The 55,668-nt window shown below is 60.2% G+C and carries 58 protein-coding genes and 1 tRNA gene (1 of these 59 only partly in view); 38 read left to right on the top strand and 21 right to left on the bottom strand.

Annotated elements, in window-relative coordinates:
• From WH299_RS00300 to WH299_RS00265, 8 genes are all read left to right on the top strand, one after another.
• Positions 1-128, top strand: partial view of a TetR/AcrR family transcriptional regulator gene (locus tag WH299_RS00300; protein WP_016979740.1) — the 3' end only. 526 nt of this gene lie to the left of the window's left edge; the window shows 128 of its 654 coding nt (coding positions 527-654); its start codon lies beyond the left edge, outside the window; its stop codon occupies positions 126-128.
• 115 nt (positions 129-243) lie between these two features.
• Complete coding sequence (locus WH299_RS00295) at positions 244-1,212, top strand: GTP 3',8-cyclase MoaA (RefSeq protein ID WP_122726459.1); 969 nt, start codon at positions 244-246, stop codon at positions 1,210-1,212.
• A 95-nt stretch (positions 1,213-1,307) separates the two neighbouring features.
• Entirely contained in the window at positions 1,308-1,913 is a 606-nt protein-coding gene (locus WH299_RS00290) for a DUF4823 domain-containing protein (protein ID WP_016979738.1), read from the top strand.
• A gap of 16 nt (positions 1,914-1,929) precedes the next feature.
• Complete coding sequence (locus WH299_RS00285; RefSeq protein ID WP_122726461.1) at positions 1,930-2,490, top strand: DUF1285 domain-containing protein; 561 nt, start codon at positions 1,930-1,932, stop codon at positions 2,488-2,490.
• A 70-nt stretch (positions 2,491-2,560) separates the two neighbouring features.
• Entirely contained in the window at positions 2,561-3,274 is a 714-nt protein-coding gene (locus tag WH299_RS00280) for a GntR family transcriptional regulator (RefSeq protein ID WP_126570516.1), read from the top strand.
• The gene (locus WH299_RS00275) at positions 3,271-4,272 is read left to right on the top strand and encodes an ADP-ribosylglycohydrolase family protein (RefSeq protein ID WP_339496359.1); all 1,002 of its coding nucleotides are present in this window, start codon (positions 3,271-3,273) and stop codon (positions 4,270-4,272) included. The genes WH299_RS00280 and WH299_RS00275 overlap by 4 nt, the downstream gene beginning before the upstream one ends.
• 78 nt (positions 4,273-4,350) lie before the next feature.
• On the top strand, positions 4,351-5,817 hold the full coding sequence (locus WH299_RS00270) for a purine-cytosine permease family protein (RefSeq protein WP_126570518.1): 1,467 nt from the start codon (positions 4,351-4,353) through the stop codon (positions 5,815-5,817).
• Positions 5,810-6,727, top strand: a complete 918-nt coding sequence (locus WH299_RS00265; protein ID WP_339549360.1) for a PfkB family carbohydrate kinase — start codon at positions 5,810-5,812, stop codon at positions 6,725-6,727. The genes WH299_RS00270 and WH299_RS00265 overlap by 8 nt, the downstream gene beginning before the upstream one ends.
• A 127-nt stretch (positions 6,728-6,854) precedes the next feature.
• Here WH299_RS00265 and WH299_RS00260 read toward each other — a convergent pair whose 3' ends face one another.
• The 3 genes from WH299_RS00260 to WH299_RS00250 all read right to left on the bottom strand — a co-directional run bounded on the left by WH299_RS00260 (position 6,855) and on the right by WH299_RS00250 (position 8,781).
• On the bottom strand, positions 6,855-7,121 hold the full coding sequence (locus WH299_RS00260; RefSeq protein ID WP_122726465.1) for a hypothetical protein: 267 nt from the start codon (positions 7,119-7,121) through the stop codon (positions 6,855-6,857).
• Positions 7,122-7,172: 51 nt separating this feature from the next.
• Positions 7,173-7,505, bottom strand: a complete 333-nt coding sequence (locus WH299_RS00255; RefSeq protein ID WP_323624148.1) for a hypothetical protein — start codon at positions 7,503-7,505, stop codon at positions 7,173-7,175.
• Positions 7,506-7,590: 85 nt separating this feature from the next.
• Positions 7,591-8,781 carry an MFS transporter gene (locus WH299_RS00250; RefSeq protein WP_339549359.1) on the bottom strand — a complete coding sequence of 397 codons (1,191 nt, stop codon included), beginning with the start codon at positions 8,779-8,781 and terminating at the stop codon, positions 7,591-7,593.
• A gap of 184 nt (positions 8,782-8,965) precedes the next feature.
• On the opposite strand from WH299_RS00250, the gene WH299_RS00245 reads away from it, so the two are divergent.
• The 6 genes from WH299_RS00245 to WH299_RS00220 all read left to right on the top strand — a co-directional run bounded on the left by WH299_RS00245 (position 8,966) and on the right by WH299_RS00220 (position 14,964).
• Positions 8,966-9,445 carry a GNAT family N-acetyltransferase gene (locus WH299_RS00245; RefSeq protein WP_010208407.1) on the top strand — a complete coding sequence of 160 codons (480 nt, stop codon included), beginning with the start codon at positions 8,966-8,968 and terminating at the stop codon, positions 9,443-9,445.
• 172 nt (positions 9,446-9,617) lie between these two features.
• Complete coding sequence (locus WH299_RS00240) at positions 9,618-10,439, top strand: SDR family oxidoreductase (protein ID WP_122726469.1); 822 nt, start codon at positions 9,618-9,620, stop codon at positions 10,437-10,439.
• A gap of 32 nt (positions 10,440-10,471) precedes the next feature.
• Positions 10,472-11,452 carry a substrate-binding domain-containing protein gene (locus WH299_RS00235; RefSeq protein ID WP_339549358.1) on the top strand — a complete coding sequence of 327 codons (981 nt, stop codon included), beginning with the start codon at positions 10,472-10,474 and terminating at the stop codon, positions 11,450-11,452.
• Complete coding sequence (gene araG, locus WH299_RS00230; RefSeq protein WP_339549357.1) at positions 11,449-12,948, top strand: L-arabinose ABC transporter ATP-binding protein AraG; 1,500 nt, start codon at positions 11,449-11,451, stop codon at positions 12,946-12,948. Before WH299_RS00235 ends, araG begins: the two co-directional genes overlap by 4 nt.
• A 17-nt stretch (positions 12,949-12,965) precedes the next feature.
• A complete protein-coding gene (gene araH / locus WH299_RS00225) occupies positions 12,966-13,931 on the top strand; it encodes an L-arabinose ABC transporter permease AraH (protein WP_028617559.1) in 966 nt (321 codons plus the stop codon).
• Between the two features lie 229 nt (positions 13,932-14,160).
• Positions 14,161-14,964 (top strand): IclR family transcriptional regulator, encoded by an 804-nt coding sequence (locus WH299_RS00220; protein WP_122726475.1) that lies wholly within the window; start codon positions 14,161-14,163, stop codon positions 14,962-14,964.
• On the opposite strand, the gene WH299_RS00215 is transcribed toward WH299_RS00220, so the two are convergent.
• Positions 14,965-16,017: an NAD(P)-dependent alcohol dehydrogenase gene (locus tag WH299_RS00215; RefSeq protein WP_339549355.1), complete on the bottom strand. Its 1,053-nt coding sequence runs from the start codon at positions 16,015-16,017 to the stop codon at positions 14,965-14,967.
• Positions 16,018-16,198: 181 nt separating this feature from the next.
• On the opposite strand from WH299_RS00215, the gene WH299_RS00210 reads away from it, so the two are divergent.
• Positions 16,199-17,092 carry an AraC family transcriptional regulator gene (locus WH299_RS00210; protein WP_123474561.1) on the top strand — a complete coding sequence of 298 codons (894 nt, stop codon included), beginning with the start codon at positions 16,199-16,201 and terminating at the stop codon, positions 17,090-17,092.
• Between the two features lie 180 nt (positions 17,093-17,272).
• Here WH299_RS00210 and WH299_RS00205 read toward each other — a convergent pair whose 3' ends face one another.
• Entirely contained in the window at positions 17,273-18,937 is a 1,665-nt protein-coding gene (locus WH299_RS00205) for an electron transfer flavoprotein-ubiquinone oxidoreductase (RefSeq protein ID WP_010208416.1), read from the bottom strand.
• Between the two features lie 506 nt (positions 18,938-19,443).
• Here WH299_RS00205 and WH299_RS00200 point away from each other — a divergent pair.
• The 14 genes from WH299_RS00200 to WH299_RS00135 all read left to right on the top strand — a co-directional run bounded on the left by WH299_RS00200 (position 19,444) and on the right by WH299_RS00135 (position 30,999).
• Positions 19,444-20,193, top strand: a complete 750-nt coding sequence (locus WH299_RS00200; protein ID WP_028617555.1) for an electron transfer flavoprotein subunit beta/FixA family protein — start codon at positions 19,444-19,446, stop codon at positions 20,191-20,193.
• 2 nt (positions 20,194-20,195) lie between these two features.
• On the top strand, positions 20,196-21,125 hold the full coding sequence (locus WH299_RS00195) for an electron transfer flavoprotein subunit alpha/FixB family protein (protein ID WP_028617554.1): 930 nt from the start codon (positions 20,196-20,198) through the stop codon (positions 21,123-21,125).
• 70 nt (positions 21,126-21,195) lie between these two features.
• Positions 21,196-22,011: a substrate-binding periplasmic protein gene (locus WH299_RS00190; RefSeq protein WP_122726480.1), complete on the top strand. Its 816-nt coding sequence runs from the start codon at positions 21,196-21,198 to the stop codon at positions 22,009-22,011.
• 9 nt (positions 22,012-22,020) lie between these two features.
• On the top strand, positions 22,021-22,383 hold the full coding sequence (locus WH299_RS00185; protein ID WP_122726482.1) for a DUF4398 domain-containing protein: 363 nt from the start codon (positions 22,021-22,023) through the stop codon (positions 22,381-22,383).
• Positions 22,380-23,195 carry an OmpA family protein gene (locus WH299_RS00180; protein ID WP_339549354.1) on the top strand — a complete coding sequence of 272 codons (816 nt, stop codon included), beginning with the start codon at positions 22,380-22,382 and terminating at the stop codon, positions 23,193-23,195. Before WH299_RS00185 ends, WH299_RS00180 begins: the two co-directional genes overlap by 4 nt.
• Before the next feature lie 251 nt (positions 23,196-23,446).
• Positions 23,447-24,886 carry an aminotransferase-like domain-containing protein gene (locus tag WH299_RS00175; RefSeq protein WP_015885400.1) on the top strand — a complete coding sequence of 480 codons (1,440 nt, stop codon included), beginning with the start codon at positions 23,447-23,449 and terminating at the stop codon, positions 24,884-24,886.
• Between the two features lie 104 nt (positions 24,887-24,990).
• The gene (locus WH299_RS00170; protein WP_126570526.1) at positions 24,991-25,476 is read left to right on the top strand and encodes a translation initiation factor 2; all 486 of its coding nucleotides are present in this window, start codon (positions 24,991-24,993) and stop codon (positions 25,474-25,476) included.
• Between the two features lie 162 nt (positions 25,477-25,638).
• A complete protein-coding gene (locus tag WH299_RS00165) occupies positions 25,639-25,893 on the top strand; it encodes a YkgJ family cysteine cluster protein (protein WP_016979374.1) in 255 nt (84 codons plus the stop codon).
• A 41-nt stretch (positions 25,894-25,934) separates the two neighbouring features.
• Positions 25,935-26,540, top strand: coding sequence for an START domain-containing protein (locus WH299_RS00160; RefSeq protein WP_028617550.1), 606 nt, complete (start codon positions 25,935-25,937; stop codon positions 26,538-26,540).
• Between the two features lie 103 nt (positions 26,541-26,643).
• On the top strand, positions 26,644-26,880 hold the full coding sequence (locus tag WH299_RS00155) for a hypothetical protein (RefSeq protein WP_015885396.1): 237 nt from the start codon (positions 26,644-26,646) through the stop codon (positions 26,878-26,880).
• Positions 26,881-27,092: 212 nt separating this feature from the next.
• The gene (locus WH299_RS00150; protein ID WP_010208429.1) at positions 27,093-27,434 is read left to right on the top strand and encodes a ribonuclease E inhibitor RraB; all 342 of its coding nucleotides are present in this window, start codon (positions 27,093-27,095) and stop codon (positions 27,432-27,434) included.
• Between the two features lie 400 nt (positions 27,435-27,834).
• Positions 27,835-29,244 (top strand): circularly permuted type 2 ATP-grasp protein, encoded by a 1,410-nt coding sequence (locus tag WH299_RS00145; RefSeq protein WP_028617549.1) that lies wholly within the window; start codon positions 27,835-27,837, stop codon positions 29,242-29,244.
• Between the two features lie 4 nt (positions 29,245-29,248).
• Positions 29,249-30,199: an alpha-E domain-containing protein gene (locus WH299_RS00140; protein WP_339549352.1), complete on the top strand. Its 951-nt coding sequence runs from the start codon at positions 29,249-29,251 to the stop codon at positions 30,197-30,199.
• On the top strand, positions 30,196-30,999 hold the full coding sequence (locus tag WH299_RS00135; RefSeq protein ID WP_338575924.1) for a transglutaminase family protein: 804 nt from the start codon (positions 30,196-30,198) through the stop codon (positions 30,997-30,999). The genes WH299_RS00140 and WH299_RS00135 overlap by 4 nt, the downstream gene beginning before the upstream one ends.
• A 167-nt stretch (positions 31,000-31,166) precedes the next feature.
• Here the strand turns inward: WH299_RS00135 and WH299_RS00130 are convergent, their stop codons facing one another.
• Positions 31,167-31,973 (bottom strand): c-type cytochrome, encoded by an 807-nt coding sequence (locus WH299_RS00130; RefSeq protein WP_126570528.1) that lies wholly within the window; start codon positions 31,971-31,973, stop codon positions 31,167-31,169.
• Positions 31,974-32,620: 647 nt separating this feature from the next.
• Between WH299_RS00130 and WH299_RS00125 the strand changes: the two genes are divergently transcribed.
• The 3 genes from WH299_RS00125 to WH299_RS00115 all read left to right on the top strand — a co-directional run bounded on the left by WH299_RS00125 (position 32,621) and on the right by WH299_RS00115 (position 36,800).
• The gene (locus WH299_RS00125) at positions 32,621-33,826 is read left to right on the top strand and encodes an acetyl-CoA C-acetyltransferase (RefSeq protein ID WP_323624129.1); all 1,206 of its coding nucleotides are present in this window, start codon (positions 32,621-32,623) and stop codon (positions 33,824-33,826) included.
• Between the two features lie 16 nt (positions 33,827-33,842).
• Complete coding sequence (locus WH299_RS00120) at positions 33,843-35,990, top strand: 3-hydroxyacyl-CoA dehydrogenase NAD-binding domain-containing protein (RefSeq protein WP_339549351.1); 2,148 nt, start codon at positions 33,843-33,845, stop codon at positions 35,988-35,990.
• 84 nt (positions 35,991-36,074) lie between these two features.
• Positions 36,075-36,800 carry an amidotransferase gene (locus WH299_RS00115; RefSeq protein WP_122726497.1) on the top strand — a complete coding sequence of 242 codons (726 nt, stop codon included), beginning with the start codon at positions 36,075-36,077 and terminating at the stop codon, positions 36,798-36,800.
• Here WH299_RS00115 and WH299_RS00110 read toward each other — a convergent pair.
• The 3 genes from WH299_RS00110 to WH299_RS00100 form a co-directional block, all read right to left on the bottom strand.
• On the bottom strand, positions 36,797-37,768 hold the full coding sequence (locus WH299_RS00110; protein WP_016979227.1) for a magnesium and cobalt transport protein CorA: 972 nt from the start codon (positions 37,766-37,768) through the stop codon (positions 36,797-36,799). The genes WH299_RS00115 and WH299_RS00110 overlap by 4 nt on opposite strands.
• Positions 37,769-37,898: 130 nt before the next feature.
• A complete protein-coding gene (locus tag WH299_RS00105) occupies positions 37,899-38,621 on the bottom strand; it encodes a 1-acylglycerol-3-phosphate O-acyltransferase (protein WP_122726499.1) in 723 nt (240 codons plus the stop codon).
• A 212-nt stretch (positions 38,622-38,833) separates the two neighbouring features.
• Positions 38,834-39,526, bottom strand: coding sequence for a crotonase/enoyl-CoA hydratase family protein (locus WH299_RS00100; protein ID WP_123474551.1), 693 nt, complete (start codon positions 39,524-39,526; stop codon positions 38,834-38,836).
• A gap of 320 nt (positions 39,527-39,846) precedes the next feature.
• Between WH299_RS00100 and WH299_RS00095 the strand changes: the two genes are divergently transcribed.
• A tRNA-Ser gene (locus WH299_RS00095) sits at positions 39,847-39,936 on the top strand.
• A 177-nt stretch (positions 39,937-40,113) separates the two neighbouring features.
• Here WH299_RS00095 and WH299_RS00090 read toward each other — a convergent pair.
• Together WH299_RS00090 and WH299_RS00085 are read right to left on the bottom strand one after the other, a co-directional pair.
• On the bottom strand, positions 40,114-40,692 hold the full coding sequence (locus WH299_RS00090) for a DUF4337 family protein (protein ID WP_122726503.1): 579 nt from the start codon (positions 40,690-40,692) through the stop codon (positions 40,114-40,116).
• Positions 40,693-40,746: 54 nt separating this feature from the next.
• Positions 40,747-41,112 (bottom strand): DUF2784 domain-containing protein, encoded by a 366-nt coding sequence (locus WH299_RS00085; RefSeq protein ID WP_123474549.1) that lies wholly within the window; start codon positions 41,110-41,112, stop codon positions 40,747-40,749.
• A 109-nt stretch (positions 41,113-41,221) separates the two neighbouring features.
• On the opposite strand from WH299_RS00085, the gene WH299_RS00080 reads away from it, so the two are divergent.
• The gene (locus tag WH299_RS00080) at positions 41,222-41,908 is read left to right on the top strand and encodes an HAD-IA family hydrolase (RefSeq protein WP_339549349.1); all 687 of its coding nucleotides are present in this window, start codon (positions 41,222-41,224) and stop codon (positions 41,906-41,908) included.
• A 69-nt stretch (positions 41,909-41,977) separates the two neighbouring features.
• On the opposite strand, the gene WH299_RS00075 is transcribed toward WH299_RS00080, so the two are convergent.
• Positions 41,978-42,724 carry a 3-oxoacyl-ACP reductase family protein gene (locus WH299_RS00075; protein WP_033901224.1) on the bottom strand — a complete coding sequence of 249 codons (747 nt, stop codon included), beginning with the start codon at positions 42,722-42,724 and terminating at the stop codon, positions 41,978-41,980.
• Between the two features lie 126 nt (positions 42,725-42,850).
• Between WH299_RS00075 and WH299_RS00070 the strand changes: the two genes are divergently transcribed.
• Positions 42,851-43,774 carry a LysR family transcriptional regulator gene (locus WH299_RS00070; protein WP_339549348.1) on the top strand — a complete coding sequence of 308 codons (924 nt, stop codon included), beginning with the start codon at positions 42,851-42,853 and terminating at the stop codon, positions 43,772-43,774.
• Positions 43,775-43,878: 104 nt separating this feature from the next.
• Here the strand turns inward: WH299_RS00070 and WH299_RS00065 are convergent, their stop codons facing one another.
• From WH299_RS00065 to WH299_RS00055, 3 genes are all read right to left on the bottom strand, one after another.
• The gene (locus WH299_RS00065) at positions 43,879-44,607 is read right to left on the bottom strand and encodes an aspartate/glutamate racemase family protein (RefSeq protein WP_068935389.1); all 729 of its coding nucleotides are present in this window, start codon (positions 44,605-44,607) and stop codon (positions 43,879-43,881) included.
• A 13-nt stretch (positions 44,608-44,620) separates the two neighbouring features.
• On the bottom strand, positions 44,621-46,147 hold the full coding sequence (locus WH299_RS00060) for an NCS1 family nucleobase:cation symporter-1 (RefSeq protein ID WP_339549347.1): 1,527 nt from the start codon (positions 46,145-46,147) through the stop codon (positions 44,621-44,623).
• Between the two features lie 344 nt (positions 46,148-46,491).
• On the bottom strand, positions 46,492-47,226 hold the full coding sequence (locus WH299_RS00055; protein ID WP_003214958.1) for a phosphoadenylyl-sulfate reductase: 735 nt from the start codon (positions 47,224-47,226) through the stop codon (positions 46,492-46,494).
• Between the two features lie 153 nt (positions 47,227-47,379).
• On the opposite strand from WH299_RS00055, the gene thrH reads away from it, so the two are divergent.
• Positions 47,380-47,997 carry a bifunctional phosphoserine phosphatase/homoserine phosphotransferase ThrH gene (gene thrH, locus WH299_RS00050; RefSeq protein WP_095017258.1) on the top strand — a complete coding sequence of 206 codons (618 nt, stop codon included), beginning with the start codon at positions 47,380-47,382 and terminating at the stop codon, positions 47,995-47,997.
• A 124-nt stretch (positions 47,998-48,121) separates the two neighbouring features.
• On the opposite strand, the gene WH299_RS00045 is transcribed toward thrH, so the two are convergent.
• From WH299_RS00045 to rloA, 6 genes are all read right to left on the bottom strand, one after another.
• Positions 48,122-48,478 (bottom strand): helix-turn-helix domain-containing protein, encoded by a 357-nt coding sequence (locus WH299_RS00045; protein WP_339549346.1) that lies wholly within the window; start codon positions 48,476-48,478, stop codon positions 48,122-48,124.
• Positions 48,478-48,780: a type II toxin-antitoxin system HigB family toxin gene (locus tag WH299_RS00040; RefSeq protein ID WP_339549344.1), complete on the bottom strand. Its 303-nt coding sequence runs from the start codon at positions 48,778-48,780 to the stop codon at positions 48,478-48,480. Before WH299_RS00040 ends, WH299_RS00045 begins: the two co-directional genes overlap by 1 nt.
• 229 nt (positions 48,781-49,009) lie before the next feature.
• On the bottom strand, positions 49,010-50,353 hold the full coding sequence (gene pabB / locus WH299_RS00035; RefSeq protein ID WP_339549342.1) for an aminodeoxychorismate synthase component I: 1,344 nt from the start codon (positions 50,351-50,353) through the stop codon (positions 49,010-49,012).
• A gap of 85 nt (positions 50,354-50,438) precedes the next feature.
• Positions 50,439-51,425, bottom strand: coding sequence for an alpha-L-glutamate ligase-like protein (locus WH299_RS00030; RefSeq protein WP_016979244.1), 987 nt, complete (start codon positions 51,423-51,425; stop codon positions 50,439-50,441).
• Positions 51,425-52,957 carry an osmotic stress tolerance membrane protein RloB gene (gene rloB, locus WH299_RS00025; RefSeq protein WP_122726520.1) on the bottom strand — a complete coding sequence of 511 codons (1,533 nt, stop codon included), beginning with the start codon at positions 52,955-52,957 and terminating at the stop codon, positions 51,425-51,427. The genes WH299_RS00030 and rloB overlap by 1 nt, the downstream gene beginning before the upstream one ends.
• Positions 52,958-52,962: 5 nt before the next feature.
• Complete coding sequence (gene rloA, locus WH299_RS00020) at positions 52,963-53,499, bottom strand: retropepsin-like aspartic peptidase RloA (protein WP_028617525.1); 537 nt, start codon at positions 53,497-53,499, stop codon at positions 52,963-52,965.
• 272 nt (positions 53,500-53,771) lie between these two features.
• Here rloA and WH299_RS00015 point away from each other — a divergent pair, with 272 nt between their 5' ends.
• Both WH299_RS00015 and prpB read left to right on the top strand, forming a co-directional pair.
• A complete protein-coding gene (locus WH299_RS00015; protein WP_016979247.1) occupies positions 53,772-54,482 on the top strand; it encodes a GntR family transcriptional regulator in 711 nt (236 codons plus the stop codon).
• Positions 54,482-55,375, top strand: a complete 894-nt coding sequence (gene prpB / locus WH299_RS00010; protein ID WP_028617524.1) for a methylisocitrate lyase — start codon at positions 54,482-54,484, stop codon at positions 55,373-55,375. Before WH299_RS00015 ends, prpB begins: the two co-directional genes overlap by 1 nt.
• Positions 55,376-55,668: the final 293 nt, after the last annotated feature.

Raw genomic sequence — 55,668 nt, 5'->3', positions numbered from 1 at the left:
CGTTCTGGAGTAATGTGCTGGAAGATCAGGAAGGCTTCTTCCAGTTTCTGATGGACATCGGTGTGCGCATGGGCAACAAGCGCAAGCACAGCACCGAGCAGCCGCCGCTGGAATCGCCTTCCACGTAATGATTTGCTGCCACGCGTAGTACCCCAGGAATATACTCAGGCAAGGACTCTTGCTAAAAGCTGATTTATCAGTCAGCTTTTAGCGCGCCCGAATCATCCTCTGCCGGAGTGATCCATGATCGTTGATCGTCAAGGCAGGCGTTTTCGCAATTTGCGGATCAGCCTGACCTCAGCCTGCAATTACGCGTGTACCTACTGCGTGCCGAATGGCAAGCGGCTGGTGGCTGCCCAGGACGAACTCTCGGCCGAGGCCATGGCTCGTGGCGTGGCTTATCTGATCGAGGCCGCCGGCATCGACCGCCTGCGCATCACCGGCGGTGAACCGCTGGTCAGCCCCAAGCTAGAAGCCTTCATGGGCGCCGTCGGGCAGATGGGCCTCAGTGACATCAGCCTGACCACCAATGGCCAACTGCTGGCGCGCAAACTGCCGCTGTTGGTGGACGCCGGGATCAAGCGCATCAACGTCTCCCTCGATACCCTGGATGCGGATGCCTTCCGCAGCATCGCCCGTGGCGGCGACTTGGCCACCGTGCTCGACGGCATGGACCAGGCCCGCGCTGCCGGAATCAAGATCAAGGTCAACATGGTGCCGTTGCGCGGCCAGAACCTCGACCAAGTGATGCCGCTGCTCGATTACTGCCTGGAGCGTGGTTATGAACTGCGCTTTATCGAGTTGATGCGCATGGGCCATCTGGCCAAGGACTCCAACGCGTTCCTGCAGCAGTTTGTCAGCCTGCAACAGCTGCTGGGTTTGATCGGTGAGCAGCATGAATACCTGCAAGCCAATGCGCCTGTGGATGCCACTGCCGTACGCTACGAAATCCCCGGTAAAGGCTTCTTTGGTGTGATTGCCAACGAAAGCGTGCCGTTCTGCCGGACCTGTTCGCGGTTGCGGTTGTCGTCCACCGGCTGGTTGCATGGTTGCCTGTCGTCGAGCAACCGTCACTATGTCGGTGACCTGCTGGACAAACCCCGCCATCAAGCGCTGCCAGCGCTGCAGGGCCTGTTGATGAAGGCCTTGGGCGACAAGCAGGAAGTTGCCTTCTCCGGCGGCGCGACCATCATGAAGATTATTGGCGGCTGACGCCGAGCTTGAAGCTTGTAGCTGCTCCCCTGGCCCAGAACCTGCATCTCACGCCCATTCGCCGGTTTTCCGTCACCGGCTTCTGGAGGATTAGGATGCGTAGTCTGGTTTTGTTGCTGGCGTCGTTGACGCTGAGTGGTTGCATGACCGTCAGCGATATGGCCGAAGGCACCCGCTATCAGATGAGCGATGCCGGTTTGCTGGACCACAGCGATACCCGTCGCACCGCCTCGGTTCGCATACAGCCGGACTCTTTCGTGTTTATCGCCCAAGGTGCCTTTGTGCCGCCGGGCAGCGCTTATCCGCGTCCAAACGTGGTGGCCGAGGAAGCCTTCAACGGTTTCATCGAATATTTCCCCATGGTGCGTCGCGCCCGTCAGCCGGAAGGTCTGGAGCAGGCAATGTCCGAAGCCCGTGCGGCCGGCGCTCACTACCTGCTGTACTGCCGTTTCGCCAAGGCGGATGACCGTATCGGCAACGCCGATGAGTGGGCCGACCAGGAAGCCCTCGACCGTGTCGGGCTGGACAGCGGGGTCATCCAGATCATGTTGATCGAGACCAGCACCCAGTATTTGATCGATACTGCACGTATTCGCAGTCGTGGTGGTTTACTGACGTTCCACGACAACAAGCCACAAGATCTGATTGCCCGTCCACTGCGCCAGTACGCCCGCAGCCTGCTGGGCATGAGTGATCAATAAGCACCAGGAGAGCCCCATGACCGATTCCGCCAAGGCTAACGATCTGTTGGCCCAACTGCCCAAGGGCAAGGGACCGGCGCCGGTACACCTGTGGAACCCGGACTTCTGCGGCAACATCGACATGCGCATCGCCCGCGACGGCACCTGGTTCTATCAGGGCACGCCGATCGGGCGCAAGCCAATGGTCAAGTTATTCTCCAACATCATCCGCCGCGAAGGCGATGACTACTTCCTGGTCACTCCCGTGGAAAAGGTCGGCATCAGCGTCGATGATGCGCCGTTCGTGGCGGTAACGCTGGAGGTCGAAGGGCAGGGCGAAGGCCAGGTTCTGCGCTTTACCACCAACGTGGACGATCAGGTCGAAGCGGGCCTTGAACACCCCTTGCGGGTAGTGATCGATCCGGTCACCCAGGAACCTGCGCCCTATCTGCGGGTGCGCACCAACCTCGAAGCCCTGGTGCACCGCAACGCGTTCTACCAATTGGTGGAGTTGGCGGTGAGCCGTCCGATCAACGGTCAGAACTGGCTGGGCGTCTGGAGCGGCGGGGAGTTTTTCCGTATCGGCCTGGAGCCTTGAAGCCGGTTTTTTCATCTCCCTGAAATAATTCGCTTGCTGCAAACGGCCGCTTTCGGTTATCAATTTGTACATGATTAGACATGTTCGATTTGATAAGAAAAAACGCGTCGTCGACGAGCTCATCCGCCGCATCGAGGGTGGAGTGATGGCCGACGGTTTCCTGCTGCCGGGCGAGCACCAACTGGCCGAAGAGTTCGCGGTCAGCCGCGGCACCCTGCGCGAAGCCCTCGCCGAACTCAAGCGACGCAACTACATCGCGACCCAGAGCGGCGTCGGCTCCATCGTCACGTTTGACGGTATGGTGCTCGACCAACGCAGCGGTTGGGCCCAGGCCCTGGCCGACACAGGCGCGCGGGTGAAGACCGACATCCTGCGCCTGGAAGCGGTCACCCGCCCGGACCTGTTCAGCCGTTTCGGCACCGATCAGTTCATCGCCCTTGATCGCCGCCGCCGCACCGCCGACGGCACGGCGGTGTCCCTGGAACGTTCGCTGATGCCCGCGTCCGGCGGCCTGGAGAGCCTGCCAAACGTGGGACTGATCGATAACTCCCTGACCATCACCCTGGCCGCCTACGGTTACGTCGGCGCCGAAGGGGACCAATGGATCGGCGCCGAACCCCTCAGCGATGAAGATGCAGAATTGCTTGGTCGCCCCGCAGGCACGGTGTTCCTCAAGGCGTCGCGTACCACCTATGACCGTCGCGAGCGTTTCATGGAGTACGTCGAAAGCTTGCTCGATCCACTGCACTTTCGCCTGCACCTCCAGTTTGGAAACTCGAAATGACCCCGCACAACCGCGCCCTCGGCGCCTTCTACGGCTTGGCCTTGGGCGATGCCCTGGGTATGCCGACCCAGTCCTTGAGCCGCGAGCAGGTCCGGGCGCGTTTCGGTGCCATCACTGGCCTGGAAGATGCCGACGCCGACCAGCCGATCGCGCCGAACATGCCCGCCGGTTCCATCACCGATGACACCGAGCAGGCGATCCTGGTGGGTGAATTGCTGGTGGAAGGACAGGGCGTCATCGAACCGACGGTGCTCGCCCAGCGTTTGATCGACTGGGAAGCAGTGATGCGCGCCAAGGGCTCGCAGGATTTGCTCGGCCCCTCCACCAAGCGTGCGATCGACATGATCCTCGCCGGTCACACGCCGGAAGAGTCCGGCCGCTACGGCACCACCAACGGCGCTGCGATGCGCATCACCCCGGTGGGGATCGCCGCCGACGTCAGCGACCCGGCGCGATTTATCCAGGCGGTGATCCAGGCCTGTCAGGTCACCCATAACACCACCCTGGGGATTTCCAGTGCGGCGGCGGTGGCTGCGGTGGTGTCGGCCGGCATCAACGGCGTGGACCTGGGCGAAGCACTCAACATCGGCACCCAGATTGCCCAGCAGGCTGAAGGCCATGGTCACTGGATTGCCGGCGGGCGTATTTCCACGCGCATCAGTTGGGCACGCACTTTGAGCGTCGGCAGTGGCGACAAGGCCCTGTTCGCCGACCTGCTGTATGAATTGATCGGTACTTCCGTCGCGTCCCAGGAGTCGGTGGTGGTGTCGTTTGCCCTGGCCCAGCAAGTGGCGGTGGGTGAGATGAGTGCGTTGGAGGCCTTGTGCCTGGCCGCCAGCCTTGGCGGTGACACAGACACGATTGCCGCCATTCTCGGCGCCATGCTGGGTGCGTGCTTGGGCATGCAGTGCTGGCCTGACGCGATGATCGAACAGGTCAAAGAGGTCAATGGCCTGGAGTTGCAGCCGCTGGTTCAAGAGCTGTTGAAAATGCGTTGAGTCAGGACGACCGGAAACACGATTCGCTTTGTACCCCTGCCACAACCACAACAATACAGGCACCAGGAGCACCCCCTCATGAGCAGCACCTCTTCCGGCCAAAGTGCCGGGCAATTGGAAACACGCGGCATCGAACCGGTCCCTGAAGGGGAGTGCAACGGGCACCCGCTGCAACTGTTCTGGGTGTGGTTCGCCGCCAACATCAGCATCCTCGGTTTGCCGCTCGGCGCCACGTTGGTGGCGTTTCGCGGCCTGGCGATCTGGCAGGCGATTATCGTGGCGATTCTCGGCGCTGCCGGTTCGTTCGCGGTGGTGGGCATCATCTCCATCGCTGGCCGTCGTGGGCGTGCGCCGAGCCTGACGCTGTCCCGCGCCATCTTCGGTGTGCGCGGCAATATCGGGCCGACGCTGGTGTCATTGATGTCACGCCTGGGTTGGGAGACCGTCAACACCACCACGGCCGCCTTCGTGCTGCTGTCGTTGTGCTCGATCCTGTTTGGTTCGCCGGTCGAGGCGAAGAGTGCGCCGGTGCTGACCCTGATCTTCATCGCCATCTTCGTCTTGCTGACCCTGTCGGTTTCCGGCCTGGGCCATGCCACGTTGCTGGTGATCCAGAAGTGGGCCACGTATGTGTTTGGCGCCCTGAACATTCTGGTCGGCGGCTTCCTCTGCGCGACCATCGATTGGAGCGCGGTGTTCAACGCCACCCCGGCGCCGCTGAGCGCGATGATCATCGGCGTCGGCACCATGGCTGCCGGTACCGGTATTGGCTGGGCGAATGCCGGTGCCGACATGTCGCGCTATCAGCACCGCAGCGTCACCGCCGTGCGCCTGGTGGCATCGGCCGCGTTTGGCGCAGGCATTCCGCTGGTCTTGCTGATCACCCTAGGCGGCTTGCTGTCGGTGGGCAACAACGACCTGGCCTCGGCCACTGACCCGATCGTCGCGATCCGCGACATGCTGCCGACCTGGATGGCGGTGCCGTACCTGGTCACCGCGTTTGGCGGGCTGCTGCTGTCCAACAACCTGTCGGTGTATTCGGCGGGCCTCACCACCCTGACCCTCGGCTTGAAGGTCAAGCGCGTGCATGCGGTGATCGTCGACATCGTGGCGATCTTCGCCGGCTCGATTTACTTCATGTTGATCGCCGACAGTTTCTACGGCCCGTTCATCACCTTCATCTCGTTGCTGGCAGTGCCGATCACGGCGTGGGTCGGCATCTTCGTGGTTGACCTGATCCACCGTCATTACTACAGCCCCAAGGACCTGCTGGACGTGAGCCCAAGCAGCGCCTACTGGTATCGCGGCGGTGTGGAGTGGCGTGCGTTCGGCGCCTGGGCGGTGGCGATTGCGCTGGGCTTCAGCTTCACCACCATCGGCACCACCGCCGAAAACATCTGGTTCGCCGGGCCTTTGTCCGATTCCTGGCTGGGCCACAACGGCCTGGGCTGGATCGTCACCTTCCTGGTGGCCGGCGGGATTTATGCAGTACTGGGTGGCGCGGCTGACCGTCGCCCGGCTTTGGTAGAGCGTCCTAATGTCTAGATTGCTGCACACCGGCCAGGTCATCGTCGACCTGGTGATGGCCCTCGATACCTTGCCCGCCACCGGCGGCGACGTGCTGGCGCAATCGGCCAGCTTTGAGGCCGGAGGAGGCTTCAATGTGATGGCGGCCGCGCGGCGCAATGGGTTGGCGGTGGTTTACCTCGGCCGTCATGGCAATGGGCGCTTTGGTGACCTGGCGCGCGCGGCGATGCACGCCGAAGGGGTTGAAATGGCCCAGACGGTCAGCACCGATAAAGACACCGGTTTGTGTGTGTCGCTGACCGAGGCCACCACCGAGCGCACCTTCATTTCCCATATCGGCGCTGAAGGTGACTTGAGTGCCGATGACTTGGCGCGAATGGTCCCGCAAGCGGACGATTACGTGTATGTCAGCGGCTACAGCCTTTTATTGGAAGGCAAGGCGCAGGCATTGCTCGATTGGCTGCTGGCGCTGCCGCGAGCGATCACCGTGGTGTTCGATCCGGGCCCGTTGGTCAAGGCGTCGGATTCGGCGCTGATGATGGCGTTGTTGCCGCGCATCGATATCTGGACCAGTAATGGCCCGGAAGCCCTGGCATTTACCGGAGCGGGTACGTTGGCGGATGCGCTGGTCGATCTCAATCGTCGCCTGCCCGTTGATGCCTTGCTAGTGGTGCGGGATGGACCGAATGGTTGCTGGGTCAGCCGCAATGGCCAGGCGGAGCATGTGCCGGGTTTCAAGGTAAGGGCGGTGGACAGCAATGGAGCGGGGGATGCGCATGCGGGTGTGTTTATCGCAGGGTTGGCGTATGGCCTGACACCCGCTCAAGCGGCACGGCGGGCGAATGCGGCAGCGGCGTTGGCGGTGACACGCTGGGGGCCGGCTACGTCCCCCGGCACTGCCGAAGTGGATGCTTTAATAGCTGAATAAACCCAATCGAAAATGTGGGAGCCGGGCTTGCCCGCGATGGCGTTCTGTCAGTCACGGAGAATGGTGACTGATACTCCGCCATCGCGGGCAAGCCCGGCTCCCACATTGTGTTGCAGTGCCTTCTGGATTACTGGCGAGTCTCGCTGTCGAGCTTACGCGCCTCATCCACACCCGACGCCGTCAGCTTGATCGGCAGGTTCAACGCATACTCACCGGCAGCGTCAGTGGTCACATGCCCATCCTTGATCAACCCACGGTCCTGCAGGAACGCCAAGACACTGGCCACCTCTTTTTCGCCGCGGTAGTTATCCAGCACCTCCTTGCCCAGACCTTGCGGATGGGCGTGCAGCAGGCGGGTGAGGACTTCTTTTTCAAGGTTTCTATCGACGTTCATGCGTACCTCTTCACTGGGAAATGATCGGGTGTTCGTCTTGCGTTCGATGGGTCAAGGCGCAGGTTGTTTCGGCGCACCTGGGACGTTGGAGTCATCGCCCTTGTTGATGTTGGGCTGGTTGATCGCCGGGCCCATTTTGCCGTTACCGACGGCAGCAGGCGCTTGACGCTGGGTATCGTTGCCTTGGGTGCGCGGGTCAGCGCCGGGCTCAATGACCGCGCCACCATTGGTGTCCAGGCCAGTACCCATGGATTTCTGCGACTCAGTGGTGGCATCCGGCGTTGGATCGGTTGGCCCGGTGGTCGAGCTGGCGGCAAAGGCGCTCAGCGACACAGCAGACAACAGGCCTGTGAGGGCGAGGGCAGCAAACTTGGAATTTTTCATGAGGGTGTCTCCATATGATTAATGTCCTTACCCTCTATTGGTCAGCCCGGCCTTGGCGTTCGTGCCTTGATGGCGACGAACGGTCTTAGCTCACCTGTAAGATTTTGTGTGCCGAGGCCCGCCGCCAGATCAGTCTCGCGAGGCTGATCAACCAATTGAGCAACGCCACTGCAGTCACACTCAGCAGCAGCGATTGCAGGCCATACTCGACGATGATCCGCCCCGCCAGCATCGGGAACCCGAACACCCCGACGAAGTACCCGAGGCTGAACAGCAGCAACGCTTGGGACGTGGTGCCAGCGGGGGCTTCATTGGCCACCAGCCCGTTGATAACCGAGTACGTCAGCCCATAACCCACGCCCAGGGTGATGGCGGCGAGCAGGTAGCTGAAGGTCCCCGACACCGTGAAGCCGAACATCAACACCGACACCAGCATCAGCCCCGACAGTACGCACGCCGAGCGATAGGCATCACGCTTGACGACAAGCCCGGCAATCAACAAGCGGCTGGTAATCGCCGCGCTCAGGAAACCCACGAAAAACAGCGAATAGTCCAGTGAATGCGCCGCTGCGTAGCTGGTCTGGAATGAGGACAACCCGCCGAACACACAACCGCCCAGGCCGACCATGATGATCGCGAACACGGCCCTCGATGACAGCACCTGGCGGGTGGCACGCCAGGAAATTTTTGCCACAACCGCGTCTTGTTTGAGATGGGCACCCAGTCGCCAAAACATCACCACGCCCATCAGGCTGGCAAAGGCGGCGATGTAAAACGCGCTGGTCAGCGGTAGCTCCAATGCGCTCGCCGCACGCCCGAGCAAGGGGCCGGCCCCGATCCCGCTCATCATGCTGCCGGACAATAACGCAAAGTACTTGGCCCGCTGCTGCGGTTCTACCAGCATGGCCACGATGATCGGTCCCAAGGTATAGAACACCCCCCAACCGAGTCCCAGGGCCAGGCCAAACCCCATCAAGCCCAGGCCGAAACCTGGCATCAGGGCAAAACCCAGGCACGCCACCACCAACAGCAGGCCCATTCCCGCAATCGCCCGCGCCGCGCCCAGCACATCAGCCAAATGCCCGGAGACCACCACCGCCACAAAGGTGCTGAGCATCGCCATGGAGATCACACTGCCTGCATCGTGCTCGTTACCGCCGCGCGTATGAATCAGCAACGACAACAGAAAGGTCGAGCCGTAAGACAGCGACAACAGAAAACTGGCAAGGCAAAACAGGGCGAACAACGGCGTGCTCACTGCAGACTTGGAATGCATAAGATGGCCTGGAAGTCATTGGAGTTATGCCGGACGTTTTACCATGCACCGCTTTGCCGATTGTTGCGTGGTTGGTGGTGCCAGCGTTAGCCGTGGACGGAGTAAGGGGATGCAGTGAAATTGCACTGCAATCCGTCACGAAAGCGTCTTAGTATGTGTGCTTTGAAATTGCCAAGGCTCGCCCATGACCATCGAGATTCGCCCCGCCGTGCCCAGCGATGCTGCGCAGATCCTGACGTTTATTACCGAGCTGGCCGAGTACGAGAAGGCCCGGCACGAAGTGATCGCCAGTGTGGTGGACATCGAGCGTAGCCTGTTCAGCGAAGGCGCCACCGCCCATGGCCTGATCTGCCTGCGCGACGGCTTGCCGATTGGCTTTGCGGTGTTCTTTTTCAGCTATTCCACCTGGCTGGGTAGCAATTGCCTGTACCTGGAAGACCTCTACATCAACCCGGAACAACGCGGCGGCGGGGCGGGCAAGAAGCTGCTGCGCCACCTGGCGAAGATCGCCTTTGATAACGGTTGCGGGCGCTTTGAGTGGAGCGTGCTGGACTGGAACGAACCGGCGATTGCCTTCTACAAATCCATTGGCGCCCAGCCGCAGGAAGAGTGGGTGCGCTATCGCATGGAAGGCGATGCGCTGCGCGATTTCGCCCTCGGCTAGCTCGCTATTTTGTAAACACTGAAGATCAAATGTGGCAGGGGAAAAACCTCTGCCATTTTTTTGATTTTCACTCAATATATGGGATGCAAATTTATATATTGAGATATTTCAGATGATGGGTTTATAGTCATCCGCATCAGCACTCACTACCAAAAATAAAACAGGTGACGCGATGCAGGCACAACCGTTGTCACTCCCCGCCGTGCCCGAGCCAACCTATGGCGAGCGGCTCAAAGGCAAAGTGGTGATCATCACCGGCGCCGCCCAAGGCATTGGCGAGGCAATCGTCGCGTGTTTTCAGGCCCAGCAGGCGCGCTTGATCATTGCGGATATCCAGGGCGAAAAGGTCGAGAGGGTCGCCGCCCACTGGCGCGAACGCGGCGCCGACATCTATGCACAAGCCGTCGACATCACGTCCAAAGATCAATGGCAGACGCTGGTCAACCTGGCTATCGAGCGCTTTGGCCGCGTGGATGTGCTGGTCAACTGCGCCGGCGTCAACGTGTTCCGCGACCCGCTGGAAATGACCGACGAAGACTGGCGCCGCTGCTTCGCCATCGACCTCGACGGTGCCTGGTTCGGCTGCCGCGCGGTGTTGCCGCACATGATTGAGCAGGGCATCGGCAATATCATCAACATTGCGTCCACCCATTCCAGCCACATCATCCCCGGCTGCTTTCCCTATCCCGTGGCCAAGCACGGCCTGCTCGGACTGACCCGCGCCCTCGGCATCGAATACGCGCCCAAAGGCATCCGCGTGAACGCCATCGCGCCGGGTTACATCGAAACCCAGCTCAACGTCGACTACTGGAACGGTTTTCCCGACCCCCACGCCGAGCGCCAGCGCGCCTTCGACCTGCACCCGCCCAAGCGCATTGGCCAGCCGGTCGAGGTGGCGATGACGGCACTGTTCCTGGCGACCGACGAGGCGCCCTTTATCAATGCAACCTGCCTGATGATCGATGGCGGGCGGTCTGTGATGTACCACGACTAAACCGTTTTCCAATAACAAGAACGAGGTGGTTCATGCTCAAGAAGACACTCGGCACCCTGGCCCTCGCGGTCGCGTTCAGCGGCGTTGTATCCGCCGAAGAAGTGAAAATCGGCTTCCTGGTCAAGCAGGCCGAAGAACCCTGGTTCCAGACCGAATGGGCCTTCGCTGAAAAAGCCGGCAAGGACCAGGGCTTCACCGTGATCAAGATCGCTGTGCCCGATGGTGAGAAAACCCTGTCGGCCATCGACACCCTGGCCGCCAACGGCGCCAAGGGCTTCGTCATCTGCCCGCCGGATGTGTCCCTCGGCCCGGCAATCATGGCCAGGGCCAAGCTCAATAACCTTAAGGTGCTGGCGGTGGACGACCGTTTCGTCGACGCCAAGGGCAAGCCCATGGAAGACGTGCCTTACGTCGGCCTGGATGCCTACAAGATCGGTCAGAAACAAGGCGAAGCCATGGCCGCCGAAGCCAAGCATCGCAACTGGGATTGGAAGGAAACCTACGCCGTCATCAACACCTTCGACGAACTGGAAACCGGCAAGAAACGCACCGACGGTTCGGTAGAAGGGCTCAAGGCTGCCGGCCTGCCAGCAGACCATATCCTGTTCAGTGCGCAGAAAACCCTCGACGTGCCCGGCAGCATGGACGCCACCAACTCGGCCCTGGTGAAACTGCCCAGCGCTCCGAAAAACCTGATCATCGGCGGCATGAACGACAGCACCGTACTGGGCGGCGTGCGCGCCACCGAAAGCGCCGGTTTCAAGGCGGCCAACGTGATCGGCGTCGGCATCAACGGTACCGATGCGATTGAAGAACTGAAGAAAACCGACACCGGTTTTTACGGCTCGATGCTGCTAAGCCCTGACGCCTCCGGCTACAAAACCGCCAGCGCCATGTTCGAATGGGTCACCAAAGGCACCGAGCCTGCCAAGTTCACCGCGTTGGACAACGTGACCCTGATCACCCGCGCCAACTTCAAGGAAGAGCTGAGCAAAATCGGGCTGTGGAAATGACCGGCGCGGCCCTGCGATTCAATGGCATCGGCAAGGAATTTCCCGGTGTGAAAGCCCTGGCGCAAATCAGCTTTGAAGCGCGGCCGCGCGAGGTGCATGCGTTGATGGGTGAAAACGGCGCGGGCAAGTCGACGCTGCTGAAGATTCTCGGCGGCGCCTACCTGCCGAGCAGCGGAACACTGCAGATCGGCGAGCAGACCATGGACTTCAAGTCCGCCGCCGACAGCATTGCCAGCGGCGTGGCGGTGATCCACCAGGAGCTGCACCTGGTGCCGGAAATGACCGTCGCCGAAAACCTGTTCCTCGGGCATTTGCCGACGCGCTTCGGGGTGGTCAACCGCAGTCAATTGCGCAAGCAAGCGTTGGCGTGTCTCAAAGGCCTGGCCGATGAAATCGATCCGGACGAAAAGCTCGGACGCCTGTCCCTCGGCCAGCGCCAACTGGTGGAAATCGCCAAGGCGTTGTCCCGTGGCGCCCATGTGATTGCCTTCGACGAACCTACCAGCAGCTTGTCGGCGCGGGAGATCGACCGCTTGATGGCGATCATCACCCGCCTGCGCGATGAGGGCAAAGTCGTGCTCTATGTGTCGCACCGTATGGAAGAGGTGTTCCGCATCTGCAACGCGGTGACGGTGTTCAAGGACGGCCGTTATGTGCGCACTTTCGACGATATGAACGCGCTGACCCATGACCAGTTGGTGACGTGCATGGTCGGTCGCGATATCCAGGACATCTACGATTACCGGCCACGGGAACAGGGCGACGTGGCGCTTAAGGTCGAGGGTTTGCTCGGACCAGGCCTGCGTGAGCCGGTCAGCTTGCAGGTGCACAAGGGCGAGATTCTTGGCCTGTTCGGATTGGTCGGGGCAGGGCGCACGGAGCTGTTTCGGCTGCTGAGCGGTTTGACTCGCAGCACCGCCGGTAGCCTTGAACTCTGCGGGCAAACATTGCAATTGCGTTCACCCCGCGACGCGATTGCTGCCGGCGTCTTGCTGTGCCCGGAAGACCGCAAGAAGGAGGGCATCATTCCGCTGTCCAGTGTGGCCGAGAACATCAATATCAGCGCGCGCGGTGCCCATTCCACTTTTGGCTGGCTGTTGCGCGACGGCTGGGAAACCACCAACGCCGGCCGGCAGATCAAGGCGATGAAGGTCAAGACGCCCAACGCCGAACAGAAAATCATGTACCTCTCCGGCGGCAACCAGCAGAAGGCCATTCTCGGCCGCTGGCTGTCGATGCCGATGAAGGTGCTGCTGTTGGACGAGCCGACCCGTGGTATCGACATCGGCGCCAAGTCGGAGATCTACCAGATCATCCACAACCTCGCCGCCAGCGGTATTGCGGTGATCGTGGTGTCCAGCGACCTGATGGAAGTGATGGGCATCAGCGACCGCATCCTGGTGATGAGCGAAGGCGCCCTGACCGGCGAACTCACCCGCGACCAGGCGGACGAAGCACGGCTGTTGCAACTGGCTCTCCCGCGTTCGCGGGCTTGAAGAATTCGAGGTGAATGATGTCTGAGGTAAAAACTGCAAAGGGCTTCTGGCCGGGTTTCAACCAGCGCAAGTTCCTCGATGACTGGGTGATGTTGCTCGCCGCGTTGAGCATCTTTGTGCTCAGTGCGTTGTTTATCGATAACTTCCTTTCGCCGCTGAACATGCGCGGGTTGGGCCTGGCGATTTCTACCGTGGGTATTGCGGCGTGCACCATGCTGTTCTGCCTGGCGTCGGGGCACTTCGACTTGTCGGTGGGCTCGGTGATTGCCTGTGCCGGTGTGGTCGCGGGCATTGTGATCCGCGACACCGACAGCGTGGTGCTCGGCGTGTCCGCTGCGTTGGCCATGGGCCTGGTGGTGGGACTGATCAACGGCATTGTCATCGCCAAGCTGCGTATCAACGCATTGATCGCGACCTTGGCGACCATGCAGATCGTGCGTGGACTGGCGTACATCTTTTCCAACGGCAAGGCCGTCGGCGTGATGGATGAAGGTTTCTTCGTGTTCGGCAACGGCCAACTGATGGGCGTGCCGGTGCCGATCATCATCACCGTGCTGTGCTTTGTGTTCTTTGGCTGGCTGCTCAACTACACCACCTACGGGCGCAACACCATGGCCATCGGCGGTAACCAGGAAGCGGCGTTGTTGGCCGGGGTGAATGTTGATCGCACCAAAATCATCATCTTTGCCGTGCACGGCCTGATTGGAGCGTTGGCCGGGGTGATTCTTGCGTCGCGCATGACCTCGGGCCAGCCGATGATTGGCCAGGGGTTTGAGCTGACCGTGATCTCGGCGTGTGTATTGGGCGGGGTGTCGTTGAGTGGCGGCATCGGCATGATCCGTCACGTGATTGCCGGGGTGCTGATTTTGGCGATCATCGAGAATGCGATGAACCTGAAGAACATCGACACCTTCTACCAGTACGTTATCCGTGGCTCCATCCTGTTGCTGGCCGTCATCATCGACCGCATGAAACAGCGCTGATTTTTGCGGCAGATGAGCTCGTTGTGGTGAGCAGGCTTGCCCTGCGTTGGGGTGCGAAGCGGCCCCAGAACCAGACGCTGAGGTTTCTCGCAATAAACACATTGCTTTAATTGGGCTGCTTCGCAGCCCAGCGCGGGGCAAGCCCGCTCACCACAGGTAGGCCGGCTCGCCACAATGCGCGCCAGCACCCATAATGCCGCCAGTTTTCGTACCACCACATAGGCCCGATATGCAGGAAAACGCCCACACCCCCGTCAAAGACGCCGCCCCCACCGGCACCCAGACCCTGCTGCGTGGCCTGGGCGTGGTGCAGGCGGTGGCGGCCGGTGCGCGGGATCTGAAAGAGATCGCCAAGCGCATCGGTACCACCCGCAGCACCACCCACCGCCTGGCCAGTTGCCTGGTGGAAGAGCGTTACCTGCGCGTGGTGCCGCAGGTCGGTTACCTGTTGGGGCCGAAGTTGATCGAGCTGGGTTTTCAGGCACGCGAAGAGCTGCCGCTGGTGACCTTGGCCATTCCGTATCTGGATGAGTTGTCGGCGCTGACCGGCGACACCATCCACCTGGCCATCCGTGAATACGACGACGTGCTGTACCTGCACAAGAACCCCGGCCGTAATGGCCCGGAAATGCGCTCGCGGGTCGGCCATCGCATGCCGCTGGCGCGCACCGGGATCGGCAAGGCATTGCTGCTGGATGACACGCTCGCAGAGTGGCAACGTCTGTACGAAGTCAGCCTGCCAGCGGGTGGGAAAAGCCTGCAATGGCCGCAGCACCCGGAGCAATCCTGGGCGCAGTTCGAGCAGCGCATGCATGAATACGTGGTGGGCGGTTATGCGTTCGACCTGGAAGACAACGAACCGTCGATCCGTTGCGTGGCGGCACCGGTGCGCGATGCCAGCCGGCGCATTGTCGCCGGTATCAGCATCGCCAGTACCGTGCCCTACATGCCGCTGGAGAAAATGGCCGAGCTGATTCCTGTGGTCAAACAGGTCGCAGCCCGGCTGTCGGCGGAGTTGGGCGCGAAGGCCTGATCAGGCCTTCAGGGTCGCCATGTCGATGACAAAGCGGTACTTCACGTCGCCGGCGATCATGCGGCTGTAGGCTTCGTTGATATTGCGGATGTCGAGCATTTCGATGTCGCAGGTGATGCCGTGCTCGGCGCAGAAATCCAGGACTTCCTGGGTTTCGGCAATGCCGCCGATCAACGAACCGGCCAGTACTTTACGGCCCAGCACCAGCTTGGCGGCGTTCACGGGCGGGTCCACCGGCTCGATCAGGCCGACCAGGATGTGCACGCCGTCAAAGCGCAGCACGTCGAGGTAGGGGTTCAGGTCGTGTTGCACCGGAATGGTGTCCAGCAGGAAGTCGAAGTGCCCGGCGGCAGCTTTCATCTGGGCTTCGTCGGTGGACACGATCACATGATCGGCGCCCTGGCGACGGCCTTCTTCGGCCTTGCTTGCCGAGCGCGTGAACAAGGTCACTTCCGCGCCCATGGCCTTGGCAAACTTGATGCCCATATGGCCCAGGCCGCCCATGCCGAGCACGCCGACTTTATCGCCGGCCTTCACGCCGTAGTGCTTGAGCGGCGAGTAGGTGGTGATGCCGGCACACAGAATCGGCGCGGCGCTGGCCTGGTCGAGCTTGGCTGGGATCTTCACCACGAAATGTTCGCTGACCACGATGCTGTCGGAGTAACCGCCCATGGTGTTGCTGCCGTCAACGCGGTCCGGGGTGGCGTAGGTCATGGTCGGGCCTTCGAGGCAGTATTGCTCCAGGTTCGATTGGCAGGCGTCGCAGTGACGGCACGAATCGACCATGCAGCCCACGCCGACCAGATCACCGATTTTGTGCGCGGTGACGTTGGCGCCAACGGCGGTGACTTTGCCGACGATCTCGTGGCCGGGCATCAGCGGGTACACGGCGATGCCCCACTCGTTGCGTGCCTGGTGGATGTCGGAGTGGCACACGCCGCAGTACAGGATCTCGATCGCCACATCATCGGCGCGTGGGCTGCGGCGCTGGAACGACATGGGGGCGAGGGGAGTGGTGGCCGACTGGGCGGCGTAACCGATGGCGGTGTACATGGGGAGACCTCGCAAAAGCAATGACAGGTGAGGTGGCGCATTCTCCGCGCCGGGTCCTGATGCGGCCATGGCGATTGCTCCGAGTCTCATGCCTATTCGTCCGGGAGTGCCCCGTGTTTGGATCCTTGTGACGCGAGACCTGCGATGATGCTCTCATCCCCTTTTCGCGAAGTTTTTTGCCATGTTGCTCACCCGCCATCTCGACGCCAACGCCACGCTGGTTGCCTTGATTGAAGGGCTCACGCCCTGCGACGGTTTCTCGCCGACGAACCTGCCTGGCGTGCAGGTGCTGCGCGCCAGTTGCGACGTGGCGCGTGGGCCGCAGATCTACGAGCCAAGCCTGATGTTCGTGGCCCAGGGCAGCAAAGTCGCCTACCTCGGCCCGCGTACGCTGGAGTATGGCGCCGGGCATTACCTGATCCAGGCGATGCCGGTGCCGTTCGAGTGCGAGACGTTTGCCATGGCCCCCGATGCGCCGTTGTACGGCGTCACGGTGGGCATCGACCGCGTGGTGTTGGGTGAACTGGTCATGGCCATGGGCATTCAGGCCGGGCCGCCACCGACCGCACAGACGCTGGAGTCGATGAGCTCGGTGATGCTCGATGACGCAATGCGCGGCGCCGTCGAGCGACTATTGCAATGCCTGCACGATCCGCTGGAAAGCCGGATCATGGGCCCGGCGCGGGTCAGGGAAGTGTTGTTCACCGCGTTGCGTGGCCCGCAAGCGGATGTATTGCGGGCGCTGGTGGAACAGCAGGGGCAGTTTTCGCGGATCGCCACGTCGCTGAATCACCTGCATGCCCATTACGCCGAGCCGCTGAATATCGAGACGCTGGCGGGGTATGCGCACATGAGTGCGTCGACGTTTCATGAACATTTCAAGCGCTGTACGTTGTTGTCACCGGTGCAGTACCTGAAGCGTCTGCGCTTGCTCAAGGCCCAGCAACTGCTGTTGGTGGACGGCATGGGCGTGGCGCAGGCGGCGCATAACGTGGGGTATCAGAGTACGTCGCAGTTCAGTCGGGAATATAAACGCTACTTCCTGCGCAATCCCGGCGAGGAGCGGGCCGCCTGATTCTGCCTGGCACACTGTGGTTAAAAATGTGGGAGGGGGCTTGCCCCCGATAGCGGTACATCAGCCAACATATCTGTAGCTGACCTATTGTCATCGGGGGCAAGCCCCCTCCCACATTTGACCGAGTTCCACCCATAAAAAAGGCTCCCATTTGGGAGCCTTTTTGTTCGAGCTGCGGGCTTACATATTCGGGTAAGTCGGCCCACCCGCGCCTTCCGGTGTGACCCAGGTGATGTTCTGCGAAGGATCCTTGATGTCACAGGTCTTGCAGTGCACGCAGTTCTGGGCGTTGATCTGGAAGCGCTTCTCGCCGTCTTCTTTGGTGATCACTTCATACACGCCGGCCGGGCAGTAGCGCTGCGCCGGTTCATCGTAGAGCGGCAGGTTGGTGCCGATCGGGATGCTCGGGTCTTTGAGCTTCAAGTGGCACGGTTGCTCTTCTTCGTGGTTGGTACCGGAGATGAACACCGAGCTCAGCTTGTCGAAGCTCAGCTTGCCGTCGGGTTTCGGATAGTCGATTTTCTTGCTGTCCTTGGCCAGCTTGAGGCAGGCGTAGTCCGGCTTGGTGTCGTGCAGGGTGAACGGCATCTTGCCGCCGAGGATGTTCTGGTCGAACCAGTTGAAGCCGGCGCCGATGATCGGGCCGAACTTGTGCATCGCCGGGCCGAAGTTGCGGCTGGCGAACAGTTCTTCGTAGAGCCAGCTCGACTTGAAGCTGTCGACGTAAGCGGTCAGTTCATCACCGCCCTCGGATTCGGCGAACAGGCGGTCGGCCACGGCGTCGGCGGCGAGCATGCCGGACTTCATCGCGGTATGGCTGCCCTTGATCTTGGCGAAGTTCAGGGTGCCGAGGTCGCAACCGATCAGCGCGCCGCCCTTGAAGACCATCTTCGGTAGCGAGTTCAGGCCGCCTTTGCAGATGGCGCGTGCGCCGTAGCTGATGCGCTTGCCGCCTTCCAGGTATTGGGCCAGCACCGGGTGGTGCTTGAGGCGCTGGAACTCATCGAACGGCGACAGGAAGGTGTTGCTGTAGGAAAGGTCGACGATCAAACCGACCACCACCTGGTTGTTTTCCAGGTGATAGAGGAACGAGCCACCGGTGTTTTCGGCGCTCATGATGTCCAGCGGCCAACCAGCGGTGTGCACCACCAGGCCAGGTTGGTGCTTGGCTGGGTCGATTTCCCAGATTTCCTTCAGGCCGATGCCGTAATGCTGGGCGTCGGCGTCGCTGTCCAGGTTGAAACGCTGGATCAGCTGCTTGCCGATGTGGCCACGGCAACCTTCGGCGAACAGCGTGTACTTGCCGCGCAGTTCCATGCCGGGGGTGTAGACGCCTTCTTTCGGGTTGCCTTCACGGTCGACGCCGAGGTCGCCGGTGATGATCCCGCGCACTACGCCGTTTTCGTCGAACAGCGCTTCCTGTGCGGCGAAGCCTGGGTAGACTTCCACGCCCAGGTTCTCGGCCTGCTGCGCAAGCCAGCGGCACAGGTTGCCCAGGGAGATGATGTAGTTGCCTTCGTTGTGCATGGTCTTGGGCACAAAGAAGTCAGGCACCTTGGTGGAGGCTTCGGGGCTGCGCAGTACATAGATGTCATCGCGCACCACCGGAGTGTTGAGCGGGGCGCCGAGTTCTTTCCAGTCCGGGAACAGTTCGTTCAGGGCGCGTGGTTCGAACACGGCACCGGAGAGGATATGCGCGCCGACTTCGGAGCCTTTCTCGACCACGCAGACGCTGATTTCCTTACCGGCTTCGGCGGCCTTCTGCTTCAGTCGGCAGGCGGCAGACAGTCCCGCCGGGCCAGCGCCGACGATGACCACGTCGAATTCCATGTATTCGCGTTCCACAGGCTATCTCCTACTCAAGGCTCAACAGGCTTTTTTTTCTAATGGGTGGAGGTTCGGTGTTGTCTTGCGGCAACGGCAAGACCCACCTTTCTCTCTAGGTGGCGCATTATATCTACACCACTGCTAGCGTCCAATACAAACGTTTGTTTGAATTGCCCGCAGGCTAGGTAAATCAAAGTGGTGCGGCTTATGACTGGCTATTTTGCCGTATTGACCAGAATAGGTGTTCCGGTCAATATACGGTCGGTTTTGCGCTAACCGTAGGCAGACTGCAGGTTTCAAGAGCACGTCCAAAAGCGAGACAGGTGGCGCGCGTCCAGACAATGGCGCGCAGTTTACACGCTGCGATAAAGAATGACCTCTCAGTCACCACTGACGAACGGTCATCATTTCCCGTGAGCAAGGTCGCCGCCTGCGTTTTTGGAGGTGCCCTTGTGTGCCGATGAGCATCAACCGCCAGGTTCGCCTAGGCGACTTTCTTTTCACCGGAGAGTAACGAGGAATCCATGAAGGTTCTTGTAGCTGTCAAACGCGTTGTCGATTACAACGTGAAAGTTCGCGTCAAGGCGGACAATTCCGGCGTCGACCTTGCTAACGTCAAGATGTCGATGAACCCTTTCTGCGAAATCGCTGTGGAAGAAGCCGTCCGCCTGAAAGAGAAAGGCGTGGCGACTGAAATCGTCGTGGTTTCCATCGGCCCTACCACTGCTCAAGAGCAGCTGCGTACCGCCCTGGCACTGGGTGCCGACCGCGCCATCCTGGTCGAGTCCGCTGAAGAGCTAACCTCCCTGGCCGTGGCCAAGCTGCTCAAAGCCGTTGTCGACAAGGAACAGCCTCAGCTGGTGATCCTCGGCAAACAGGCCATCGACAGCGACAACAACCAGACCGGCCAGATGCTGGCTGCACTGACCGGTTACGGCCAGGGCACCTTCGCTTCCAAAGTCGAAGTGAGCGGCGACAGCGTAGCTGTAACCCGTGAAATCGACGGCGGCGCGCAGACCGTTTCCCTGAAGCTGCCGGCCATCGTCACCACCGACCTGCGTTTGAACGAGCCGCGCTACGCGTCCCTGCCAAACATCATGAAAGCCAAGAAGAAGCCGCTTGAGTCGGTTACTCCTGAAGCTTTGGGCGTTTCCACCGCCTCCACCAACAAGACCGTCAAGGTTGAAGCACCGGCTGCACGCAGCGCGGGCATCAAGGTCAAGTCGGTGGCCGAACTGGTCGAGAAACTGAAAAACGAAGCGAAGGTGATCTGATCATGACTATCCTCGTAATCGCCGAACACGATAACAAGGTGCTGGCCCCGGCCACCCTGAACACCGTGGCTGCCGCCGCTAAAATCGGTGGCGACATTCACGTGCTGGTCGCTGGCCAAGGCGCTGGCGCCGTGGCTGAAGCCGCTGCGAAAATCGCGGGCGTGAGCAAAGTCCTGAACGCTGACAACGCCGCCTACGCGCATCAGTTGCCAGAAAACGTTGCTCCGCTGGTAGCTGAGTTGGGCGCTGGCTACAGCCACATCCTGGCTGCTGCTACCTCCAACGGTAAAAACATCCTGCCACGCGTTGCCGCACAGTTGGACGTTGACCAGATCTCCGAGATCATCTCGGTTGAAAGCGCCGACACCTTCAAGCGCCCGATCTACGCCGGTAACGCCATCGCTACCGTACAGTCCAACGCTTCGGTCAAAGTCATCACCGTGCGTGCTACTGGTTTCGACCCGGTTGCCGCCGAAGGTGGTTCGGCTGCCGTTGAAGCCGTTGCGGCTGCCCACGACGCTGGCACTTCCAGCTTCGTAGGCGAAGAGCTGGCCAAGTCGGATCGTCCTGAGCTGACCGCTGCCAAGATCGTCGTTTCCGGCGGCCGTGGCATGCAGAACGGTGACAACTTCAAGCACCTGTACGCCCTGGCCGACAAGCTGGGCGCTGCGGTCGGCGCTTCCCGCGCAGCCGTTGACGCAGGTTTCGTACCCAACGACATGCAGGTCGGTCAGACCGGCAAGATCGTTGCGCCACAGCTGTACATCGCCGTCGGTATCTCCGGCGCGATCCAGCACTTGGCCGGTATGAAAGACTCCAAAGTGATCGTTGCGATCAACAAGGACGAAGAAGCGCCGATCTTCCAGGTCGCCGATTACGGCCTGGTGGCGGACTTGTTCGAAGCCGTCCCTGAGTTGGAGAAGCTGGTCTAATCCAGTCGCTTCACTTATAAAGAGCCCGGTCCTTGTGACCGGGCTTTTTTTTGACTTGGAGACACACGCCATGGAATTGCGCCCTTGGGCGGTACTGCTGGGCCTCACATTGCTGCCGACGCTGTCGCTGGCCGCCGGCAAATGCGATCGCCTGGTGATCACCGGCAGCCCGGACGCACCGCCGTTGCTCTGGCGCGACCCACAAGACCCCACGCACCTGATCGGCGCCACCGCCGATGTGTTGCAACAAGTGGGCAAGGACCTCGGCTTGAAAGTCGACCTGCTCTACGGTGGCAAACGCTCCCTGGCCCTGGAGGAAGTGCGCAGCGGGCGCATGGATATCCTCGCCGACGCGCCGCTGAACCTGGGTGAGCTGGAAACCCTCGACTACATCCACCCGGCGCTGGTGCAGCTCGACTACCTGGTGTGGACGCGCAAGGACTCGACGCTGGCCTATGCCACGGCCGCCGACCTGCACGGGCACAAAGGCGCAGTGTCGGAACGTGCGCGTTTGAGCGCGGCCTTCGAAACCTTCGCCGGTGAGCAACTGAGCCTGCAACGCCTGCCGTCGCTGACGCCGGCGTTCCAGAAACTGCTGCTGGGTGAAGTGGACTACGTGCTCGCCGGGCGTTATTCCGGTATGGCCATGGCGCAGACCTTGGGCATGAGCAACGACTTGGTTGCCCGCGATATTCCCATCGACCAGCCGGGCCTGTACCTGGCGATTTCCCACAACTCGGCCTGCAATGATCCGTGGCTGCGCGGACAGCTGGCCAAAAAGATGACAGAATTGCCCGCGTCCGGTGTGGCGCAAGCTGCGTTGCAGAGCAATCTGGAGCGCTGGAAAGCGCAATTGCAGCAACCCGTCGGCACCCCAACAAAGTAGGGATTTTCAGTGACTCTTCGACCTCTTTTCGCGGCCCTCGCCGTTGTCGCTCTGGCGGGATGTGCAGTCGATCCTGCGCCGAATGAACAAATGCGCCTCACCCAGCAAGCCTTGGAGCAAGCCAGTGCCGTGGGGGCCAACGCGGATGAATCGCCTGAATTGAAACTGGCTGAAGCCAAGTTCGCCCGGGCCAAGTCGAGCATGGCCGACCAATCCTACAAAAACGCACGTATGCGTTTCGAGCAAGCCGAACTGGATGCACGCCTGGCAGAAGCCCAAGTGCTGACCCGCAAGAGCCAGGAACAGTTGAACGTGCTCAACGCCCGCATCACCCGTCTGCGCAAGCAGTTGCAGTTGGGAGAAGCCCAATGAACCCGATGATCCGCGGTTTGAGCTGTGCGGTACTGTTGGGCACCACCGTGTTGGGCGGTTGCGCCAGCCATCCCGACAGCGAGCAGGCCTTGCAGCAGGCAGGTAACGACTTCCAGCAAGTCAAGGAAGACGCCAACGTGCTGCGTTTTGCGCCCAAGGACGTGATCCGCGCCGGTGAATCCCTGGCGCGCGCCGATCGCTTGTCCAGCTACTGGGGCAGCGGTGCCGATGTAGTGCATTACGCCTACCTGAGCCAGCGCTACAGCGCCATCGCCCGCGAACATACCGAACAGGCGCTCAACCAAGAGCGGGGTGTAAAGCTCGAACTGGAGCGCCAGCGCCTGCAGTTGGCCCTGCGTGAAAACAAGCTGATCAGCGTGCAGCAGCAGGGCAAATGGCTTGAAGAACAGATCGCCAGCCTGGCCACTACCCAGACCGATCGTGGCCTGGTGATGACCCTGGGCGATGTGCTGTTCGATACCGGTGAAGCAGAGCTGAAAAACTCGGCCAACCGCACGGTGCTGAAAATCGTACAGTTCCTGCAACTCAACCCCAAGCGCGTGGTGCGCATCGAGGGGTATGCCGACAATACCGGCGGCGAGCGCGAAAACCTCAAACTGTCGCGTGACCGCGCACAGTCGGTGGCGGATGTGCTGGTTGACCTGGGGATCGACGAAAAACGCATCCAGGTCGAGGGTTATGGCGACCAGTACCCGGTGGAGGCCAATGCTTCCGAGCGGGGCAGGGCGCAGAACCGTCGTGTGGAAATTGTGTTCTCCGACGAAAAAGGCCAACTCGGCGCAGCCCGATAAAGGCTTGCATCGATTTAACTGTGGGAGGGGGCTTGCCCCCGATGGCGGAGCGTCAGTCACCGAAGAGGTTGATTGAACCATCGCTATCGGGGGCAAGCCCCCTCCCACATTTGTTGGGTGTACACCCTCACAGTTTTTGCTGTCACTACAACGCGCGCTCGACTATTGTGGCAACTGTCCCCGTACACTTCTAAACTGTGCCGGTATGTTTCACACAAAAATAAAATACCCGTGAAATCGAGTGCTGCGTCATGACCAATCTGTTGCTTTACCAACGTATCGCCCAGCAACTGGCTGAGGATATCCGGCGCGGTGTCTATCAACCGGGCGAGCGCGTGCCTTCGGTGCGCAAGATGAGCTCGCAGTTGAACGTGAGCCACGCCACGGTGTTGCAGGCTTACGCCAACCTGGAAGACCAGGGGCTGATTCGGGCGCGGCCGCAGTCCGGCTATTACGTGCACCAGACGCCAGCACTCACCGCGCCGACGCCGGACATCGCCCGGGTCGAACGCCCGGGCCTGGTCACCCGCAGCAGTATCATCCAGCAGGTATTGGGCGAGTCGCGCCGCGAAGGAGTGTTCCCGCTGGGCGCCGCTGTGCCGAGCGTGGATTACCTGCCGGTACGCGCGCTGCACCAGCAGTTGGCCAAGGTCACGCGCTTCCAGAGCCCACGGGCATTCAGCTACATGTTCAGCCCCGGTTTCGAACCGCTGCGCCGCCAGGTGGCGATCCGCATGCGTGATGCAGGCGTGGTGGTGGACCCTTCCGAAGTGGTGATCACCCACGGTTGCGTCGATGCCTTGCAAATGTCGCTGCGCGTACTGACGCGGCCTGGCGACCTGATTGCCGCTGAATCACCGACCTATTACGGCTTGCTGCAATTGGCCGACCTGTTGGGCCTCAAAGTCATTGAGATCCCCAGCGACCCGTCCACCGGCATGAGCCTGGAAGCCCTGCAACTGGCGGCCAACCAATGGTCGATCAAGGCGCTGGTGCTGACCACGCGCTTGAGTAACCCGCTGGGCGGTACCATGCCCGAAGAACGGCAGAAACAGTTGCTGCGCCTGGCGTCGGACTTCGATATCCAGATTGTCGAGGACGATATCTACGGCGAGCTGATGTTCGAACTGGGCCGCACCAAGGCCCTGAAGGCCTATGATCGTCTGGATCGGGTGATCTATTGCTCCAGCTTTTCCAAGACGCTGTCTCCCGGCGTGCGCATCGGTTGGATGATTGCCGGCAAGTACCAGCAGGAGATTCAGCGCTTGCAGATGTTCAGCACCCACTCCGCGTGCAGCGTCACGCAGATGGGCGTCGCTGCGTACCTGGAAAACGGCGGTTACGACCGGCACCTGCGTTACATCCGCCAGGAGTACCGCAAGAACCTCAGCGCCTTCCAACTGGCCGTGCAGCAATATTTCCCGGAAGGCACCCAGATGACGCGTCCGACCGGCGGCTTCATCCTGTGGGTCAGTTTGCCCGGACGGGTCAATACCCAGGAACTGCACGTACGTGCACTGCAACAGGGCATCAGCATCGCGCCGGGGCTGATCTTCAGTAACACCGAGCAGTTCAACCACTGTATTCGCCTCAACTGCGGCACGCCGTGGAACCGCGAGGCAGAGCGGGCGCTGATGACGTTGGGGATGCTGGCGAGCCAGCTCTGCCAGGAAACCGCCGCCGGACTGTGACGCTCAGATAGGGGACAAATCCTATAGCAAGCTAATCACCGCGCTTGTCATGCCGCGCACAACAAGCGAGCATATGGCCCTCTGCCGTTAAAGCTGTAGGCAATATGACTTCGATTTTTCGTGCGGTTTTGGTGATTGGCCTGTTAAGCCTGTGCAACGTCGGCACAGCGCTGGCGGCGGCACCTGTGAGTGAAACCAAGCCCGTCGCCGGTACCGAGCAGAATACCCCCGCAAAAAAACCGGCCTCCGTAAAAAAAGCGCCAGCGGTGAAGAAACCCACTGCTGCCGCCAAAAAACGTGCGGCCAGTAAGTCCAAGGCGTCGCGCGAAGTGACGCAGACACAATTGCCACCGGCACAGTTGGACCTGTCGTTGCCGTCGGACATGGTCAGGCACTTGCAGCCCATCGGTACCATGCCCAAGCCCAAGAGTGTGCCCCTGCTGCCACCGATGTTTGGCGAGAAGCCCACCGACAACAGTGCCTTCCAGATCAACGGCCGCCTGCTCAGCAATGAGATGAAGCTGCAATTGCGCAACGAAGAACGGCGTGATGTGGAAGGTGCAGCGTTGGATTTCGAGTTCAAGCAGTAAACTTTTCCCACAAAGGTGACGTGGACCGCCGACCATGTGTCGGAGACTGGTCAGTCACTTTTGTTTTCTGCGAAAAACCCCTGTTAGACCATTTTAAAACGGCTGTTTTAGGGCGTACTCTAGCCCGGCCATCCACATTGAGTCGTCGAGGACCTGCTGGTCATGAATTGCCGTGAAGGCTGTGGCGCGTGCTGCATCGCCCCCTCCATCAGTTCGCCTTTACCCGGAATGCCACAGGGCAAACCGGCAGGCGTTCGCTGTGTGCACCTATCGGTCGAACTGTTATGTCAGATTTTCGGTCAGCCGGAGCGACCGGCGGTGTGCAGTGATTTCAAGGCGGATCTCGAGGTCTGCGGCACCGACCAGGCCGATGCAATCCGTTTGATCGGCTGGTGGGAGCAGATGACGGCGGCTTGATGGGCTTTACTATCGGAACTTCAACAATAAGGAATACAACAATGGGTTCGCTGAAACGAATGGCTGTGTTGTGCGGTTTTACGGTGTTGTTTGCTGCCACTGCCCAGGCTGAAGATTGGCAAGTCGCCAAGGACGAAGACGGTATCAAAGTGTCCCTGAGCGAGATTGCCGGCTCCAAATACAAGGCGTATCGCGGTGTGACCGTGATCAAGGCGCCGTTGGCAAAAATCGTCGCCCTCCAGGAAGACGTAGCCGGTGCCTGTGCCTGGATCCACGAGTGCAAATCCCAGAAGCTGGTCGACAAGAAAGGCGACGAGAGTTGGACCTACACCCAATTCAAAGCCCCGTTCCCCGTGACGGATCGTGATTCCTACCTGCATATCACCACCACCAAGGCGGCCGACGGCACGCTGACCCGTAAGCTGGAAGGCGTGCCGACCTACAAGCCGGAAGAAAAAGGCTACGTACGTGTCGCCCAGGTCGACGGCTTCTGGAAACTGGTGCCTAAAGGCGACAACCAGACCGAAGTCACCTACCAGGTGCACACCGAGCCAGGCGGCAGCGTGCCCTCGTGGTTGGCCAACAAGTTCGTGGTGGACGCGCCGTTTAACACCTTGAAAGCCTTGAAAGAACACGCTGAAAAGTAAGCGCAACTGATCAGGTGTCTCCTACCTTGGGTGGAACGTTTTCCGAGCCCCCAAGGTCCAGATAGAGGTAAGCCCACACATGGGTTTTATCGAGGAGGCACCGATGCAAAAGTGGCAGATTACCTTCGTTGATGATCACGGCGTGCAGTCCGTCGAGCAGTTCACCTGCGACCAGAAGCCCAGCCTCGAAGATGCGGCACACATGATTCGCAACAAGCTGGTGCCCGTCGCCGCCGAGCTCGACCTCAATGACCTCGAGGGCCGCAAGCCCGAACCGACGGTCAAGATCCTCAAAGACCAGAACAGTATCCAGATCCTCGACATCTCTCCCGCCGCCTGAACATTCCCTGTACACCATTAAAGCACCTCTGGTGGAGGTGATAGCTTCGCGCTACTCTGCAAGTGAGATCAGCGAATGAATCGCTAGTTCTGGTCTTGTCAGCTACATGCTTGTTTTCCAGCGGTGATGTTGTTGCCTTAGTCCCCACGCCAGTAGGGCGTGGGCTTCGGGAAGCACGGAAAGTCTATCCATCAATTCGAGGAGCACTTTTCATGAGCACAGCCTATCAAGAAGACATCAGCACCAACGTTCTGCGCCGCATGAAAGAGGGCGGCTTCGACTTCTCGCGTTTCCACCCCATCGAGTTCTACGCCATTTTCCCGGATGAGGAACGTGCGCGCAGGGCGGCGGGTGAGTTTCGTGGGGAATCCCTGAATGCCCAGGTCAGTGCGCGCGACGATGGCGCCTGGTACCTGGAGCTGAGCAAAATCATGTCCGCCACCTACGATGGCATTGGAGACTTTGAGCAAGACTTCGGGGCGGTGGTCGAGCCGCTGGGCGGGATCATCGAGGGATGGGGCGTGAAGCAGGAGGTGCGTGGGTTACCCATGTAGCAGCTTGAAGTATGAGAAACGCAGCGTATCGGCTGACCTTTGGGTCGGCCGATTTTGTTTGTGCCGTGGGAAAATTCTCGGAACTTGCGCGCTATTTTTACGCACCAAAAAAAAACCACCCAAGAGGGTGGCTTAAAGGGAAGAGCGGTTCGCTGAAGGCAGTTCAGCAGATGGGGCGATTATCCGTAGCTTGGGCCGGGCAGTGAAATCAACTCTGACTATGCTGTTGATAGTCAAAGCCCGCATTGCGATGAAGCGTCGGGCGGTGCACCGGGCATTCTGCGCACCAGGACGGTGCGGCTGGATTCTGGTTGTAATTCAACACACTGATTTTTAAGTGTTTATGCCGCTGGCACGGGCCTTGCGATGGTTCTAGCGCCCGGGTGACAAGGAGTTCGGCATGATCCGCACTTATTACGATGAAATGTACGATGGGGCAGGCCAGGTCCGGCCTCATTACCGCGAGTTCGCCCGCTGGTTGGCCGATACCCCAGATGATCTGCTGGCCCAACGCCGGCGCGAAGCCGATTTGCTGTTTCACCGTGCCGGGATCACCTTCACGCTTTACGGGGACGAGCAAGGCACCGAACGGTTGATTCCCTTCGACACCATCCCGCGCAGCATCCCCGCCAGCGAATGGCGGATTGTCGAGCGCGGTTGTATCCAACGGGTCAAGGCGCTGAACATGTTTCTCGCTGACCTGTATCACGAACAGCGCATCATCAAGGCCGGAATCATCCCCGCCGAACAGGTGCTGGCGAACGAGCAATACCAGTTGGCGATGCAGGGCCTGGACTTGCACCGCGACTTGTATTCCCACATCTCCGGCGTCGACCTCGTACGCGACGGTGATGGCACTTACTACGTGCTGGAGGACAACCTGCGTACACCGAGCGGCGTCAGCTACATGCTCGAAGACCGCAAGATGATGATGCGCCTGTTCCCCGAACTGTTCGCTGCCCAGCGCATCGCGCCTATCGACCACTACCCCAATTTGCTGCTCGATACCCTGAAAAGCTCAAGCCCCCTGGATAACCCCAGCGTGGTCGTGCTGACGCCGGGGCGCTTCAACAGCGCGTTCTTCGAACATGCCTTTCTCGCCCGAGAAATGGGCGTGGAACTGGTGGAAGGCGCCGATCTGTTCGTGCGTGATGACCGCGTCTTCATGCGCACCACCGACGGGCCCAAGGCCGTGGATGTGATCTACCGTCGCCTGGATGACGCGTTCCTCGATCCGTTGGCCTTCAACCCGGACTCCATGCTCGGCGTGCCCGGCCTGCTTGCAGCCTATCGCTCCGGCAATGTGGTGCTGGCCAATGCCATCGGCACCGGGGTGGCGGATGACAAGTCGGTGTACCCGTTCGTCACCGAGATGATCCGTTTTTACTTGGATGAAGAACCTATCCTGAAGAATGTTCCGACCTTCCAGTGCCGTAAGCCCGACGAATTGTCCCACGTGCTGGCCAACCTGCCCGACCTGGTGGTGAAGGAAACCCAGGGCTCCGGCGGCTACGGCATGCTGGTCGGTCCGGCGTCTACCGCCGCGGAAATCGAAGCCTTCCGCGCGCGCATCAAAGCCAAGCCCCATGCCTATATCGCCCAGCCGACCTTGTGTTTATCCACATGCCCGACCTTTGTCGAAAACGGCATCGCGCCGCGTCATATCGACCTGCGACCGTTCGTGTTGTCCGGCAAGGAAACCCGTGTGGTCCCCGGCGGCTTGACCCGCGTGGCGTTGCGCGAAGGCTCGCTGGTGGTCAACTCGTCCCAGGGCGGCGGCACCAAAGACACCTGGGTGGTCGAGGACTGATGCCATGTTGAGTCGAACTGCCTCGGATTTGTACTGGATGTCGCGCTACCTGGAACGTGCGGAAAACCTCGCACGCATGCTCGATGTCAGCTATTCGCTGTCGCTGATGCCCCAGGACGGGCGCGGTGATGGGCTGCACGAATTGGCCATGCCGCTGTTGATCACTGGCACCCTGGAGGATTACCACGAACGTCATGGCGAGTTGCACGCTGAACGCCTGTTGCACTTCTTCGCGCTGGATGCGGCCAACCCGGCCAGCATCTACAGCTGTCTGGGCGCGGCGCGGGCCAGCGCCCATGCGGTGCGTGGGCGAATTACCGCCGACATGTGGGAAAACATCAACGCGACCTGGCTGGATATTCGCGACATCGCCCAGCAGGGCTTGAGCCGCTATGGTATGAGCCGTTTCTGCGAGTGGGTAAAAGAGCGTTCCCATCTGTTTCGCGGCGCAACCTACGGCACCATCATGCGTAACGATGCGTTTCGCTTCATTCGCCTGGGCACTTTTATCGAGCGTGCCGACAACACGCTGCGCCTGCTGGACGCCCGCTATGAGATGGCGGGCGACCGCGCCGAAGCCGTCACCGATGGCACGGCCCACGCCTACTATCAATGGAGCGCCTTGTTGCGTGCGTTGTCGTCGTTCGAGGCCTACACCGAGATCTACCGCGATGCCCCCGGTGCCCGGCAAGTGGCGGAATTGTTGCTGCTGCGCGCCGATGTGCCGCGCTCGCTGCGTGCCTGCAGCGAAGAGATCGACCAGATCCTCGCCAGCCTACCCGGCCTCAATGGTCGGCCGGCCCAGCGCCTGGCCGCCGAGATGGACGCGCGCCTGCGCTTCACCGCCATCGATGAAATCCTCGAGGAAGGCCTGCACGCCTGGCTGACCGACTTTATCCCCTTGGTCCGCCAGTTGGGCGACGCCATCTACTTTTCCTACCTGGAGGCGGCATGAGACTCTCCATCAGCCACGAAACTACCTACCACTACGAAGACCAAGTGCGCGCCAGCATCCAGTACCTGCGCCTGACGCCCCACGACAGCGAACGCCAGCGCGTACTTAGCTGGCAGCTCGACCTGCCGCGCCCGGTGCGGGCGCAGGTGGACCCATTCGGCAACATCCTGCATGTGTTGACTCTGGACGAACCCCACGATGCCATCATCATCGGCGCCCGTGGTCAGGTGGATATCGACGAGTTGCGCGAGGCCGAACATGAGCACCAATCCGCATTCCCGTTTCTGCGTTGCACCCGCCTGACCGAACCCGATGAAGCCTTGCGCAGCTTTGCCGATCAGCAGTGCCATCAACGTCGTGATCGCACCGCGTTGATCGACTTGATGCACGCACTCAACCAGGCGATGGTCTACACGCCTGGCGCCACCGAAGTCGACACCTGCGCCGCCCAGGCCTTCGCTGGCCGCGCAGGCGTTTGCCAGGACCACACGCATGCGTTCCTGGCGTGTGCACGCAGCCTGGGGATTCCTGCGCGGTATGTGTCGGGGTATTTGTACTCGGAGGACAGCACGCACCTGGCCAGCCACGCCTGGGCCGAGGCCTGGCTGGAGGACGCCTGGTACAGCTTTGACGTGACCAACCAACTGGCGCGGCCGGAGCGGCATTTGAAGTTGGCGGTGGGATTGGACTACCTCGACGCCTGCCCAGTACGCGGCATGCGCCGTGGCGGCGGGCATGAGCAGATGCATGCCAAGGTGTTTGTGGCGCCGACACCGATGATCTCAGTCCAACAGCAATAACTGGGGTTGTTGTAGTGAGCGGGCTTGCCCCGCGCTGGGCTGCGAAGCGGCCCCAGTCAAGCAGAATGCGGTGTGTCAGGTATTTCCTGGGTGCCGGGTTTAGGGGCCGCTGCGCAGCCCAACGCGGGGCAAGCCCGCTCACCACAAGGGTTCCCCCCTCCCGATGTTTAAGGTTGCTGTTTACGCCCCGCCATATGCTTCAAGTAGCCCACCAACAAATCCAGCTCACCGTCCGGCAACACACTGGCAGCAAACGCCGGCATCTTCGCCTGCGGCCAATGCCGCAAGCTCTGCGGGTCGCGAATATAGCGCTTGAGGAAATCACCGCCAAAATACTCAGTGGGGTTATACGGAATGTTCAAATCCGGCCCCACCTGCGCATCGCCGGCGCCATTTAGGCGATGGCAAGCCAGGCAGTTTTTCTGGAACAGCACAAAGCCCTGGTTGATCGGGTCATTGGCTGCCAGTTTTGGATCGGGCAACAAAGCCGGAAAGCGCTCCGCGACCGTCTTCAACTGTTTGATCCCGGAGATCTGGAACGGCCACTGCTCAGGGCTGATGCGCCCGGCTTGCGGGTCAGTCCACACCAGGTAGAACGGCCCGGCACTCGGTTTGCCTTCCGCCAGTGCAGGCCATGGCTGGGCAGGATCTTCCACCGCCAGCCAGGCGCGTGCACCGTGGGTCTCCAGCAGCGGCGCAGCCGTGAGTTCGGCGGCGAAACCATCCAACGCAACGGCTTGCAGATGGCTTTCAGGTTTCAGTCCCGTTAGGAGTGCGGCCAAGGGCACTGCGCGATAATTCATGGTGCGCTTGTAGGAAACGTCATCGACGATCTGAACCGTTTGCGCCTGTGGATGCTTGAGCAGGTCAGCGGTCTGCCACGTCTTGCGGGTGTGGTCGAGTTCGATGGTCAATTTTGCTGCCGAAACGGGAAGCGCGATCAGCAAGGCGAGGAGGGCGAAGATCGGTTTCAAGAGGGAGGCCCGGTGTAAAGTGGCAATGACGCTCACGATACCGGAAATCGGCGCGCAAAAAGGCAGCCCCTGCAGGACCGCTATGCGCAATGTCCCGGCAGGTGCTGCCAAAAGCTGCAAACCCGGTGCTGTGAAGGCACGGAATGTGGGCGTTGAGGGATCACCCAATGACCTTGGTCAAATTGGGCAAGATCAGAATCAGTGTGGTGGCGAACAGAATGAGTCCCGCCTGACGTACTTTCGAATGTTTGAACATGGCTGACTGCCTTTTGTTGTTATTCCTGAGCGTCAAATGCGTGCCGGTTTTATTTCAGTATGGCGAGATGACGTGTCGCTTTTCTTACAGCCGCTCCAGCAAAACCCGGCAGCGACTTCCTACTGATTCAACCTTAGAGCCCTCGTTCTTCTTGGCTTAGACTCATTTCATATCAACTAATAAGCAATTCAGCTTAAAAAGGCATGAGGCATATCGCCATCTTGGCGCCAATGCCTTGGCTAGACAGCTAAAACGATTAACCCGGCAATTAGCTTAGGACACTACCGTTCGTCCGAGCGAGGGGGTCAAAAGCAATGAGCGCATCCGTCATTGAAACCGTGTCAATCGGGCCTAAGGTAGAGGCACACATGCACAGCGGTTCGAGGACGTCATGACCCAAGCTTTGATCTTTGATGCGATACGCACGCCCCGTGGCAAAGGCAAGGCCGACGGTGCCTTGCACAGCGTCAAGCCGGTGAACCTGGTGGCCGGCCTGCTCACTGCGCTGGCCCGGCGCAGTGACCTCGACACCCACCAGGTGGACGACATCGTGCTCGGCTGCGTGACCCCGATCGGCGATCAGGGCGCCGACATCGCCAAGACTGCCGCCCTGGCTGCGGACTGGGACATCAGCGTCGCCGGTGTGCAGATCAACCGCTTTTGCGCGTCGGGCCTGGAAGCCGTCAACCTGGGCGCAATGAAAGTGCGCTCCGGCTTCGAAGACCTGGTGGTGGTCGGTGGCGTCGAGTCCATGTCCCGTGTGCCCATGGGCAGTGATGGCGGCGCCTGGGTGCTCGATCCGCAGACCAATATGCACAGCCACTTCACTCCTCAGGGCATCGGCGCGGACCTGATTGCGACCCTGGAAGGTTTTACCCGTGAAGACGTCGACACTTTCGCCCTACATTCCCAACAGAAAGCGGCCAGGGCGCGTGCGGAAGGTTCCTTCAATAAATCGTTGATCGCGGTGCAGGACCAGAACGGTATTGTGCTGCTGGACCATGACGAATTCATCCGGGGCGATTCGACCCTGGAAGGTCTGGGCAAGCTCAAGCCCAGCTTTGAAATGATGGGGCAGATGGGCTTCGACGCCACCGCGTTGCGGGTCTACAGCCATGTGGAGCGCATCCACCATGTGCACACGCCGGGCAACAGCTCCGGCATCGTCGATGGCGCCGCGTTGATGTTGATCGGCTCCGAGGCCAAGGGCCGCGAACTGGGCCTGCAACCCCGTGCGCGTATCGTCGCCACGGCGGTCACCAGTACCGACCCGACCATCATGCTCACCGGCCCCGCGCCCGCTACGCGCAAGGCCCTGGCCAAGGCCGGGTTGCGCGTCGAAGACATCGACCTGTTCGAGGTCAACGAAGCCTTTGCTTCGGTGGTACTCAAGTTCATCAAGGACATGCGCATCGACGCGGCGCGGGTCAACGTGAATGGCGGCTCCATCGCCATGGGCCACCCGCTGGGTGCCACCGGTTGCGCCATCCTCGGCACCTTGCTCGACGAACTGGAAGTGCGCCAGCAGCGCTACGGCCTGGCCACCTTGTGTGTCGGCGGTGGCATGGGCATCGCCACCATTATCGAACGCCTCTGAGCCCAAGGAATTTGTCATGACCCAAGCTATTCGTTACGAAAAAGGCCAGGACGGCGTCGTGGTGCTGACCCTCGATATGCCCGGCCAGAGCGCCAACACCATGAACGGCGCGTACCGCGAGGCCATGGCGGCCACGGTGGAGCGGCTGGAGGCGGAAAAAGACAGCTTTGCCGGGGTGGTGATTACCTCGGCCAAAAAGACATTTTTTGCCGGCGGCGACCTCAATGAACTGATCGCGGTCGACAAGGCCCACGCCAAGGATTTCTACGACGGCGTGCTAGTACTGAAAGCGCAACTACGCCGGCTGGAAACCCTCGGCAAACCGGTAGTGGCCGCCATCAATGGCGCGGCTTTGGGGGGCGGCTGGGAGATTTGCCTGGCATGCCATTACCGCGTGGCGCTGGACGACAAATCGGTGCAGCTTGGCTTGCCGGAAGTCACTCTGGGCCTGCTGCCGGGCGGCGGTGGGGTGGTGCGCATGGTGCGCATGCTCGGGTTGGAAAAGGCCTTGCCGTATCTGCTCGAAGGCAAGAAGGTCCGGCCGCAACAGGCGCTGCAAGCCGGGCTGGTGCATGAGCTGGCGGCGGATCGCGATGAACTGCTGGCCAAGTCCCGCGCCTGGATCCTGGCCAATCCGAATGCCAAGCAACCGTGGGACAACAAGGCTTACCAGATTCCCGGTGGTACACCATCGAGCCCGAAAGTTGCGCAGATGCTGGCGATTGCGCCTTCGATTTTGCGCAGTAAAACCCAGGGCTGTTTCCCCGCTCCGGAGAAAATCCTCTGCGCCGCCGTCGAAGGCGCCCAAGTGGATTTCGACACCGCACACCTGATCGAAACGCGCTATTTCACCGAGCTGGTGACGGGGCAAGTGGCGAAGAACATGATCGGCACGTTCTGGTTCCAGCTCAATGAGATCAACGCAGGCAGTTCTCGGCCGCAAGGTTTTGCGCCCAACGTTACACGCAAAGTCGGCGTGCTCGGTGCCGGGATGATGGGCGCAGGCATCGCTTACGTCAGCGCCAGCGCGGGAATTGAGGTGGTGCTCAAGGACATCAATCTTGCGGCCGCCGAGAAAGGCAAGGCGCATTCGGCGGCGTTGCTGGACAAGAAAGTCAGCCGTGGGCAACTGACCGCCGAACAGCGGGAAACCACGTTGGCGCGGATTCTTCCTACGGCCAGTGATGACGACCTGGCCGGTTGCGACCTGATCATCGAAGCGGTGTTCGAAGACCGCGAACTCAAGGCCAAGGTCTCAGCCGCCGCGCAACACGTGGTCGGCGCCGACGCCGTGATCGCCTCCAACACCTCCACCTTGCCCATCAGCGGCCTGGCCACGGCGGTGCCGGATCAAGCCAAGTTCATCGGCCTGCATTTTTTCAGCCCGGTGGACAAGATGTCCCTGGTGGAAATCATCAAGGGTTCCCACACCAGCGACGAAACCCTGGCCCGTGGTTTCGATTTCGTGCTGCAAATCAAGAAAACCCCGATCGTGGTCAACGACAGCCGTGGCTTCTTCACTTCGCGAGTGTTTGGCACTTTCACCAACGAAGGCATCGCCATGCTCGGCGAAGGAGTGGCCGCGCCGATGATCGAGACCGAAGCGCGCAAAGCCGGCATGCCGGTGGGGCCGCTGGCGGTGTCGGATGAAGTTTCCCTCAGCCTGATGAGCCATATAAGGCAGCAAACGGCTAAGGATCTGCAGGCAGAAGGCAAGGCTGTGCCGACGCATCCGGCAACGGCGGTGATCGATCTGTTGGTCAACGAATACAAACGCGTGGGCAAGGCGGCGGGGGGCGGTTTTTATGAATATCCCAACGGTGGACAGAAATACCTTTGGCCAGAGCTGAAAAGCCGCTTTGAACGGCCCGACCAACGTATCTCGCCACAGGATGTGCGCGACCGCCTGCTGTTTATCCAGGCCATCGAGACCGTGCGTTGCGTGGAGGAGGGTGTGTTGATGTCTACGGCGGACGCGAACGTGGGGTCGATTTTCGGCATTGGCTTTGCGGCCTGGAGCGGCGGCGCGCTGCAGTTCATCAACCAATATGGGCTGAACGACTTCATTGCCCGCGCTCGCTACTTGGCTGAGCAATATGGCGAACGCTTCACGCCACCGGCGTTGTTGCTGGAGAAAGCGGCGCAAGGTGACGTGTTCCGGTGAAGCAGGAGGGGCTTGCCTTGAAGGGGTATTTCAAGGCAGGCTCTGGGGTGTGCAATATTCCCATCACCGTGTCAGGTATTTTTTATGTCGCTACGCGTCTGTATCCTGGAAACCGATATCCTGCGTCCAGGCTTGATCGATCAATACCAAGGGTACGGGCAGATGTTCAAGCGCCTGTTCGCCAAGCAGCCCATTCCCGCCGAGTTTGTCGTGTACAACGTGGTGAACGGCGAATACCCGTCGGACGATGAAGTGTTCGATGCCTACCTAGTGACCGGCAGCAAGGCCGATTCCTTTGGAACGGACCCTTGGATCCAGACCCTCAAGACCTACCTGCTCGAACGTTATGAGCGCGGCGACAAGCTGCTCGGCATCTGCTTCGGTCACCAACTGCTGGCACTGTTGCTCGGCGGCAAGACCGAACGCGCCGGCCAAGGCTGGGGTATGGGCATCCACGACTATAAGCTGGATGCCAAGACGCCGTGGATGAGCCCGGAAGTGGAAGAACTGACGCTACTGATCAGCCACCAGGACCAGGTGACCACGCTGCCGGACAATGCCAAGGTCATTGCCTCCAGCGCATTTTGCCCGTTTGCGGCGTACCACATCGGTGACCAGGTCCTGTGCTTCCAGGGGCACCCAGAATTTGTTCACGACTATTCTCGCGAGTTGCTGGAGATTCTTCAGACGACGTTGGGCGAAAAGGTCTACACAAACGGCGTGGCCAGCCTGGAGCGCGACCACCACGGCGCAACCGTGGCGGAATGGATGATGCGTTTCGTTGCGCACAAGCCAGAGGCCCAGGTTTAAAGCCAGCCCGAACGCTTGAAACTGGCCCACAGGCTGGTGCAACCCACCGCAATAAACCCGAGTACCGCAAAATAGCCGTAGTGCCATTGCAGCTCGGGCATGTTCTGGAAGTTCATCCCGTAAATCCCTGCCACTGCGGTGGGGAACGCCAGGATCGCCGCCCATGCGGCGAACTTGCGCTGCACCACACTCTGGCGTGACGCCTCCAGCAGCACACCGATCTCGATGGTCTGGCTGGCGATATCGCGCAGGGTGGTCAGGTCTTCCATCTGCCGCGTCACGTGGATCTGCACATCACGGAAATACGGGCGCATGTTCTTGTCGATAAACGGAAAGCTGAGTTTCTGCAGCTCCTGGCTGATCTCCACCATCGGCGCCACGTAGCGCTTGAGCCGCAGCACGTCGCGGCGCAGGCCGTGGATTTTCTGGATATCACGCTCGCTCAACGAACTGCACAGCACATTGCGCTCCAGCTCATCGATCTCGGCATGGATCGCTTCGCTCACCGGCTGGTAGTTCTCGGTGACGAAATCCAGCAGCGCATAGAGTACGAAATCTTCCCCATGCTCCAGTAACAGTGGACGCGCCTCACAGCGCTGGCGCACAAAACCGTAGGACGCCGAGTGACCGTTGCGGGCGGTAATGATGTAGCCGTTGCCGGCAAAGATATGCGTCTCGATAAACTCCAGCTTGCCGTTCTCGCGCACTGGTGAATAGGTGACGATAAACAGCGCATCGCCGAAGGTTTCCAGCTTGGGGCGGCTGTGTTTTTCCAGGGCGTCTTCGATGGCCAGTTCATGCAGGTTGAACTGGCGTTGCAGGTTGGCCAGTTCCTGGGCATCGGGTTCTTCCAGGCCGATCCATACAAAGTGATCGGGTTTGGCGGCCCAGGCCGCGCCTTCATCGAGGGTGATATCCGTGACTTTCTTACCGGCGCTATAGACGGCGGCCGCAACAACTCTACCCATGGTGCTGATCGCTTCTTATTGGGAGGACAGGTGTTGGGCAGCTTAGCCTGAATGGCGTTCCGTCGTAGCGGCAAGCTTTTTTGTGGTGAGCGAGCTTGCTCGCGCTGGGTGCGAAGCGCCCCCAGAATGTTCAGACAGCCCGCAACTCGCGGTCCATCTGCGCGATGCATTCATCCATCTGCACATGACACGCCTGCATCAACGCCGGTATGTCATCCGCAGTCATCCCAATGGTAGGAATCGGCGGCAATGACCGTATGAGCACATCCCCACTGTTCCAGCGATTGAGCTGCATATGTGTCACGTAATTGCTGACACACACCTGCACGATCGGCACACCGGCCGCAATCGCCATATGGAACGCGCCTTTCTTGAACGGCAGCAAGCCCTTGCCCAGATTGCGCGTGCCTTCCGGGAACACCCAGATCGACGTGTCTTCATGCTGCAAAGTGTGAGTCGTGGTGAGCATCGCGCGGCGAGCTTTGTGCGCATTGCCTCGGTCGATCAGCACGTTGCCCGCCAGCCAGAACAACTGACCGAACAGCGGCACCCACTTCAGGCTTTTCTTGGCGATGCACACGGTGCGGTAGGGCACCACGTTGCCGAACACAAACAGGTCATAATTGGACTGGTGGTTGGCGATGATCACGCAGGTGCCAGGCTTGTTGCGCAGCGAGTCCACATCGGCTTTCACGTTCAGGCGCAGAATCCACATGGCCGGTAGCGCATAGAGACGAGCACACAGGCGACTGTTGTCCGGATTGAACGGTCGACACAGACCGACCAGCACGCCCAGTACACCGGCGAGCATAAAGTGCAGGCCCATCAACAACATACGCAGCAGAAAAAGCATCGACACGGCCTATCCGGACAAAAGGTGGCGCAGTGTACGGATGTGCACTGTATTCGGCAATTACCCCTGTAGAGGTAGGAGATAGCCGATGTTTAAGAGCATGTTTCAACATCTATCGACACGGGCAGGCTAGAGCGGCTAAAGATGATTCGGATTTATTTGTAAGAAAAAGCCCGACTCAAGGTCGGGCTCTGACATATCAGGGGTAGGACTTAGTTAAGGATATGCCCTTGGTCCAGGATGATTGCATCGTCCAAGGCCTCCAGAAGCTCTTTACGCACCTTCAACTTGGTGTGCTTGTGCGCATTCATGTTCAGCTTCTTCAACTGACGTGCCGCCTCCAGCGCAGCCGCATGCAATTCCTCTGGTGCCACCACCTTATCGAGGAAACCGGCTTGTAACGCGCCCTGCGGGTCAAACATCTCGGCATTGATCACCGAACGATGGAAGGCCGACTTCCGCAAACGATCCCGCGCCAGCTCGATACCGGCGTGGTGCATGGTCATACCGATTGCCACCTCGTTCAGGCCAATGCTGAACGGGCCTTCCACGCCAATCCGATAATCCGCCGACAACAGCAGGAACGCACCCTTGGCCACCGCATGCCCAGGGCACGCCACAATCACCGGGAACGGGTGCGACAACAGACGACGCGCCAAGGTCGAACCGGACGTTACCAGGCCGATCGCCTCTTTAGGACCGGCGGTCATCACCTTCAAATCATAACCACCCGACAGAATCCCCGGCGTGCCGGTGATCACCACCACCGCCCGGTCCTTCTCGGCCTGATCCAGCGCTTCATTAAAGGCACTGACCACCGCCGGAGAAATGGCATTTACCTTGCCGTTGCTCAAGGTCAGGGTCGCGATACCGTCTTCGAGGTGGTAGGCAATCAACTCACTCATGACGCGGTTCCTTGTAGGACTTGTTATAGAAGTATGCAGCAGACGTTACCCACCACGCCCGCCCCGGTAAAGCGCTGTGACTGACTGGCCAGTCAGGGTTTTCCCCTGCACCGGGCGTGGGAATGCCAGACGCAGGGCGCAATCACCGTCCCAGACGCACACCGCCGATGCCTGAGAATGGCACAATCACCACCCCTTGCCGGGCGTTAAACGGCATAACGGGCTAACCGCATGAATATTCTGAAAAAAACCTTTGCCATCAGAAAGGCTTTCGACTACATTAGCGCGCCTCGACAGACTGAACTGGTTTGACGAGATACGGTGAAGTGTCCGAGTGGCTTAAGGAGCACGCCTGGAAAGTGTGTATACAAGAAATTGTATCGAGAGTTCGAATCTCTCCTTCACCGCCAAATTCGATGTAAACAAAACCCCTGGTTTCGAGAGAAACCAGGGGTTTTGTTGTTTCAGGGGTATGACAGCCTTTAGGCAGCAAGCTCAACGCTTCAGGCCTGCACGTACACCCAAGCCCTGAGCAGCGTTATGCTATTTACGATATAGCGATAGGACAGGGCACCCAAGGGAATTTGCTAGAAATGCAGCCAGGCCAGGCTACCCAATACTACTGCCATACCGCCTGCTGCATACGACATCCGCTTCAACCATTCCCGCCGCGTCAGCAAGGTAATCGCTGCCAACGAAATCGCGATCTGAATCGCGGTCATTGCCTGGGCCCAGCGATGATGCTGGTGCAGCGCCTGTTCCGATTTTTCATCCCATTCCTTTGACGTGGCTTCAAGCTTCTCGGCCTGTTTGCGCACGTCTTCCTTCTGGTTCTTGTAGCGCTCGATTTCTTCCTTGTAATGCACCGCGTCCACACCGGGAATGTGAGTGGCCAGTTCCGCGAGGTTTTGCCGGCTGGACTTGGCCTGGTAGTAGTTCCATTGGTTGGCCGCTTCGGTCTTGAAGATGGCGGCGTTGTTCTTGTCCATCGCCGCTTCGCTTTCGGTCGAGCCGGCCTGGTAGCTGAGCATGGCGCCGAGGGTGGCCATGAGGGCGGTCATCACGGCGATGCGGCTGGCGAAATTGTCGCCGCGGCCGTGGGCGTGTTCGGTGGTGTGTTCGAGGTGTTTTTCGTGGGGGCTTGGGACTTCGAAGGCTTCGGACATGGGGGCGTCTGTGAAGGGGATGAGGGAGTCTGATTCTTTACCAATGAAGCTGTCTCAAGCCTGTACATAACGCCGGATCAACCATCCGTATACTGCGATGTTGATCACCAGCACCAACGCGCCCAGGCCCAACTGGATCTGCGGAGTCAGGCCGGCGGGGTAGATCAGCGTGAGAATGTAATGCTCGATAAATCCACCGCCATAGCCGTCCTGCCCGGCGAGGTGACGAAACAGGTTCTCCCAGCGGGTCAGTGGGCAGGGCAGGTGAAACACTTCGACCGCCACGCCCCATGCCGCGGCGGGCAGGTGCAGCCAGATCGCCGGGCGCCATTTCAGCGCAAGCAACCCGCCGAACAGGACAAAGAGGATGAAGCTCAAGTGAAATAGCACGAGGCTGTCGGCAGCTAGACGGTAAAGCATTGCGGGTACTTTGAAAGGTGAGGTTCACAGTCTAAAGGGTTGCTTGCTGACAAGTGTGACCGTTATTGTGCTGAATCCTTTTAGTCCTTCCCCCCAAGGATCTGTTTTGATGAACGCACCGCGTAGAGTCGGCCCAATCAAGGCTGTGATTTTCGATATGGACGGGTTGTTGCTGGACACTGAAGGCATCTACACCGAAGTCACACAGATCATCGCTGAACGCTACGGCCGCACCTACGATTGGGGCATCAAGCAGCACATCATCGGGCGCGGCGCCCAGGATTTGGCTGACTACGTGGTGAAGGCGCTGGATCTTCCGATCACGCCCGCCGAATTCCTGACGATCCGTGAACCGCTGATGAGCGAGCGCTTCCCAAAAGCCTTGGGCATGCCCGGCGCTGAAGCCTTGGTGCGGCACTTGAAGGCACATAACATCCCGATTGCCGTGGGCACCAGTTCGTCGCGCAATTCGTTTGGCCACAAGACCACCTTGCACCGCGAATGGTTTGGCCTGTTCGACACCATCGTCACTGCTGACGACCCGGAAGTCGGCGCCGCTAAACCTGCGCCGGACATCTTCCTCACCGCCGCCCGCCGCCTGAGCGTTGCGCCCGAGGATTGCCTGGTGTTCGAGGATTCGCCGTTTGGCGTCACCGCCGCCAAGGCTGCGCACATGACCGCTATCGCCGTACCGGATGAAGCCATGGCCGACAGCAAATACCACCATGCCGACCAGATCATCCGCAAGCTTGCGGACTTCGATCTGGCAGCCTACGGCCTGCCCCCTCGACCTTGACTGATCGCGGTTAAAAATGTGGGAGGGGGCAAGCCCCTCCCACATTTGATTTGCGGTGTTCAGGAAGCCCTAGGCGCTGAAGCCACCATCAATGGTCAGGCTTGCACCGGTGATGTAGCCCGCTTCCGGCCCCGCAAGGTAAGCCACAAAGCTAGCGATCTCTTCGACATGCCCATACCGACCCACCGCCATCAACCCAATCAAACTCTCGGCAAAATCACTGTTCGCCGGGTTCATATCGGTATCCACCGGCCCAGGCTGCACATTGTTGATGGTGATACCCCGTGGCCCCAAATCCCGCGCCAGACCCTTGGTCAACCCCACCAGCGCCGCCTTGCTCATCGCATATGGGCCACCACCGCCAAACGGCATGCGTTCGGCATTGGTGCTGCCGATGTTGATCACCCGACCCCCTTCACCCATATGCTTGGCCGCTTCCTGGGTGGCGATAAACACGCTGCGTACGTTGATCGCCAAGGTCTGGTCAAAATCTTCCAGCTTGAAGTCTTCCAGCGGCGCGATGGCCAGCACACCGGCGTTGTTCACCAGAATGTCCAGGCGGCCAAAGGCTTCGACCGTGGCGTTGACCGCGTTGCGGATGGCGCCGGCATCGGCACTGTCGGCGTGGATCGCCAGGGCTTTGCCGCCTTCGCTGATCACGCTGTTCTGCAATTCTTCAGCCTTGGCGGCTGAGCTGACGTAGGTAAAAGCGACTGCTGCACCCTGCGCCGCGAGGCGTTTGACGATAGCGGCGCCGATGCCGCGAGAACCGCCTTGAATCAAGGCGACTTTGCCGCTGAGGTTCTGTGTGGTCATGTCGATCTCCTAGCTGTTCAAGGCGGGATGCCTTGTTGTTGGAACCGAGTATCGACCTCGCCAGCCCCTCCCGGTAGACCGTGATTGCTATAGTCTGTGTAAACCAAAAGTTTAGAGTGGGTCGGTATGGAAAGCTTTGGCAGTATCGAATGCTTCGTGCGCAGCGCCGAAGGTGGCAGCTTTGCTGAAGCGGCGCGGCACCTGAGCCTGACCCCTGCAGCCGTCGGCAAAAGTGTCGCCAAGCTGGAGGCGCGCCTGGGTGTGCGCTTGTTCCAGCGCAGCACTCGGCGCCTGACGCTGACCGAGGCTGGCAAACTGTTTCTCGACGAAGTCAGTGGCAGCCTCACCACCATCCAGAACGCCGTGGCCAACCTGGCCAGTGCCGAAGGACGGCCAGTGGGCACGCTCAAGGTCAGCATGGGTACGGTGTTTGGTAATCGGTATGTGGTGCCGCTGCTGGGGACGTTCATGCAGCGGTTTCCGGATATCAGCCCGGACTGGCATTTCGATAACCGCCAGGTCGACTTGATCGGGCAGGGCTTCGATGCCGCCATTGGTGGTGGTTTCGAGCTGCCCCAGGGCGTGGTGGCGCGCAAGTTGACGCCGGCTCATCGCGTGTTGGTGGCGTCACCGGGCTACTTGGCGCAACGCGCTTCGGTATCAACCCCAGAGGACTTGGCGCGTTGCACCGGGATTCTCATCCGCTCACCGCAAACCGGCCGCATCCGCTCCTGGCAATTGACCAGCACCGAGCGTGAACACCGCCCGCTGGTGCTCAAACCAGGCATGACCATGAGCGACTCCGAAGCCGCCTGCTGCGCCAGCGCCCAGGGCCTGGGCATCGCTTTGGTGAGCATGCCCATGGCGGTGCCGTTCCTGGACAGCGGCGCGGTGGTGCGGGTGCTGCCCGAGTGGTACGTCGACGACGGTAACATCTCCATTTACTACGCCGAACACAAACTGCTGCCCGGCAAGACTCGCGCATTTGTGGATTTCATCATCGAGCAGTTTTCCGAGCAGCAGTTGGGGCAGCGATTCAGTGCCATTTGATTGCACTCTCACACCGCATCGCGGCCATCGCAGGCAAGCCAGCTCCCACCTTGGAATGCATTCCCCTGTGGGAGCTGGCTTGCCCGCGATGGCCACACCTCGGTCTACCGTCCGAACTGGCCCGGCCAGCCAATCACCTTCTTCGCCCTCGGCGTCGCATAAGTCCTGATCTTCGATGTCGACAACCCCAACCGCACCAGCGACTCGGCGATGGTCACCGCAGCGGTCACACCGTCCACCACCGGCACACCGGTGCGCTGGCGAATCTGCTCATCCAGCCCGGCCATGCCACCACAGCCCAGGCAGATCACCTCGGCCTTGTCTTCGCTGATGGCCAGTTCGGCCTGGCGCACGATGGCTTCCATGGCCGCCAACGGATTTTCTTCCAACTCCAGCACCGCCATCCCACTGGCCCGCACCGAGGCACAGCGTTGGTACAGGCCGGCCAGTTTCAGGCGGTCTTCGATCAGTGGGACGGTGCGGTCCAGGGTGGTCACCACCGAGTAGGCGTGACCGAGGAACATCGCCGTGCTGGCGGCCGCTTCGGTGATGTCCACCACCGGCACGTTCAGCAGTTCCTGCAAGCCTTCACGGCCGTGCTCGCCGTAGCCGGCCTGGATCACCGCGTCGAACGGCTGGTCGTAGGCCATCACCCGGTCCATCACCGCGATGGCCGCCAGGTAGCTTTCAAAGTTGCCTTCCACCGACTCCGCGCCGAAGTAGGGCGTGAGCCCGACAATCTCAGTGCCGGGCGCAGCCACCGCCCGTGCCTGCTGGGCGATGGTTTCAGTGATGGATTCGGTAGTGTTGACGTTGACCACGAGGATACGCATGGAATGTCCTTGATTAATGACTGACGTTATCGACTGCAATGCTTTCGCCGCTGACATCGGCGTAGAACGGCTGACGCTTGGCGATCAGCAGGTACAGCACCCCTGCAATACCGGCGCCAAACATCCACGAAAAGGGCGAGACGCTGGCGAAACCGGGCAGCAGCGCCAGGAGAATGGCAATCACGGCTGCGGGAATAAAGGCCGCTACTGCGCGTAAATTGACCCCACGGCTGTAGTAATAAACGCCATTCGGGTCTTCGCTATACAGCTGCAATACGTCCACCCGGCTTTTACGGATCAACCAGTAATCCACCATGATCACCCCATACAGCGGCCCCAGCAGGGCGCCCAGGCCGGAAAGGAAATAGACGATCACCAACGGGCTGTTGTAGAGGTTCCACGGCAGAATCAACACCGCCACGGTGGCGCTGATCAACCCTGCGCGACGGAAGTTCAGGTACTTGGGCGCCAGGTTGCTCAGCACAAAGGCCGGTGCGACGAAGTTGGCCATGATGTTCACTGCCACGGTGACGATCAGGAACGCCAGGCAACCGAGCACCAGGAAAAAGGTGCTGGGAATCGCCGCGATGATTTCAGTGGGGCTTTCGATCACCCGGCCATTGAGCTGGAATTGCCCGCCACACAGCAGCACGGTGATCACGGCAAACACCAGGATATTCACCGGCAGGCCCCAGAAGTTGCCAACCTGGATGGTTTTGCGGCACGGCGAAGAGCGGGCGAAGTCGCAGAAATTGAGGATCAGCGTGCCGTAGATCGCCAGCCACAGCGCGCCACCGGCAAATATATTGCGCCACATCTCGCCGCCGCGCAGCGGTTCGCGGATCGACCAGGCGATATTCCCAGCGGTTTGGAAATACATCCAACCAGCCAACGATGCCACCGTCAGCAGAATCACCGGCCCGGCGAAGCCTTCGTAGCGCCGCACCATCTCCATGCCGTAGGCCAGGATCACCAATTGCACCAACCAGATCGCCACGAAACAGGCCCAGCCGAGCGACGACAGGCCCAGGATCGAGTTGTGGTCGTAGTCGGCAAAACCCGGATGAATTGCCGTTAAAAGCACTCGGAAAACTACCGAAGCCAAGTAGGTCTGGATACCGAACCAGGCAATCGCAATCACCGCGCGAATCAACGCCGGAATCTGCGCGCCATGAATGCCGAAGCTGATACGGCTGATCACCGGAAAGGGCACGCCGGTCTTCTGCCCCATGTATCCCGACAGGTTCATGAAGAAGTACACCAGCGCCGCGCCAATCCCTAAGGACAGCAGAGTCTGCCAGCCGCCCAGGCCCAAGGCATACAGGCCAATGGCGAAGGAATAGTTGGCGATGTTGTGCACGTCATTGGTCCACAGCGCAAAGATGCTGTAGCGCCCCCAGCGCCGGCCTTCGACTTTGGTGGGCGCCAAGTCCTTGTTGTGCAGGCGTGGGCTGAGCACCAGCGGGCCTGGCTCGATGGCTTCGGGCTTCAGGGAGGAGGGCAGGTCCAGTGCGATGTTATTCGAGAGGCTTGTACGCATTCCGGCAGGCTCCAGCGCATCCGCAGTCAAGCCGCAGATGGCAAAGTGTATGTAGGTTTTGTATTTATTGTATACAAAGCGCATTTCACCTTAAGCCACTTGCGTGCCAGTTTTTGATCTATGAAAACTGTGGGTAATTTCGTTTTTATAGGCGCAGGAAATAACTAGCTGAATTCAAAGCGATATAAATTGACCGTTTGAACAGCTATTTATTTTGTTGGGTGAAGTGTGTGCAAAACAGCGAGGGTGTTGAGGCGGGGAAGAATGTAACTTTTCGGTGCGTAATTTTATAAGTGCACACAAGAATGGCACTAATGGTGACATTCTTGTGTACAGATCGAGGGTCATGCCTTGCTGATGATATTCCCCGCATGCAGCCCGCATTCCTTCTGCGTGGCTTCTTCCCACCACCAGCGGCCTTCGCGTTCGTGCTGGTTCGGCAGCACCGGGCGGGTGCAGGGTTCGCAGCCGATGCTGATAAAGCCGCGCTCATGCAGGCTGTTGTACGGCAACTCCAGCATACGGATGTAACCCCAGACTTCCTCACTGGTCATCTGCGCCAGCGGGTTGAACTTGTACAGGGTGCGTTCCGGGGTGGAGAAGGCTGTGTCGATTTCCAGCGCCGCCACCTGGCTGCGGGTGCCCGGGCTCTGGTCACGGCGCTGGCCGGTGGCCCAGGCACTGACGCCGGAGAGTTTGCGGCGCAGCGGCTCGATCTTGCGTACGCCGCAGCATTCGCCATGGCCGTCCTTGTAGAAGCTGAACAGGCCCTTTTCTTTGACGAAGGGTTCCAGTTTGCTCTGGTCCGGCGAGATCAGTTCGATGTCGATTTTATAGAACTCGCGCACCTGCTCGATAAACCGGTAGGTCTCCGGGTGCAGGCGGCCGGTGTCGAGGCTGAACACCTTGACGTTCTTGTTCAGCTTCCAGGCCATGTCCACCAGCACCACGTCCTCGGCGCCGCTGAAGGAAATCCACAGGTCATCACCGAACTGGCTGAACGCCAGTTTGAGAATGTCCTGGGCAGATTTGTTGGCGTAAGTCGCGGCGAGTTCAGCGACGTCGAAGGCTTGGTTCATCAGGACGGTTCCTACAGGTCAGTGGCGCTGAGCGCTCTATAGGGGAGCGATGGTATCAAAATCCGCTCTGCGTTGCGGCGGCGAGCTTGAATCGCTAGAGTTCGGCAGTCCTTTTGCTCGCTCAACCGACAACATCAACAATGGGAGTGTCTTGTGGAAATTGCCTGTCTCGACCTGGAAGGGGTGCTGGTGCCGGAAATCTGGATCGCCTTCGCCGAAAAAACCGGTATTGAATCCCTGCGGGCCACCACTCGGGACATTCCCGACTACGACGTGCTGATGAAGCAGCGCCTGCGCATCCTCGATGAACACGGGCTCAAGCTCGCGGATATCCAGGCAGTGATCGCTACCCTCAAGCCGCTGGACGGCGCTGTCGAGTTCGTCAACTGGCTGCGCGAGCGCTTCCAAGTGGTGATCCTGTCCGACACCTTCTATGAATTCTCCCAGCCGCTGATGCGTCAACTGGGTTTCCCGACCTTGCTGTGCCACCGCCTGATCACTGACGAAACCGATCGCGTGGTCAGTTACCAACTGCGCCAGAAAGACCCGAAGCGCCAGTCGGTATTGGCCTTCAAGACCCTTTACTACCGCGTGATCGCCGCCGGTGATTCCTACAACGACACCACCATGCTGGGCGAAGCCGACCGTGGGATTCTGTTCCATGCGCCGGAGAATGTGATTCGCGAGTTCCCGCAGTTCCCGGCGGTGCACACCTTTGAGGACTTGAAGAAAGAGTTCATCAAGGCGTCGAATCGGGCGTTGAGCCTGTAAGTTTTTCAGTGCGGCGGATGGCCTCTTCGCAGGCAAGCCAGCTCCCACCTTTGGGTGGTGTGAACCCGATCAATTGTGGGAGCCGGGCTTGCCCGCGATGGGGCCTCCACAGACGCCGCAAATCTCATATGCCAGCCAGTAAGCGCTCATAAGGAATGCGCATGCCCTCATGCAGGCGCTTGATCATCGACAAGCTCAGCTTGCGCTTATGGTTCAACACTTCTGACACCCGCCCACTGCTACCGATAAAGGGCTCCAGGTCGCGGGCGGTCATGCCCAGTTGCTCCATGCGAAATTTGATCGCTTCCACAGGGTCCGAGGGAGGCATCGGAAAATGCTCTGCCTCGTACTTCTCAATGAGGACAGCAAGAATTTCCAGCTCGTCACCCTCAGGTGAGCCGATCTGCGCTCCCCATATCTGCTCCACGCGCGCAAGCGCAGCAGTTAGATCCGCATGGGAATGTATAGGTTTGATGTTCATCACACGGTCTCCGCGATGATCTGATCGTACTGGGCATGAGTCCCCACGAAACGTATGAACCCAAGCTGTCGCTGATAGTCGATCGCCATGATCACTCGGTACTTGTTGCCGGCCACGTTGAAGACCACCCTGCCACTTTTAAGAATGCTTGCCGCTCTAAGCTCTGCTTTGAGCGCTTGCGGCGTTGGGTCATTCGCCTTTTGCATATGGCGATGCAGCTCGACAAGAGGCGCTTTGGCGTCGGAATAAGCTGAGTGGCTTTCCCAGAATATTCGCAAGGTAGAGAGAGCGATTATTCGCATCGCTGCCACCTCCCAATTTGGGAGATGATAGGTGTGGTTGGGTCGAGATGCAATCTCGGAAATAATTTCTGACGAGTAAGCAGACGCTTCATGTGATCCCTCACAAACGGCGGGTGGACGGTCGGAGCTGGACGCTATCTTCCAGTTCACTCAGCGTCCACAGTCGTTCCGTATCAGGATCTTTCTTCCTGCCTGGCCCTATGTTGCAGATCCAGGAGGAGCCTGGGGGCTACAGGTTTTCCAAAGTTTGTAACAGCACCCGCACCTTGGTCAGCGACTCCTGATACTCCGCCTCCCACTGCGAATCCGCCACAATCCCGCCGCCACCCCAGCAGCACACCTGCCCATCCTTGACCAACAAACTGCGAATGGCGATGGAGCTGTCCATCTCTCCCCGCACATCCAGATACACCAGCGACCCGCAGTACAACCCGCGTCGCGTCGGCTCAAGTTCGTCGATGATCTGCATCGCGCGGATCTTCGGCGCGCCAGTGATGGAGCCGCCTGGGAAGCTGCCGGCGATCAGGTCGAGGGCGTCTTTGCCATCGGCCAATTCGCCGATGACGCTGCTCACCAGGTGGTGCACGTTGGGGTAGCTCTCCAGGCTGAACAGCTCTGGCACGCTCACCGAGCCGGTGCGGCAGGTGCGGCCGAGATCGTTGCGCAGCAGGTCGACGATCATCAGGTTTTCGGCGCGATCCTTGGGGCTGGCCAGCAGTTCGGCGGCGTTGGCGGCGTCGTCTTCGGGCGTCAGGCCGCGGGGGCGGGTGCCTTTGATCGGCCGGGTTTCGACGCGGCGCTCGCTGATATGCACAAAGCGCTCGGGCGACAGGCTCAGCACCGCGCCGTCGTCCGGCAGACTCTGGAATCCGGAGAACGGCGTCGGGCAGGCTTCGCGCAGGGCGCAGTAGGCAACCCAGGGATCGCCCGCGCACGACGCTCGGAAGCGCTGGGCAAAGTTGACCTGGTAGCAGTCGCCGGCCTGGATGTAGTCCTGGATGCGCACGATAGCCTGGCGATAGGCCTCGGCGCTGAGGTCCGGAGCCATGGGGCCTTTAAGCTTGAAGGTCGCCGCGTTGCTGGCTACCGGCTGGCCGAACAGAGTGATCAAGCGTTGTTGCTCGCTGTCGGCCAGTGCCGGATGAAACACAAGCTGGCTGGTCTGCGCCTGATGATCGCTGATCAATGCCCAGGCATATAGCCCGAAGCGCGCGTCCGGCAGGTGCAAATCGTCCGCGGCAAGGTGCGGCATGTGCTCAAGATGGCGACCAAAGTCATAGCTCAGGTAGCCGATCAGCCCGCCCGCAAACGGTAGCTCATAGCCCGCGGGCAGATCCGCCTCGCCCAACTGCGTAAGGTTTTCCCGCAAGCGTTGCAGGAAATCACCACCGCTTTCGTCAGGTGAAACCGTCAATGTCGCTTGTGGCCAGGCGCTCAGCAGGTCATAACGCCCGCGCTCAGCTGCCGGTCGGCCGCTGTCCAGCAGCACCGCGCCAGGCGCATTGCGAATCGCCGCAAAATACGCAGCGGGGTTGGCCTGGTAAGGCAGTGGGTATACAGAGCAGGTCGACATGCGAGGCGAATCAGCTATGGGCATAGAAGGGGCGGCAATTGTACCGCATTCCACTGTAGGCGCCGGCTTGCCGGCGATGCGATCTTCAGCCTTCCACAGGTGGAATATGCCCAAACATTTCCTGCACGAACTTCACGCGTTCTTCCGGGGTTTCCGTCACGCCGGCGGCTTTCAGCTCTTCTAGCCGGGCTTCCACTGCATGGGTGCGCAGGGTCAGGCCACAGTCGTTGGCGATCTGGATATTCAGCCCAGGCCGCGCATTCAGCTCCAGGATCAGCGGGCCTTTTTCCTGGTCGAGCACCATGTCCACGCCGATATAGCCCAAGCCGCACAGCTCATAGCAGCCCGCCGCAAGCTTCATGAAACCGTCCCAGTTGGGCAGTTGCACGCCATCCACCGCGTTGGTGGTGTCGGGGTGTTTGGTGATGATGTTGTTTAGCCAGGTGCCCCGCAGGGTCAGGCCGGTCGCGAGGTCGACACCCACGCCAATCGCCCCTTGGTGCAAGTTGGCCTTGCCGCCCGACTGACGGGTCGGCAAGCGCAGCATGGCCATCACCGGGTAGCCCATCAGCACGATGATGCGGATGTCCGGCACGCCTTCATAGCTGATGCTCTTGAAGATCTGGTCAGGCACCACGCGGTATTCGATCAACGCACGGTCGCGGTGGCCACCGAGCGAGTACAGGCCGGTGAGGATGCTGGAAATCTGATGCTCAATCTCTTCATGGCTGATGATCTTGCCGGACACCGTGCGATAGCGCCCTTCAAAGCGGTCTGCCACCACCAGGATGCCGTCACCGCCGGCGCCCTGGGCCGGCTTGATCACGAAGTCGCTGCGCCCGCCGATGATATCGTCGAGCTTGTCGATCTCCTTCTCGGTGGAAATCACCCCGTACATCTCCGGCACATGAATGCCGGCGGCCAGTGCGCGCTCCTTGGTGATGATCTTGTCATCCACGATCGGGTACAGGCTGCGCTTGTTGTACTTGAGCACGTAGTCGGCGTTACGCCGATTGATGCCCATGATTCCCCGCGCTTCCAGGGCTTTCCAGGTCTTCCAGAAACCGAACATTACTGGTCAGCCTTCAGGAAGGCCTTGAAACGCACCAGCTCGGTCAGGCGGTAGCCGCGATAACGACCCATGGCCAGCATGAAGCCCACCAGAATCAGCAGGATTGCCGGGAAGGTAAACACGAAGTACACCAGCTCCGGCACGCTCATGATCAGGTGCGCCAGGGACGCGGCGAACAGCGTACCAATCGCCACTTTCAGCGCATGGTTGGCGCCGCGCTCTTCCCAGGTGATCGACAGGCGTTCGATGGTCATGGTCAAAATCACCATCGGGAACAGCGCCACCGACAACCCGCGCTCCAACCCCAGTTTATGGCTGAACAGGCTGATCGCCGCGATCAGCACCACCACGAACGTCAGCACCACCGACAACCTCGGCAGCATCTGCAATTTCAGGTGTTCCAGGTACGACCTGAGGGACAGCCCCAGCGCCGTGATAATCGTAAACAGCACAATCCCGAAGCCCAGTTGCGTCTCGCGGAACGCCAGGGCGATCAGCACCGGCGTGAACGTGCCCAGGGTCTGCAGGCCGATCAAGTTGCGCAGGATCAAAATCACCAGCACGCCAATCGGGATCATCACCATGATCATGAAGGTCTGCTGGGTTTGCAGCGGCAGGCCGTACAGCGAATATTCGAGGAAGTTGGCGTCGGTGTTCTCGTCCGTCAGCTTGGCCAGGCGAATCGCGTTCATTTCGCTGTTGTTCAGGCTGAACGTCACCATGGCCTTCTTGCCGCCATCGACGGTGATCAGGTTTTCATCACCGGTCCACCACAGCAGGCGGTCGGTGGGCAGGCCCTGTTCGCCGGTTTCCGGGTTGAAGTACAGCCAGTCACTGCCATTGAAGCTGCGCAGCCAGAGTTCCGGGGTTTGCGGCTGGTCGGCCACCAGGCGGATGGTGTGGACCTTTTCCACCGGTACGTGGGCGATGGACAGCAGCAGCTCGACGATCTTGGCCTTGTGCGGGATGGAGGGGTCGCCCGCCAGCAGCAGCTTCACATTGTCGTCATTGAGGTTGTTGGTGCGCTTGATGGCTTCGCTGATAAAGGTCTCGACGTCGGCCGAGTGCTGGCGGATCGGCGCCAGCAGGGCTTCGGCGGCGATTTTTTCCGGGCCTTCCACGGCAATGCTGTCGCGGAAGGTCGGGCCCTTGACCTTGACCTTTTCACCGCTGTAACGCTTGGTGAGGACCAGGCGGTAATACAGGGTCTGGTTGCCCTTGGCGCGGCGTGCCGACCAGGTCACCTTGCGGTTGCCGTCGGTGCGGTTGACGCTCACGCCGTAGTTGTTCGAGATAAAGCTCTCGTTGAGGCTGACGAAGTCGCGGCTCAGGGGCGGCACGAACATCTGGATCTTCACAGGGTCTTTCGGGTTGGCGACGAACTCGACCTTGGCGTCGATGTTCCACAAGTCGTCGGTGGCGTCCTCGGTGACGGGGATCCCCAGCACGAAGATCTGGTAGGCGGTGACCGAAATACCCAACACCACCAGGATGGCGATGAGGATTTTCAGGTGCAGGGTCAGAGAGCGCATTCGGTTTACTCGGCGGTATGAGCGTCGGCGGCGCAGGCGGGTTTGCCTGCTGCGTATTTAAGACTGGGGTCGACCAGCGCATCAAAGCGTTTCAGCGCTTCGGAGCCGATCAGCAGCGGGTATTGGAATGCGCTGCGGTCAGTCAAGTTCACTTCGATGCTGCGTAAAGCGGTGCCCATGCAGATATCCAGGGCAATCACCGGACGGGCGGTGTAGTTCTTGTCCTCATCGGGGTCATAGTCACCGGCGCGGCGCTTGATCTTGCTGACGCGGGCCAGGGGGCGTTCGATGGGGTGGGAATGGGCGGTGTCGATGGCCAGGTAGAAACGCACCCAGGATTCGCCGTTGCGCTTGAAGCGCTTGATATCGCGGGCACTGAGGGAGGCGGTCTTGGCGCCGGTGTCCAGTTTGGCGGCGACTTCCAGGTCGATCCCGGCCAACTGGGCGTATTCGTTGAGGCCGTACACGGTCTTCTCGGCGGCGACGCCAAGGCCCGGTGCAGCCAGGAGGCAAATCAATAGAAGGAAGGGCTTGAGTCTCATAAATCCCGAGGCGGTGCAGTGCGATGTTCAATTCAAGGCGACTGGCATTACTGCGCAAGCTCCCTCGTGCGCCGTTTCATCTCGCGATGTCAGGCAAAAGTGGCGGGCATTCTAACATGATGCTTTTTTGGCGCCAGCGCTGGCAGGCGGCCATGCCCTGCAAGGGTGCATCGGCGGTTATTAGACGATTGTCGACAATATGGATTTATTCTTTGACTATCCAGGGCTGATTGGCTAGTTTTTGCGGCATTGCTTTTAAAGGTGTCGACAATATGCTGGATCAGCTGGAATCCCCAGTGGTGGCGCAAGACGATTCCCAGACCATGTCCGAGAACGTCTTCCGGCGTATCCAGGCCGCCATCGTCAAGGGTGAGATCGCTCCCGGCAGCAAGATCTCCGAGCCGGAACTGGCGCGCACCTATGGCATCAGCCGCGGCCCGCTGCGCGAGGCGATCCATCGGCTGGAAGGCCAGCGCCTGCTGGTGCGCGTGCCGCATGTCGGCGCTCGGGTGGTTTCATTGAGCCACGCCGAGCTGATCGAGCTCTATGAAATCCGCGAATCCCTCGAAGGCATGGCCTGTCGCCTGGCCGCCGAGCGAATGACCGATGCGGAAATCGAAGAGCTACGCCAGGTTCTGCATACCCATGAGCGCGATGAAGCCTTCCAGGCCGGCCTTGGTTACTACCAGCAGGAGGGCGACTTCGATTTTCATTACCGGATCATTCAAGGCGCCGGTAACCGTACCCTGACCCAAATGCTCTGCGGCGAGCTGTACCAATTGGTGCGCATGTACCGCATCCAGTTCTCCGCCACCCCCAATCGTCCACGCCAGGCCTTTGCCGAGCACCACCGCATCCTTGACGCAATTGCCGATCGCGACGGTGAACTGGCCGAACTGTTGATGCGCCGGCATATCGGCGCATCCAAACGCAACATTGCCCGTCACTTCCCGGACGGCACTGCCCAATCACGAGGTGAATGATGAGTTCCAATAATAAGACGACTCCAGGCCAGCGTTTCCGTGACGCGGTCGCCAGCGAGCATCCTTTGCAGGTGGTCGGTGCAATCAATGCCAACCACGCGCTGCTGGCCAAGCGCGCCGGTTTCAAGGCGATCTACCTGTCGGGTGGCGGTGTGGCTGCCGGTTCTCTTGGCGTGCCGGATCTGGGGATTACTGGCCTGGATGACGTGCTGACTGACGTGCGCCGCATCACCGACGTCTGCGACCTGCCGCTGCTGGTGGACGTGGACACCGGTTTCGGCTCCTCGGCGTTCAACGTGGCGCGCACGGTCAAGTCGATGATCAAGTTCGGCGCGGCCGCGATCCATATCGAAGACCAGGTCGGCGCCAAGCGCTGCGGCCACCGCCCGAACAAGGAAATCGTGTCCCAGCAGGAAATGGTCGACCGCATCAAAGCTGCCGTGGATGCGCGCACCGATGACAGCTTCGTGATCATGGCCCGCACCGATGCCCTGGCGGTGGAGGGTTTGGAGTCTGCGCTGGAGCGCGCCGCCGCTTGCATTGAAGCCGGCGCCGACATGGTGTTCCCGGAAGCCATCACTGAACTTGAGATGTACAAGCTCTTTGCGTCAAAGGTGAAGGCCCCGATCCTGGCCAACATCACCGAGTTCGGCGCCACGCCGCTGTACACCACCGAACAGTTGAAATCTGCCGATGTTTCCATCGTGCTCTACCCGCTCTCGGCCTTCCGCGCCATGAACAAGGCCGCCGAGAACGTCTATACCGCGATCCGTCGCGATGGCACCCAACAGAACGTGATCGACACCATGCAAACCCGCATGGAGCTTTACGATCGCATCGACTACCACACCTTCGAGCAGAAGCTCGACGCGCTGTTTGCCGCCAAGAAATAAATGCCTGACGAACAACTGTAGGAGCCGGCTTGCCGGCGATTGCGCCTTCGAACCTGGCGCAAGCCTCAAGGGCCTATCGCCAGCAAGCCGGCTTCTACAGGGCCGCGATTAACCAAGGCCTCCTTATAAATACAAGACTGGAGAAGAGAAATGGCTGAAGCAAAAGTACTGAGTGGCGCCGGCCTACGTGGCCAGGTGGCGGGGCAGACTGCACTGTCCACCGTCGGCCCGGCCGGCCCCGGCCTGACCTATCGCGGCTACGACGTGCGCGAACTGGCCGCCGACGCGCAGTT

The organism is Pseudomonas sp. MYb541 (genome assembly GCF_037479595.1).
Classification (GTDB): Bacteria; Pseudomonadota; Gammaproteobacteria; order Pseudomonadales; family Pseudomonadaceae; genus Aquipseudomonas; species Aquipseudomonas canadensis.
Note: the sequence above shows the minus strand (reverse complement) of the source record. Positions and strands in the feature narration are given on the sequence as shown.

Coding starts and splice junctions, on each gene's coding strand:
- WH299_RS00160 (WP_028617550.1), top strand. CDS start 25,935: ATGGGTTCGCTGAAACGAATGGCTGTGTTGTGCGGTTTTACGGTGTTG.
- WH299_RS00155 (WP_015885396.1), top strand. CDS start 26,644: ATGCAAAAGTGGCAGATTACCTTCGTTGATGATCACGGCGTGCAGTCC.
- araH (WP_028617559.1), top strand. CDS start 12,966: ATGTCTGAGGTAAAAACTGCAAAGGGCTTCTGGCCGGGTTTCAACCAG.
- WH299_RS00265 (WP_339549360.1), top strand. CDS start 5,810: ATGTCTAGATTGCTGCACACCGGCCAGGTCATCGTCGACCTGGTGATG.
- WH299_RS00125 (WP_323624129.1), top strand. CDS start 32,621: ATGACCCAAGCTTTGATCTTTGATGCGATACGCACGCCCCGTGGCAAA.
- WH299_RS00100 (WP_123474551.1), bottom strand. CDS start 39,526: ATGAGTGAGTTGATTGCCTACCACCTCGAAGACGGTATCGCGACCCTG.
- WH299_RS00175 (WP_015885400.1), top strand. CDS start 23,447: ATGACCAATCTGTTGCTTTACCAACGTATCGCCCAGCAACTGGCTGAG.
- WH299_RS00275 (WP_339496359.1), top strand. CDS start 3,271: ATGACCCCGCACAACCGCGCCCTCGGCGCCTTCTACGGCTTGGCCTTG.
- WH299_RS00115 (WP_122726497.1), top strand. CDS start 36,075: ATGTCGCTACGCGTCTGTATCCTGGAAACCGATATCCTGCGTCCAGGC.
- WH299_RS00090 (WP_122726503.1), bottom strand. CDS start 40,692: ATGTCCGAAGCCTTCGAAGTCCCAAGCCCCCACGAAAAACACCTCGAA.
- WH299_RS00140 (WP_339549352.1), top strand. CDS start 29,249: ATGTTGAGTCGAACTGCCTCGGATTTGTACTGGATGTCGCGCTACCTG.
- WH299_RS00145 (WP_028617549.1), top strand. CDS start 27,835: ATGATCCGCACTTATTACGATGAAATGTACGATGGGGCAGGCCAGGTC.
- prpB (WP_028617524.1), top strand. CDS start 54,482: ATGAGTTCCAATAATAAGACGACTCCAGGCCAGCGTTTCCGTGACGCG.
- WH299_RS00210 (WP_123474561.1), top strand. CDS start 16,199: ATGTTGCTCACCCGCCATCTCGACGCCAACGCCACGCTGGTTGCCTTG.
- rloA (WP_028617525.1), bottom strand. CDS start 53,499: ATGAGACTCAAGCCCTTCCTTCTATTGATTTGCCTCCTGGCTGCACCG.
- WH299_RS00065 (WP_068935389.1), bottom strand. CDS start 44,607: ATGCGTATCCTCGTGGTCAACGTCAACACTACCGAATCCATCACTGAA.
- WH299_RS00015 (WP_016979247.1), top strand. CDS start 53,772: ATGCTGGATCAGCTGGAATCCCCAGTGGTGGCGCAAGACGATTCCCAG.
- WH299_RS00075 (WP_033901224.1), bottom strand. CDS start 42,724: ATGACCACACAGAACCTCAGCGGCAAAGTCGCCTTGATTCAAGGCGGT.
- WH299_RS00060 (WP_339549347.1), bottom strand. CDS start 46,147: ATGCGTACAAGCCTCTCGAATAACATCGCACTGGACCTGCCCTCCTCC.
- WH299_RS00215 (WP_339549355.1), bottom strand. CDS start 16,017: ATGTACACCGCCATCGGTTACGCCGCCCAGTCGGCCACCACTCCCCTC.
- WH299_RS00245 (WP_010208407.1), top strand. CDS start 8,966: ATGACCATCGAGATTCGCCCCGCCGTGCCCAGCGATGCTGCGCAGATC.
- WH299_RS00105 (WP_122726499.1), bottom strand. CDS start 38,621: ATGCTTTTTCTGCTGCGTATGTTGTTGATGGGCCTGCACTTTATGCTC.
- WH299_RS00080 (WP_339549349.1), top strand. CDS start 41,222: ATGAACGCACCGCGTAGAGTCGGCCCAATCAAGGCTGTGATTTTCGAT.
- rloB (WP_122726520.1), bottom strand. CDS start 52,957: ATGCGCTCTCTGACCCTGCACCTGAAAATCCTCATCGCCATCCTGGTG.
- WH299_RS00250 (WP_339549359.1), bottom strand. CDS start 8,781: ATGCATTCCAAGTCTGCAGTGAGCACGCCGTTGTTCGCCCTGTTTTGC.
- WH299_RS00295 (WP_122726459.1), top strand. CDS start 244: ATGATCGTTGATCGTCAAGGCAGGCGTTTTCGCAATTTGCGGATCAGC.
- WH299_RS00240 (WP_122726469.1), top strand. CDS start 9,618: ATGCAGGCACAACCGTTGTCACTCCCCGCCGTGCCCGAGCCAACCTAT.
- WH299_RS00290 (WP_016979738.1), top strand. CDS start 1,308: ATGCGTAGTCTGGTTTTGTTGCTGGCGTCGTTGACGCTGAGTGGTTGC.
- WH299_RS00255 (WP_323624148.1), bottom strand. CDS start 7,505: ATGAAAAATTCCAAGTTTGCTGCCCTCGCCCTCACAGGCCTGTTGTCT.
- WH299_RS00055 (WP_003214958.1), bottom strand. CDS start 47,226: ATGAACCAAGCCTTCGACGTCGCTGAACTCGCCGCGACTTACGCCAAC.
- WH299_RS00220 (WP_122726475.1), top strand. CDS start 14,161: ATGCAGGAAAACGCCCACACCCCCGTCAAAGACGCCGCCCCCACCGGC.
- araG (WP_339549357.1), top strand. CDS start 11,449: ATGACCGGCGCGGCCCTGCGATTCAATGGCATCGGCAAGGAATTTCCC.
- WH299_RS00180 (WP_339549354.1), top strand. CDS start 22,380: ATGAACCCGATGATCCGCGGTTTGAGCTGTGCGGTACTGTTGGGCACC.
- pabB (WP_339549342.1), bottom strand. CDS start 50,353: ATGTCGACCTGCTCTGTATACCCACTGCCTTACCAGGCCAACCCCGCT.
- WH299_RS00165 (WP_016979374.1), top strand. CDS start 25,639: ATGAATTGCCGTGAAGGCTGTGGCGCGTGCTGCATCGCCCCCTCCATC.
- WH299_RS00030 (WP_016979244.1), bottom strand. CDS start 51,425: ATGTTCGGTTTCTGGAAGACCTGGAAAGCCCTGGAAGCGCGGGGAATC.
- WH299_RS00120 (WP_339549351.1), top strand. CDS start 33,843: ATGACCCAAGCTATTCGTTACGAAAAAGGCCAGGACGGCGTCGTGGTG.
- WH299_RS00135 (WP_338575924.1), top strand. CDS start 30,196: ATGAGACTCTCCATCAGCCACGAAACTACCTACCACTACGAAGACCAA.
- WH299_RS00040 (WP_339549344.1), bottom strand. CDS start 48,780: ATGCGAATAATCGCTCTCTCTACCTTGCGAATATTCTGGGAAAGCCAC.
- WH299_RS00190 (WP_122726480.1), top strand. CDS start 21,196: ATGGAATTGCGCCCTTGGGCGGTACTGCTGGGCCTCACATTGCTGCCG.
- WH299_RS00260 (WP_122726465.1), bottom strand. CDS start 7,121: ATGAACGTCGATAGAAACCTTGAAAAAGAAGTCCTCACCCGCCTGCTG.
- WH299_RS00195 (WP_028617554.1), top strand. CDS start 20,196: ATGACTATCCTCGTAATCGCCGAACACGATAACAAGGTGCTGGCCCCG.
- WH299_RS00150 (WP_010208429.1), top strand. CDS start 27,093: ATGAGCACAGCCTATCAAGAAGACATCAGCACCAACGTTCTGCGCCGC.
- WH299_RS00085 (WP_123474549.1), bottom strand. CDS start 41,112: ATGCTTTACCGTCTAGCTGCCGACAGCCTCGTGCTATTTCACTTGAGC.
- WH299_RS00285 (WP_122726461.1), top strand. CDS start 1,930: ATGACCGATTCCGCCAAGGCTAACGATCTGTTGGCCCAACTGCCCAAG.
- WH299_RS00170 (WP_126570526.1), top strand. CDS start 24,991: ATGACTTCGATTTTTCGTGCGGTTTTGGTGATTGGCCTGTTAAGCCTG.
- WH299_RS00270 (WP_126570518.1), top strand. CDS start 4,351: ATGAGCAGCACCTCTTCCGGCCAAAGTGCCGGGCAATTGGAAACACGC.
- WH299_RS00045 (WP_339549346.1), bottom strand. CDS start 48,478: ATGAACATCAAACCTATACATTCCCATGCGGATCTAACTGCTGCGCTT.
- WH299_RS00280 (WP_126570516.1), top strand. CDS start 2,561: ATGATTAGACATGTTCGATTTGATAAGAAAAAACGCGTCGTCGACGAG.
- WH299_RS00235 (WP_339549358.1), top strand. CDS start 10,472: ATGCTCAAGAAGACACTCGGCACCCTGGCCCTCGCGGTCGCGTTCAGC.
- WH299_RS00070 (WP_339549348.1), top strand. CDS start 42,851: ATGGAAAGCTTTGGCAGTATCGAATGCTTCGTGCGCAGCGCCGAAGGT.
- WH299_RS00110 (WP_016979227.1), bottom strand. CDS start 37,768: ATGGGTAGAGTTGTTGCGGCCGCCGTCTATAGCGCCGGTAAGAAAGTC.
- WH299_RS00200 (WP_028617555.1), top strand. CDS start 19,444: ATGAAGGTTCTTGTAGCTGTCAAACGCGTTGTCGATTACAACGTGAAA.